Here is a 55,734-nt window from a genome sequence, read left to right as displayed (position 1 = left end):
GCCGACGCGGTAGCGCGGCCGCATCCGGGGCCTCGCGGCGCGGCCGCGCCGTGCCCCGGCCCGACGGGCCGGGGGCGGTCGCCCCCGCCTCGTGCGCGGCGCTCACCGCTCGCGCTCGGTCAACGCCTCCCGGTCCAGGCCCAGTTCCCGGGCCAGGGCTTCGTCCACCCAGTCCTGGGCCCGGGCCCTCGGCACCGCCCCCGGGTACGACGTCAGCTGTACGGCCAGTCCGTCCAGCAGCGCGGTCAGCCGCAGCGCGGAACCCGCCGGGTCGGCGCACCCGAACTCGCCCGCCGCCACGCCCTCGGCGATGAGCTCGGTGAGCGCCGCCTTCCACTGCCTGTCCAGGTTCCGGGTGACCTCCCGCAGGGCGGGCTCGCGCAGGGACACGGCCCAGCCCTCGATCCACAGCCGCCAGCCCTTGGCCTGACCCGTGGGGGCGTACCAGCGCACCGCCGCCCGCAGCCGGCGCAGCGCGGACGTGCGGCGCCCCAGCAGCTTGCGCAGATGCGCGAGATCGTCCTGCGCCGCGTACGTGAACGCGGCGGCGACCAGCTTCTCCTTGGTCGAGAAGTGGTAGAGCACCAGCGCGTTGCTCACGCCGAGCACCGCGGCCACGTCGGCGATCCTGACCGCCGCCACGCCCCGCGCCTCGATCTGCTCGATGGCGGCCCGCAGCAACTCCTCCCGCCGCTCGGCCACGCTCAACCGCACTCTCGCCACGCGATCACCCTAGTCCGTGGCCAACGGCGGCGCCGCATCAGACGGTTCGCCGGGCGGAGCGGGCGGAGTGGGCGGAGCGAGCGGACACCTCACCGGTACCACCCGAAGCGTTCCGTGATCACCGGCAGCCGGTCGGCCACCAGGGCGTGCGCGGCCGCGCGCGGCGTCGTGCCGTCGGTTTCCGCGCGGTCGAGCATCAGGTCGATCAGGGCGCGCATGGAACGCCGGATGTGCGCGAACGCCTCGTCGGCGTCGGCCCCGATGTCGCCGAACAGGGTCCACCACCACCAGGCGTTCGTGGCGGAGTTGACCACCACGTCAGGCAGCACCGTCACACCGCGCGCGGCCAGCAGCGCCTCCGCCTCGGGCAGCACGGGCATGTTGGCGGCCTCCACGATCCAGCGGGCGCCGATCCGGCCCTGCGCGGCCGCGTCGATCGCGTACGACACGGCCGCCGGCACCAGCACCTCCGCCTCGGTGGACAGCCAGGCGTCGCCCGGCAGTTCGCGGTCCCCGGCGCGCAGCGCCCGCCGGTCGACGGTGCCGTAGGAGTCCCGTGCCGCCAGCAGCGCCTCGACGTCGAGGCCCGCCGGATTGGCGATCGTGCCCTTGACGTCGGCGACGGCCACCACGGTCAGCCCCGCGCGCGCCAGGAAGCGTGCGGTGGCCCCGCCCATCGTGCCCAGGCCCTGCACCACCACCCGGGTGCCCGGGTACGGCACCGACGCCCGGTCCAGGGCCGCGAGCACCGCCTCGGCGACTCCGCAGCCACCGGCCAGCTCGTCCAGGCCGATGCCGTCCACCTCGACGGCGAAGGCGTCCGCGAGCCGCGCGCGGGCCGCCGACTCGTCGTCCAGCAGCGGATACACCGCCTGGATGGAGGAGACCAGACCCGCCTCGGCCGCGGCGCGCTCCACCAGGTCCTGGCTCAGCCCCAGATCCTCGCCGGTGGTCCAGCAGCTCTCGACGTAGGGCCGCATGGCACGCAGATAGCGCACCAGCAGCCCGTACGCCTCCGGGGCCTGCGGGTCGCAGTCGATGCCGCCCTTGGCGCCGCCCAGCGGGATGTAGCGCCCCCCGGCGTCGTAGTGCAGGGCTTCCTTCATGGTCATGCCCCGGGCCAGCCCCGCGACCTCCTCCAGCGTGCAGCCGGGGCGCATCCGCAGCCCGCCGCTGGCCACGCCCCGCACGAGCCGGTCCACGACCAGGAAACCCCGGTGGCCGGTGACGTGGTCGGTCCAGACGAGCGACATCAGGGGGGCGGGGGCGGTCATGGGGCCTCCTCGGGGACGGTGATCAGGGTAGGGCCGGTCCGGGGGAGCCGGTCGGCTCGCGCGCGGGCCGAGTGGCCGCGCCCGGTGTCCGCCGGCCCGCCGTCGCGGGGAGGCCACGGTGCGCATCGCCGCGTCACCGCATCGCCGCATTACTGAACAGCGAGTCAGTATGGGGAGCCGGTCCCCGCCTGTCAACGTGCTGGGTGGCCCTTCGGCGGCGGGCGCGGAAGCCGAGGTGGACCCGGTGGTCCCGTGGGTGTCGGAGGCGCCGCCCATAATGGGGTACCTCAGCCACTCCATCTGGAGGTACCGTGACCGGTCCGCGTCCCACGAGCTCCGGCCTCCGCGCGCTGCGGCCCGCGGCCTTCGGCGCGGACCCGGGCGGTGAGCGCATGGCGCGCATCCGCCGCTCCCCGCACTTCGAGGACGGTGTCTTCCAGAACCCCGGCGGAACCGCGCGCACCCGGCCCTCCGGTTCCACGCTGGACCTGGCGAAGATGTTCCTCGACAAGGAGACCAGGCCCCTGCGCGCCCCGAAGGGCACCGTCCCGGTGCATCCCACGACCTTCGCCGACCTGGCCGAGCCGCCCGCCACGGGACTGCGGCTGACCTGGATGGGGCACTCCAGCGTGCTCGCGGAGATCGACGGTCACCGGGTCCTGTTCGACCCCGTGTGGGGCGAGCGCTGCTCCCCGTTCCCCTTCGCCGGGCCCAAGCGGCTGCACCCGGTGCCGCTGCCGCTCGCCGCGCTCGGCGACGTCGACGTGGTCGTGATCTCGCACGACCACTACGACCACCTGGATCTGCCCAGCATCAAGGCGCTGGCCGGCACCGACACCGTGTTCGCCGTGCCGCTCGGTGTGGGTGCCCACCTCGAGCACTGGGGCGTGTCCCCGGACCGGCTGCGCGAGCTGGACTGGCACGAGACCGCCAAGGTCGGCGGACTCACCCTCACGGCGACTCCCGCCCGCCACTTCTGCGGCCGCGGACTGCGCAACACGCAGCACACCCTCTGGGCGTCCTGGGCCGTCGCCGGCGACGAGCACCGGATCTACCACAGCGGCGACACCGGCTACTTCGAGGGCTTCAAGGACATCGGAGCCGCGCACGGCCCGTTCGACGCCACGATGATCCAGATCGGGGCGTACAGCGAGTTCTGGCCCAAGAACCACACGGATCATAGACCGTTGCCTGGTGCGTGGCCGGACATTCACATGTCGCCGGCGCAGGGGGTCCAGGCGCACCTCGACCTGCAAGGGGGCGGGCCGCACGGTGTGTTGCTGCCGATCCACTGGGGGACGTTCAACCTGGCCTTCCATGCGTGGGCGGAGCCGGGGGAGTGGACCAGGGACGCGGCTGAGGAGGTCGGGCAGGCTGTTGCTTCTCCCCGGCCTGGGGAGCCTTTCGAGCCGGCCGGGCATGTTCCCACGGACCCGTGGTGGCGGTCCGTGTCCGGCCCGATCGCTCACCCGTGGCGCCGGCCGCGGCCGGTGGTGTCGGCCGCCGCTGAGGAGCGGAGCGAGGATCTCGACTTCGCCGGTGACGTGTGACACCGGGCGCGCATGAGATCGGCCCGCTCATAGGGCGTTGAGCCGGTGTTCCGATCCTGAGCACGGTCGCGTGATCCGTGCGTTGGACGGGAGGCCTCGCAAGGAACCGTCTGTGCGTTGGACGGGCCGCCTCGCAAGAAACCGTCCGTGCGTTGGACGGGGGGCCTCGCAAGGAACCGTCCGTGCGTTGGACGGGGGGCCTCGCAAGGAACCGTCCGTGCGTTGGACGCGGGGCCGCCTCGCAAGGAACCCTCGGATGCCCCTCGACAGATCAGGACCCTGCCGACGTTGGATGGCGCGGTGCGGTTTTCGGTCCGAACGCACGTCGTGAGCCGTGGGGACGACGATCAGTGGCCGGCCGACCGGTGACCTGACCGCAGCCCGTACCGAGGGAAACGGGCCTCCTCCCGAAGAAGGCGCCGCCCCGCCCCGTTTACGCCGTATCGGCCGGCCCCCCTTTTCTGATGGCAGTCGGTCAGTGCCACGGTGTGCAGTACCAATCCCCGTCCGTCACTCCCTTGATGCAGGCCCGATAGGGCTTGTTCGTCGGGACCATCGGGGTGTAGGTAGGGCGGCTGAGGTCGGCCCACGTCGAGTAGGTCTTCATTGTTGTGCCCCTGCCACCCTGAATCCGGTAATCCCAGGACGAGTTGGCTTTCCCCATGTATGCCCATGCGGCCCCGCATCGAGCGGAGACGCGCAGGAGGACGTCAGGGCCTCCTCCTCCGGGCTCCTTCCGGTCGATTGTGCGGCCGTCGTTGCATCCTTGCTGTGCGGGGTACTTGCCGGTACAGGAAGTGGTCTTGCAGGCAGACGGCTTGACCGTTGCAGGAGAAACCCCCGCGGTCAGCAGCATGGTTGCCGCGAAAGCGGCAGTGCCGGCCAGGATCACCCTGAATCGCCTTGATTTCTTGGAGGCCAACGGACCGCTCCTGTCAGTAGTGCACCTGTGACTCCGATTCATGATCACGTGAAGTTCGGGCACGTCGCAATCGCCCTGAGAGGTGAATCCTCGGAGAGGCGCGGAAACGCTACTCGTTGCTCTTCCGGGGGCCTCAACACCCACGGCCAGAAGCATGCAATCACGATCACGAACCGTGACGCCTACGTCAAAGCCAACCCAGAACAAGAAGCTGCCCTCGAACCGAATACCACCCACGTCGTGGTCGACGGAAGCAGCCGGCTCGCCGCAGCCCGCGAAGCCGGACTCACCACCATCAAGGTCATGGTCGGCGACGACCAGGGAGCCACCTCCGAGGAACTCCTCGAGTCCGCCCTCGTCGCCGACATCCACCGGCAAGACCTCAACGAGATGGATGAAGCCCGCGCCCTGCAAGACACGGTAGCCGCCCGCCTGATGGTGCGTGTGTGCCGCAGGCCATGGGGGGATGGCTCCGACAAAAGCGCCCTGCCGACCGTGCGGCCGGCAGGGCAGGCATGTAGGTTCCGATTTGACGTGCCGTCTGACGTGTTGCCGACCAGCGGCCTTGGGTATCTGTCCGGACGGTTTGTCGGCGGATTGGTCCCAGGTGATCTGTCGGAGTCTTCGGACGGACCCGCGCCGGAAGACCGAGACCGAAGATCACCGGGGCCGCTGATATCGAGCGCTTTCTCAGGTAGCGGGAAAGACAACAGGCATGTGAGGCAAGTACGTTCGGGACGGGCACTGGCCGTTGACGAGCACGGCCGGCACCCTTCAGGGCGCCCCTGCTGGTGTTAGTCCGGCGGCGGACGACCCTCGTCACGGCCGTTGCCCGAACCGGAACCGGTCGACAGTACGTCCTTGTCCGTGCCTGCTCGACACACACCGGTGGAGCCGCTGCACCATGAGCACACCCTCACCGCCCACATGGCCCCACTGTGGGCAGGGAGCGGACCCGGCCACCGACCCGGTCGGCTGCCGCGGCATTCGCGTGCCCAGCCACACCGCGTGCCTGGCCCACCTCACCGACACCGGCCGCACCGCCTACCTGGCCGGCCTGGCCCCCGGCGCCGCCATCGACCACCGCGCCACCACCTTCAGCCAAACCCTGCTGGAAAGCCTCCTCAACGCCCTCACCGACCCCACCACCAGCAAACCTCACCTCGGCGCCGCCCAATTCGACGAGGCACAGTTCTCCGGTGACGCCTCGTTCGGCGGAGCGCAGTTCTCCGACACCGCCTGGTTCCGCGGGGCGCAGTTCTCCGGTGACGTCTGGTTCGGCGAGGCGCAGTTCTCCGGCGCCGCCCGGTTCGGCGGGGCGCAGTTCTCCGGTGACGCCCGGTTCAGCAGGGCGCAGTTCTCCAGCGCCGCCCGGTTCCGCGGGGCGCGGTTCTCCGGCGCCGCCCGGTTCCGCGGGGCGCAGTTCTCCAGCGCCGCCTGGTTCCGCGAGGCGCAGTTCTCCGACACCGCCTCGTTCGGCGGTGCGCAGTTCTCCAGCGCCGCCTGGTTCGGCGGGGCGGAGTTCTCCGGCGCCGCCTGGTTCGGCGGGGCGCAGTTCTCCGGTGACGCCCGGTTCGGCGGGGCGCGGTTCTCCGGTGACGCCCGGTTCAACGGGGCGCGGTTCTCCGGCGACGTCCGGTTCAGCAAGGCGCGGTTCTCCGGCGCCGCCTGGTTCCGCGGGGCGCAGTTCTCCGGTGACGCCTGGTTCGGCGAGGCGGATTTCTCCGGCACCGCCTCGTTCGGCGGGGCGCAGTTCTCCGGGGCCGCCGAGTTCGGCGGGGTGCAGTTCTCCGGGGCCGCCGAGTTCGGCGGGGTGCAGTTCTCTGGCGCCGCCCGGTTCAGCAGGGCGCAGTTCTCCGGCGCCGCCGAGTTCGGCGGGGCGCAGTTCTCCGGCGCCGCCGAGTTCGGCGGGGCGCGGTTCGAGGGCGTGTCGGTGTTGGGGCCGTTGGTGTGCGCGGAGTGGGTGGCGTTGTCCGGGGCGGTGTTTGCGCTGCCGGTGACGCTGGAGATAGCCGCGCGGGGGGTGGTGTGTGAGCGGACGCGGTGGGAATCGACGGCGATCCTGAGCGTGCGGTACGCGGCCGTGGACCTCAGTGATGCGGTCCTGACCGCCCCCGTCGCGGTCCACACCCGCCCCACCCCTTTTGTCCACAACGGCACGGCCGTGAGTGAGGACCTTCTGGCCAACCCAGGCCTGCAATCGAGCGTATCGGAGCGCGTGCGGGTTGAGTCGGTGCGGGGCGTGGATGCCGCGCACCTGGTGCTGACCGATACCGACCTGACCGACTGCCTGTTCTTCGGGGCCTTCCACCTCGACCAGATCAGCCTGGAGGGCCGCACCACCTTCGCCGACGCCCCCACCGGCTGGCACCGCCGCGGCATGCTGCCCGTCCACTTCACCAGTCGGCGTGTCCTCGCTGAGGAACACCACTGGCGCGCCCATACCGCCGGCTCCAGGCCCCCTGCGTGGCGTCCTGGACCGCATCACCCTGACCCTGCCCGCACCCCCGACCCGGAAGACGTCGCCGCCCTCTACCGGCAGCTGCGCAAAGCGTTTGAGGACGGCAAGAACGAACCCGGCGCAGCCGACTTCTACTACGGCGAATGCGAGATGCGCCGCCACGACACCACCGGCACCAGGAAAGGCGAGCGGCGCCTGCTGTGGGGGTACTGGCTGCTGTCTGGCTACGGTCTGCACGCCGCCCGCGCCTTCAGCTGGCTCCTTGCCGCCATGAGCGTGACCGTGCTGCTCCTTGTGGGCGTCGGCCTGCCCACGCACGACCCCGACCCTGCCACCACCGGAACCCTGAACGGCAGCAAGATCAGCCTCAACACCAGCACCCCCGACCCGGCTCTGCGCGGCGGATGGCCGCAGCGAATGACCTGGGTGCGCGCGGAGAAGGCCACCCGCGTCGCCGTCAACTCGGTCGTCTTCCGCTCCAGCGGCCAGAACCTCACCATCGCCGGCACCTACATCGAGATGGCCTCCCGTCTTCTCGAACCAACCCTCCTCGCCCTCGGCGCCCTCGCTATCCGCGGACGCATCAAACGCTGACCGTGGCTCCGGCGGCGCAGATACGGCCTGAGGGGCATCCCCAGCCAATCGAGAGTGCCGGAGACGGTTCGGCCGAACCGTCTCCCACTACGTGCCTTACTTGCCTGCACCACTGACCATGCCCCTGAGCTGTACAAAGTCCCTTCCCCTCCTGGACAGTCGTCGCGGCTGCTCCGGGTCAGGCAAGGCGCGACCGCGGAAGGCGACTGATGGCGACGAAGGAAGCGGGGACGAGTAGGCCCGCGGCGACTGCTCAGCCCCGGGTGGCGCGAAGCCCCCCGTCGCCCTGCAGAGACGGGGGGCTTCGCACTACCGGCGACTTGGCCGGGCGATGGATTCGGACGCAGCGGAGCACGATGAAGGCGGCGGTGGCCGCGACCATCTCCTGGACGCCGGGTGTCGTGTGGAGGACGTACCAGGTGACGCCGGCGAGGATGGTGTCGGCCGGGTTGGGGCGTCTCCAGGCGATGGAGATGAGTCGTCAGTTCTGTGTCTCCATGGGATTGTCCTTTGCTTGTCGGGATGATGAGTCATGAGGACGCCTGGGGATCGCCCCGGCACGGGCGGTTCCCTTACTCATCTCACCACCGCCACCGACAGCACCCGGTCCCGTCGGGGCACGAGTCCTGAGGTTTCCACGTCGATCAGCGCCCAGTCGTAGGCGTAGTCACTTGCGGTGGCTGTATCCAAGCCGGCAGAGACGAGACTCATCGCGTGGGTTGCCCGATCAACTCGATGACGTACGTGGCGTGGTGTGCCCTGCCGCAGCCCGACTGACGGTCAGGGACAGGTCTCCTCGAACTTGACCGCCTTGAGAGTGACCGGCTGCCCGTTGAGCGAAGTGCCCGCGGCCGGCTCCTGCGCGCACACCTTCCAGTTCGATTCGACCAGTACCCAGCGGTCGTCCGGCAGGGCGTCTTCCACCGTGAGGGAGACACCGGAGTCCAGGGCGGAACGCGCGGCCTTGACCGAATCGCCGGCGAAGTTCGGCATCTTGCCGTCTTCAGCGGTCGGCGGCTTCTCGTCCTTCGCCGGGCAGTGCTCCCCGAGCTTCACCGCTCCGAAGTCGAGGTCGGTGTCGGTCGGCTTGAAGGCGCCGGCCTCCACGTTCTGACTGCACACCTTCCAGTTCCGGTCGAACACCTGCATACGTTCCCGGCCCAGTGCGTCGTGGGAAGTGAGCCCGCGGAAACCGGCCTCCTGCGCTTTGTCCTGGGCTGACTGCAGGCCCATGCCGACGAAGTCGGGGACGGTCGCCTTCTTGGGCGCGTCGGCGGTCGGCTTGTCGTCGCCGGCCGTCTTGGCGGCCTCGCTTTGTGAGGTGTCGGCAGCGGCGGTCTTTGTCACAGTGACGGTGGGCTGCGGCTCGCCCTTGCTGCTGACGCTCGTTGTGTCCTTTTCGGTGTTGCCGGCGGACCCGACGCCGGCCCCGACGAAGAAGATGAGAAGCGCGGCCGGAATCGCGATGCGCTTCCGCGCCCACTTCGGCTTGCCGCCGGGCTGCACCGGCGGCCCGGGCGGGGGCCCGCCGAACTGAGGCTGGGCAGGCGGTGGCTGGTTGTACGACATGCGTCCCCCATGAATCTGTTGGTGCCAGGTGACCGTAAGGGGTGTGAAGTGCCGACGGGGTGGCTCCGGGAGCCGAGTGACGGAATCGTGATGAAAAGGTGAACATTCAACCGTCCTCCCGTAACGACGGCCATGCCGTTCCCGGAGACCGTCGCGGCATCGACTCGGTCGGCTGCCGCTTTGCCGGCGTGCCCTTGTGCCTTGCTTTGTGCCGCTGCCGACGCGGGTCCGCGTCTTCCTACGAGGGGCGGGCGGCCGGCGAAACGTTCGTACGGCGAGGGCGCGGGCGAGTGCCGAAACGTTCGTTCCGTGAGGGCGCGGGTGGCCGGCGAGGCGTTCGTTTCGCGGGGACGTCCCTCGGGCCAAGGCTGACACTCTGCGTGACATTGCTGCGGTCGGTGCCGGGGTCCGGCAGGGGCGTGCGCAGCGCGGTGTGCGGAGACCACCGTCGGAGAACGGTCCGACGGTGGAGGGCCGCGGATCGGGGATCGCCGTATGCCGCACCAAGGCGGTGACCGTTTTTGACCAGGTCTTATCGATCGCTTTCGGGATGGCCGGGAAACCTCAACCCGGTTATCGGTCTGTCGTACGAGGCGTCATACCAGAGCGGGACGCTCCTCGTAGGAGTTTGGCAACTGCCCACCGCACATGATGTGCGGGCAACTACTGTGAGTGTCCGTCGGACGTCGCAAGGCCGGGCATCCCGGTCCCGTCGACCGACATCGCGAGGGCGCGTGCCCGCATCGGCGCATGCCCGCTCCGCGCGAGAAACAGGCCCGACGGACCAGTACGAGGACGCAGATGTCTCATCTCCGAGCACCGGCCACCCGCGCCGACCGTCGCGAGGGCGGCCGGCACGGGCGACCGGTCGCCCGACCCGCTCCCGCACTGCCCGAAACACACATACGGCCTCAGCTCATGCGGCTCGCGGTGCTGCCTCCTGTCGCGGTCGCGCTCAGCGCCACCGCCGCCGTGCTCTTCAGCGTCCGCTCCGTGGGCGCGCACACCGGCCCCACCCTGTGGGCCGTCCTCGCCGGAGCGGTCACCGTGGCGGTCGCGGGCATCCTGATCGCCGCCGTGGCCGCCGACCGTGCGGCCCGCTCGGTCACCGACCGGGTCGCGGCGCTGCGCCGCACGGCCGCGCGCGGGGAAGCCGACCTGCACACGCTGGTCGACGCGTTGCGCCAGGGCGAACCCCCGCCCCCGCGCACCACGCGCCGTCGGCCCCCCGAGGAGGCCGACGACTTCGAACTGCTCGCCGCCGACCTGGCCCGCGCGCACGACGGCGCCGTCACCGCCGTCGTGCGGGCGGCCCAGCTGTCCAGCCAGACGAGCAGCGAGCAGAAGCTGGAGGTCTTCGTCAACCTCGCGCGCCGGCTCCAGTCCCTCGTCCACCGGGAGATCTCGATCCTCGACGACCTGGAGAACGAGATCGAGGACCCGGACCTGCTCAAGGGCCTGTTCCACGTGGACCACCTGGCCACCCGGATCCGGCGGCACGCCGAGAACCTGGCCGTGCTCGGCGGCGCCGTCTCCCGCCGCCAGTGGAGCAACCCGGTGCACATGACCGAGGTGCTGCGCTCCGCCATCGCCGAGGTCGAGCAGTACTCCCGGGTCAAACTGGTGCCGCCGATCGACGGCGAACTGCGCGGGCACGCCGTGGCCGACGTCATCCACCTCCTCGCCGAACTCGTCGAGAACGCCACGGTGTTCTCGGCGCCGCAGACCCAGGTGCTGCTCCGCGCCAACCTCGTCACCTCCGGCCTCGCCGTGGAGGTCGAGGACCGCGGACTCGGCATGCCCGTCGGCGAACAGCACCGGATGAACGCGCTGCTCGCCGATCCCGACCAGGTCAACGTCGCCAGCCTGCTGGAGGACGGCCGTATCGGTCTCTACGTCGTCTCCCAGCTCGCCCGCCGCCACGGCATCACCGTGGGCCTGCAGACCAACATCTACGGCGGTGTGCAGGCCGTACTCGTCGTGCCCGAGGCGCTCCTGGGAACGGCCGTCCCCCAGGCACTGCCGGGAACGGCGACCGGAATGTCCGGGGCCCCGGCGTACGCCGCACAGCGGGGGAATGCGGCGGACGCCGGTGCGATGCAGCGGTTGCGGCGGGTCCCGGCACCCGTGTCGCCGGGCGGGCGGAGTCCGCAGGAGCAGCGGCCGGCCGGAGTGCCCGCCCAGGCCGGCCCCGGCACCGGATTCCCGGCCGGTACGGCGACCGCGCCCCCACCGGCGGTCGCACCCGGGGCCGAGTCAGCGGCCGTCGCCGGAATGGGCGTCGGAATCGGCATCGGGGCCGGGCCGGGTGCCGTGGTCGCGCAAGCTGACGGACTGGGTGCCGCAGCCGGATCCGAGCCGGGAGCCGGACCCCGGGCCACATCCGGATCCGAGCAGGGACCCGACTCCCAGGTGGCGACCGGGGCCGGCACCGGGCCGGGTGCCGGTACCGCCCCGGGCACCGGGCGGCGACGGCATGCCCAGCGCGGGTCCGGGCGGCGGAACAGCGAGACCGGCGACGGCACGCGGAACGGAGCTCTCGCTCCGCTCCCGGTGCGGGGTGCCCAGGGCGCGCGGCCGACCCCGGCCGAGGCCGTGCCCGGCATCAGCGCCGAGGACCGGCCGGTGGTGGAGGCGCACGCGGGCATCCTGCCCGGACCACGTGTCGGCAGCGTGCGCGGCACCATGGACAAGCCCCAACTGCCGCGCCGCCGCGCCCAGGAGCACATCGTGCCCCAGTTGCGCGGTGGTCCCGCCCCCCGCCAGGACAGCGACACCGTCGCGGGCCACGATCCGGGTCTGGTGGCCGCCTTCCAGCGCGGCATCGGGCTCGCCGAGGCCCAGCAGCACCTGGAGTCGGCAGGTGCGGAGTCGCTGGGCGGTGCGGCACCGGGCAGGGAGCCGGCGTACGAGGAACAGGCCTACGGAGAGCGGGCGTACGGGGAACCGGCGTACTCGGAACCGGCCTTCGGGAAGGCCGCCTTCGGAGAGCCGGCCTTCGGAGAGACGGCCTTCGGAGAGACGGCCGGCGGGGAGCCGACGGGCACGCAGGCGGCGTACGGGCAAGCGGCATACCAAGAGGCGCAGCACACGGGGCCCGTCCACACGGACGCTGTCCACATGGGCTCCGCCCACATCCGTACGGACGCCGCCCACACGGGGTCCGTCCACACGGGGTCCGCCCACGCCGAGGCAGCCCACATGGGCCCTGCACACATGGGCTTCGCCGACCCCGATCCCGAGGCCGTCCACACGGACTCCCCCCACACCGACGCCGTCCACACGCGCTCCGCCCACACGGACTCCGCACACATGGCCTCGAATCACATGGCCTCAGCCCCCATACCCCAGGCGCGCGACCACGCGCCCGTGTCCGACGGCACTCGTGGCGATGGCCTGAGCGACGGGAACGCCCCGGCCGGCTGACCGCACCCGCCCGCACGGGACCCCGCCCCCCGTATGCCCCCCCATTCAGCGCCCCCCAGATTTTCGTACCCCAAGGAGTCGATCCACCATGGCGAGCGATGCGCCGACCGCCCCCCACGCATCCGACCTCGACTGGCTGCTGAGCGGCCTCGTGCAGCGCGTACCGCACACCAGCAGCGCGGTGCTCCTGTCCTCCGACGGACTGGTGAAGTCCGTGCACGGTCTGGACCCCGACAGCGCCGACCACATGGCGGCCCTGGCCTCCGGCCTGTACTCGCTCGGCCGCAGCGCGGGCGTCCGGTTCGGCGACGGCGGAGAGGTCCGCCAGGTCGTCGTCGAACTGGACTCCACTCTGCTGTTCGTCACCACGGCCGGCTCCGGCACCTGCCTGGCGGTGCTGGCCGGCCGCGAGGCGGACGCCGCCGTCCTCGGCTACGAGATGGCGATGCTGGTCAAGAGCGTCCGGCCCTACCTGATGACCGCCCCACGGCAGCATGCCGTCGACTCCACCGCGACGAGGCATTGAGGGTGGCCGCAGCCGGCGACGGGCCCTGGCTGGACGACGCGGCCGGACGGCTGGTGCGCCCGTTCACGGTCAGCAACGGCCGGACCCAACCGAGCATCGCCCTCGACCTGATGTCGCAGGTGCGGGCCACCGGGGTGACCCCGCTCGGCTACCTCGGACCCGAGCACGCGCAGGCACTCGACCTGTGCCGCCTGCCCGTCTCGGTCGCCGAGGTCGCCGCTCAGCTGAAACTGCCCGCAGTGGTCACCAAGGTGCTGCTCTCGGACTTGGTCGACTGCGACGCGCTGACCACCAAGCCGCCCGCGTTCCACCACACACCCACTGACCGGTCTCTGCTGGAGGCAGTGCTCGATGGACTACGACGACAGCTCTGACCCGTTCCCCACCGCCCTCAAGATCCTGGTGGCGGGCGGGTTCGGAGTCGGCAAGACGACCTTCGTGGGGGCGGTCAGCGAGATCGCGCCGCTCAGCACGGAGGAGCTGCTCACCACGGTCAGCGTCGCCACGGACAACCTCGACGGCATCGAGAACAAGATGGAGACCACGGTCGCCATGGACTTCGGCCGGATCACCCTCGATCCGGAGCACGTGCTGTACCTGTTCGGCACCCCGGGGCAGGAGCGGTTCTGGTTCATGTGGGACGAGCTGTCCGCGGGCGCGCTCGGCGCGGTGATCCTCGCCGACACCCGCCGGCTGCAGGACTGCTTCGCCGCCGTCGACTTCTTCGAGGAACGCGGACTCGCCTTCATCATCGCCGTCAACGAGTTCGACGGCTCCTACCGCTACGACCCCGAGGAGGTGCGGTCCGCCATCGACCTCGACCCGCAGATCCCGATCGTCCCCTGCGACGCCCGCATCTCCAGCTCCGGTGTCCAGACCCTGCTCACCCTCGTCCGCCACCTCCTCGCCCACACCCCGGAGCCCGCGCCCAGCCGTGGCGCCCACATGTGACTCCGCCCTACCGCTCACGGAGCCCCTATATGAGGTACGCCCACTGCGACGGAGCCCGGCCATGAGCTACGAGCCGCCCCGACCGGTCCGGGGTCTGCTGCTCACCCCCGAGGACAAAGAGGCTCCCGCCCGGGTCCACCGGCTGCGCCGACTCGGCCTGGCGGACCGGCCCGATCCCGCGCTCGACGCCTTCGCCGAGCATCTGGCCCAGCTCACCGGCGCGCCGTACGCCATGGTCAACTTCATCGGCGAGGACCGGCAGTTCTTCGCGGGACTGCGCGCCCCGGCCGTCGCGCCGGTCGTCCGGGAGGACGGCAGCAGAGCCGAACTCGGCCGGGTCCTGCCGCGCGACCACGGGTTCTGTCCCCATGTGGTGGTCCGCCGCAAGGCGCTGGTGCTGGAGGACGTCCGCGACTACCCGCGCTTCGCCGGCAACCCCGTCGTCGACGAGTACGCCATCCGGTCCTACCTCGGTGCCCCGCTCATCGACAGTTCCGGCATGGCGCTCGGCACCGTGTGCGCCGCCGACACAGCGCCCCGTGTCTGGGGCCGGGCGGGCCTGGAGACCATCAAGGCACTCGCCGCCGACCTCGTCGTACGCCTGGAACGCAGTGCGGAGGACGGCCTTCCCCTCTGAATCGAAGGACATCCCTCCGGCCGAAAGGCCACTCCTCCGGCACGACGGGCATCGTCCGGACGGGTGGGACGGGACGGGGCATGAAGGAAAGCTGAGGCGCCGGTTAAGAAAAGCTCGATGGACCACGGGCCGCGCATACGGCAGATTGCAGGGTGATTCCACCCCTCTGACCTGGTGCGGGCCGCTTCGGCATGCCCGCGGGCCGGGACCTCACCCACAGGAGCCGTACCGTTGAAGGCGCTGGTCAAGGAGAAGGCGGAGCCCGGGCTCTGGCTGACGGACGTCCCGGAGCCCGCGATCGGTCCCGGTGACGTACTCATCAAGGTCATGCGAACCGGTATCTGCGGCACCGACCTGCACATCCGGGCCTGGGACGGCTGGGCGCAGCAGGCGATCGGCACGCCGCTCGTGATCGGGCACGAGTTCGTCGGGCAGGTCGTCGAGGTCGGACGCGACGTGGCCGACATCCGCATCGGCGACCGGGTCAGCGGCGAGGGCCACCTGGTGTGCGGCAAGTGCCGCAACTGCCTGGCCGGCCGCCGCCACCTGTGCCGGGCCACCGTCGGCCTCGGCGTCGGCCGCGACGGAGCCTTCGCCGAGTACGTGGCGCTGCCCGCGTCCAACGTGTGGGTGCACCGCGTCCCCGTCGACCTCGACATCGCCGCGATCTTCGACCCGTTCGGCAACGCCGTGCACACCGCGCTGTCGTTCCCGCTCGTCGGCGAGGACGTCCTGATCACCGGCGCCGGACCGATCGGCCTGATGGCCGCCGCGGTGGCCCGGCACGCGGGCGCCCGCAACGTCGTCATCACCGACATCAGCGAGGAGCGCCTGGAACTGGCCCGCAAGATAGGAGCGAGCCTCGCCCTGAACGTCGCCGAGTCCACCATCGCCGACGGGCAGCGGGAGCTGGGGCTGCGCGAGGGCTTCGACATCGGCCTGGAGATGTCCGGCCGCCCCGAGGCCATGCGGGACATGATCGCGAACATGACGCACGGCGGCCGCATCGCGATGCTCGGCCTGCCGGCGCAGGAGTTCCCGGTCGACTGGGCCCGGATCGTCACCTCGATGATCACCGTCAAGGGCATCTACGGCCGGGAGATGTTCGAGACCTGGTACGCGATGTCGGTGCTGCTGGAGGGCGGCCTGGACCTCGCCCCGGTGATCACCGGCCGGTACGGCTACCGCGACTTCGAGGCGGCCTTCGCCGACGCGGCGAGCGGCAAGGGCGGCAAGGTCATCCTGGACTGGACCGCCTAGCTCGCGCGACGCGCAACCCCCTCACCCCGTCAGAACCTTCAGGAGCCCCCATGTTCGAAACCGTCCGCGACGACCTGCGCGCCACCCTGGACGAGATCCGCGCAGCCGGCCTGCACAAGCCCGAGCGGGTCATCGGCAGCCCGCAGTCCGCGACCGTGAACGTCACCGCGGGCGGCCGCCCCGGCGAGGTTCTCAACTTCTGCGCCAACAACTACCTCGGCCTGGCCGACCACCCCGAGGTGGTCGCCGCCGCGCACGAGGCCCTGGACCGCTGGGGCTACGGCATGGCCTCCGTCCGCTTCATCTGCGGCACCCAGGAGGTGCACAAGGAGCTGGAGGCGCGGCTGTCCGCCTTCCTCGGCCAGGAGGACACGATCCTCTACTCCTCCTGCTTCGACGCCAACGGCGGTGTCTTCGAGACCCTCCTCGGCGAGGAGGACGCGGTGATCTCCGACGCCCTCAACCACGCCTCCATCATCGACGGCATCCGCCTGTGCAAGGCCCGCCGCTTCCGCTACGCCAACCGTGACCTCGAGGACCTGGAGGCCAGGCTCAAGGAGGCGACCGAGGGCGGCGCGCGGCGCAAGCTGATCGTCACCGACGGCGTCTTCTCCATGGACGGCTACGTGGCCCCGCTCGACGAGATCTGCGACCTCGCCGACCGCTACGACGCCATGGTCATGGTCGACGACTCGCACGCCGTCGGCTTCGTGGGCCCCGGCGGCCGCGGCACCCCCGAGCTGCACGGCGTCATGGACCGCGTCGACATCATCACCGGCACCCTCGGCAAGGCCCTCGGCGGCGCCTCCGGCGGCTACGTCGCCGCCCGCGCCGAGATCGTCGCCCTGCTGCGCCAGCGCTCCCGCCCGTACCTGTTCTCCAACACGCTCGCCCCGGTGATCGCCGCGGCCTCCCTGAAGGTTCTGGACCTGCTGGAGTCCGCGGACGACCTGCGGGTGAGGCTCACCGAGAACACCGCGCTGTTCCGCCGCCGGATGACCGAGGAGGGCTTCGACGTCCTGCCCGGCGACCACGCCATCGCGCCCGTGATGATCGGCGACGCGGCGCAGGCGGCCCGGATGGCCGAACTGCTGCTGGAGCGCGGGGTCTACGTGATCGGCTTCTCCTACCCGGTCGTCCCGCAGGGGCAGGCCCGCATCCGCGTCCAGCTGTCCGCCGCGCACTCCACGGACGACGTGAACCGCGCGGTCGACGCGTTCGTCGCGGCCCGTACCGAGCTGGCGGCCTGACCGGGGCGGACACCCTGGGATAATCGGGGGCATGATCGAGGCACGGCGGCTCCACATCCTCCGTGCGGTGGCCGACCACCGCACGGTCACCGCGGCGGCCGCCGCGCTCTATCTGACCCCCTCGGCCGTCTCCCAGCAGCTGACGGCCCTGGAGCAGGAGACCGGCCACCGCCTGGTCGAGCGCGGCGCCAAGGGCGTACGGCTCACCCCGGCCGGCGAGATCCTGCTCAGCCACACCAACGCGGTCCTCGCCCAGCTGGAGCGGGCCGAGGCCGAGCTGGCCGCCTACGGCTCGGGCGAGGCGGGCACGGTCACCGTGGCCGCCTTCGCGACCGGCATCGCCCAGGTCGTCGCCCCGGCCGTGGCCCGCCTCGCGGTCCGGGCGCCCGGCATACGCATCCGCGTCCAGGACGCCGAGGGCGACGCGAGCCTGCCGATGGTCCTGGTCCGGCAGGTCGACGTGGCGGTCGCCGTCGAGTACCGGGGCGCCCCGTCCGCGGACGACCCCCGGCTCACCCACGTGCCGCTGTACGCCGAACCCTTCGACGCCGTCGTGCCGCTCGGGCACCGCCTCGCGGACGCCGCGGAGGTGCCCCTCGCCGAACTGGCCAAGGACTCGTGGATCGGCCCGTACCCGGGCAACCCCTGCCACGACGTGGTGGTCCTGGCCTGCGAGAGTGCCGGCTTCGAGCCGCGCATGGAACACTCCTCGGACGACTTCCGGGCCGTCGTCGCGCTCGCCGCGGCCGACGCGGGCGTGGCACTCGTGCCGCGTTCCGCCCTGCGCGGCATGGATCTCGCCGGTGTGGTCGTGCGCCCGGTCGACGGCGTGGCCCCGACCCGCCGGGTGTTCGCCGCCGTACGCCGGGGAGCCGAGGCGCACCCGCTGATCCTGCCGGTGCTCGAGGCACTGGGCGAGGCGGCACAGGCCTGAGTCCGCGTGCCCCGGCGCTCCCGCCGGCGGCCGGCGACCTGCGGCGAACCGCGTCCGATCGTCCGGCACTTCGGGCGGTCTGCCGCCCGGCCGGGGTGGCTGTCGGTGGCAGGAGCTACGGTGCGTGGCATGCCGGATGCCGAAGACGTACGCCGTATCGCTCTGTCCCTGCCGGAGACCACGGAGAAGGTCGCCTGGAGCATGCCCACGTTCCGGGTGGCCGGGAAGATGTTCGCGACCCTGCCCGAGCAGGAGACCTCGATCGCCGTGCGCTGCCCCAAGGAGGAGCGCGACGAACTGGTGCTGGCCGAGCCCGGCAAGTTCTGGATCGCCGGTCACGAGGCCCAGTTCGCCTGGGTCAGGGCGCGACTCGCCGCGCTGGAGGACGCGGCCGAGCTGCGGGACATCCTCACCGACTCCTGGCGCCAGGCGGCCCCGCCCCGACTGCTCGACGCGCACCCCGAGTTGGGGATGCCGCCCGCGGACTGAAAATGCCGCGTGGACGCGGTCCGGGCGTGGCATGATCCCGCGGCGGAAGCGGTGCGGGGACGCCGCCGGCACGGGGAGGGGAGTACCCGGAGATGAGCGGAACGGACGCACGCCGCGACGTCGCCGCACGGGGCACACGCGGAGCCGAGGCGGCCGTCCCGGCCGTCTGGTCGCGGGACTTCGCGCTGTTCTTCGTGGCCCGGGCCGTCGCCCGGCTCGGCGACACCATGCTGCCCGTGGCCCTCGCCGCCGGCCTGCTGGAGCACGGGTACGGCGCGGGCGCGGTCGGCCTCGCCATGGCCTCGACGGCCGCCGCGTTCGCCGGACTCGTCGTCTTCGGCGGGGTCATCGCGGACCGGTTCAGCACCCGCAGGCTGATGATCGGCGCCGACCTCGTCCGGCTCGGCACCCAGTCCCTCGCCGCGGGCCTCTTCTTCACCGGGCACGTGGTGCTGTGGCAGTTGTGCGCGATCGGCGTCGCCAACGGCGTGGCGGGCGCCGTCTTCCAGCCGGGCGTCGCCAGTACGGTGCCCCGTCTGGCCACCGACATCCAGGGCGCGAACGGCGCGATCCGCATCGCCGAGTCCGCCGCCCAGCTCGCCGGCCCCGCTGTCGCCGGTGTCCTGGTCGGCCTCGCCTCGCCCGGCGGCGTGTTCGCCGGGCACGCCGCCACCTACGCGATCAGCGCCCTGTGCCTGCTGCTGCTCCGGCTGCCTCCCCTGCCGGCGGGTGCCCTCGCCGCCACCGGCCGGGGCATGCGCGCCTTCCGCGGCGACCTCGTCCAGGGCTGGCGCGAGTTCCGTTCGCGCACCTGGCTGTGGGGCGTGATCGCCGTGTGGTGCCTGTACATGGTCGCCGTATGGGGGCCGACCGTGCCGCTGGTGGCCACCGAGATCGTCCGGCATCACGGAGCGGGCGCCTACGGCCTGGTCAACTCGGCCCTCGGCGCGGGCACCGTCGTCGGCGGCCTGCTCGCCCTCCGGCTGCGCCCGCGCCGCATGCTCCGGGCGGGCGCGCTCTCCCTGTTCGCCTTCTTCGGCTTCCCGGCGGCCGTCGGCGCGGGCCTCGGCGTGCCGGCCATGGCGGCGGGAGCGGCCGTGGCCGGTGCCGGGCTGTCGTTCTGGGGCGTGATGTGGGCGACCAGCGTGCAGACCCAGGTCCCGGCCGACGTCCTCAACCGCATCCACGCCTACGACGTCGCGGGCTCCCTCGCGATGATGCCGGTGGGCCAGGCCCTCGCGGGCCCGGCGGCCGGCGTACTGGGCGCCGGCCACGTCCTGCTGGTGTCCGCCGCGACGAGTCTGGCGGTGGCCGCGGCCCTGCTCGCGGTGCCGGCGGTACGCGGCCTGGTCCGGGCCGACGCGAGTGCCCCCGCCGTACGGGCGCCCTAGGTCCGGTCTGACAATTCGCGTCGCGTCGCCCGAAGGGCGGCCGCGCGGCAGACGCGCATTGTCAGACAGGACCTGGCCCCGGCTCACACCGCCGTCGTCACCCGGCGCCCCGCGCCCACGAAACGGCCGATCCGCTCGCGCAGGCCCTGCGCGTCCAGCCCGTGCGCGGCCACGTGCTCCTCGACGGTCCCGTACCGGCGCAGCTCGCGGCGGCCGACGCCGAGGCCCAGCACCCGGTGCGGGACGTCCGCCAGTGCCTCGCTCACCGCGCGCGTCGACGTCCCCGCGAGGTACGGCTCGACCAGGACGACGTCGGTGCCGGTCGCCTGCGTCGCCCGGCGCAGCCCCGCCGCGTCGAAGGGCCGTACGGTCGTCGCGTACAGGACGGTCACGTCCATCCCCTCCGTGGCCGCGAGGACGGCGTCGAGCATCGGACCGACCGCGAGGACCACGCCCGAGCGACCCTCGCGGACCGTCACCAAGTGTTCGCCGTCGGTCGCCCGGCCCCGCCGGTTGGACAGCACGGACAGGCGCACGTACACCTTGTCGTCACCGGCGGCGACCGCGTGGCGCAGCAGTGTCTCGGCCTCGTCGGGATGCCCGGGGACGTGCACGGTCCAGCCGTCCAGGGTGTCGAGGAGGGCCACGTCGCCCGGGGACATGTGGGTGTAGCCGCCGGCCGGCCAGTCGAAGGAGGCGGCCGCGCTCACCAGCACCGCCCCGGCGTCCTGGTGCCCCAGGTCCAGCTTGACCTGCTCGAACGGCCGTTCCACGAGGAAACTGGCGAAGGTGTGCACCACCGGCCGCAGCCCGGTGAGCGCCAGCCCCGCCGCGGCCCCGACCAGGAGCTGCTCGCGGATGCCGACGTTGATCACCCGCTCGGGGTGGCGGCGCATGGCTTCCCGGAATCCGTCCAGGCCGATCTCGGCGAGGACGACCGCGACCCGCGGATCCTCGTCCAGCAGCCGGGAGACGACGGGGGCCAGACGGTCACGCATGGTGTCCATGAAGGGGTGCCCTTTCCGGAGAGCGGGGGAGGATCAGAGGTTCTTCGGCTCGACGCGGGCCACGACCACGTGCGGCCGTCCCGGGTGCGAGGCCGTGAAGGCGGCGTACAGGGCCTCGTGGTCGCGCCCGTCGACGGTCACCGCGGACCAGCCGGCGGCCTCGAACCGGGCGGCGATCCCACCGGGCAGCGCGTGGGTCGCGGAGGAGTTGTCGACCACCACGGTGTGCAGCCGGTCCAGTCCCGCGGGTCCGGCGAAGGCGATCGCCTCGTGATTGCTGCCCTCGTCCAGTTCGGCGTCCCCGATCAGCACCCAGACCGCCGGATCGTGCAGGCCCTGTGCCCGCAGTCCCAGCGCGGTGCCGACGGCGATCGGCAGCCCGTGCCCGAGCGAGCCGCTGGCGATCTCCGCGCCCGGTACCAGTACGCGGTCCGGATGATGCCCGAGCGGGGAGTCGTACGAGCCGAACCCGGGCAGCCAGGCGACGGGCACGAAGCCCTTCGCGGCGAGCACGGCGTAGTACGCCATGGGCCCGTGCCCCTTGCTCAGCAGGAACCGGTCCCGGCCCGGATCGCCCGGCAGCCCGGGATCGACCCGGAGCACCCGGTCGTAGAGCACCCACAGCACGTCCAGCGTGGAGGTGGCCGCGGGGCCGTGTTTCTCGTCGCCGGTCATCAGGCCCATCAGTGCCGAAAGGTCGTCGTAGCGGTATGCGCGGCGTTCGTCCGCTGTGGTCGTCATGCGGTCGATCGTGCAACCTCGACCAAGGTTGAGGTCAACCTCGGAAGAAGGGCGCGATCACCGATCCGAGTGCGGTATGGTTTCCCTGCGCGTTTCGACCGGGGAAATCCCAGGTCAAACGGCACCGGGACGTGGCGCAGCTTGGTAGCGCACTTGACTGGGGGTCAAGGGGTCGCAGGTTCAAATCCTGTCGTCCCGACTTTACGAAGTCGCAGGTCAGGGGCCGCTTCAGAGGATATCTGAAGCGGCCCCTTGATCATTCTTGGGGACCGCCTGGGGACCAGTGATAGTGAAGGGGCTGTGGCGCACCTTGACCCGATCAAGGTGCGCTGCGTGGAGGCTTCGAGCGGGGAGGGCGACGCCGGCGCGTAGTTCGCGCAGGTCCGGGACGGGATGTGGTGGTAGAGGGTTGCCGGGGTCGGGCAGGAGGTCGCGGGCGGCGCGGATCGGCACCGCCGTGATCGAGGACGCCTACGGGCGTGCCAGCCCGTGACGGTCGGCCCAGTCGTTGATCGCCGAGGCCAGCTCCTCGGGGCGGTCCTCCGGGGAGTGGTGGCCGGCCAGGCCGTGGCGGGAGACCTCCAGGCACGCGATGTTCTCCTCGCACCAGGCCACGGTCCCCTGGTCGGTCATCGAGCCCGGTCCCGGCTCGAACGCGGCGAGCAGTTTGGGGACTTCGGGGCTGGCGGCCAGCCAGGCGTCGTACCGCTCGATGCGGGCCACGACGTCGGCGGGCTCGGCGTCCAGCGGCATCATGCGCGTCCACGCCAGTACCGGGCGGCGGCTGTGCGGGGTCGGGAAGGGGCGGCGGTAGACCTCCAGGTCGGCAGGGTCGAGCGGGGTGGCGAGTGTGTCCGGGAGCCCCTCGATGAACAGCGACTTCTCCAGGATCATCTCCTCGCCTACCCCGGGGGTGCGTAGGAGAGCGAACAACTTCCGCCCGGCTTCCGGGAATTCGTCGCCGGTCAGCGGCTTGATGATGGTCTCCGTGAAGGCGAGGCCGCGGACGGTGCCCGGGAGGCGGGCGGCGCGGTCGAAAGCGAGCGCGCCGCCCCAGTCATGGCCGACGAGGACGGCGTCGGTAAGGCCGAGGGCGTCGAACCACGCGTCGAGGTAGCGGGCGTGGTCTTCGAAGGAGTAGGCGAGGTCGGGCTTGCCGGAGTCACCCATGCCGATGAGGTCGGGGGCCAGAAGGCGGCGGCCGGGCGCGGCCACCCCAGGCAGGACGTTCCGCCACAGGTGGGAGGAGGTGGGGTTGCCGTGAAGGAAGACGAAGGGCAGCCCGTCGGGGTCGCCGGACTCGCGGTAGTAGAGGGTGGAATCGAGGACGGGGAGGGTGGGCATGGCGGTGTCACTCCGCTTTCGATACCGGGGATTCAGAGGTTGAGGTTCAGGACGCGGTCGACGGCGATCTCGACGACGACCAGGTCCAGCGGGGTGGGCGGGTCCGCGCGGTAGCGGACGGTGTAGCGGCGGACCGCCTCGGCCAGGGGAGCGGGGGCATGGGTGACGGCGGCCCGGCCTTCGAGTGTGATCCAGCGGCAGCCGTCCGCCTGACAGAGCGCTACACGGGCCGCCGGCCCGGCCGCCTTCACGTTCCGGGCCTTGCGGGCCCCCGCCCGGGTGGTCACCCGGGCCAGCCCGGCGGCCGCGTCGAAGGTGAAGCGGACGGGGGTGACGTGCGGAGTGCCGTCGGGACGGAAGGTGGTGAGGGTGGCCGTGTGCGGGAGAGTGAGGAACGCTCGTGCGACGGACGAAAGTTGGAAGGTGGGGCGGCTCACTTCTTCTTCACGCCCTCGTTCCAGATCAGCTTGGCGATGTTCGGCTTCACGGCCGTGGTGATGACGCCCATGGCCGTGCGGACGTACCGCCGCTCCGTCATTTCGCGCAGCATGCTCGCGGCGAGGTCGGCACGGGCGGTGAAGACGCCGTCGGCGCTGGTCTCGGCAGTGTGGTAGTCCGTGACGACGGGGTGCTCGAACAGGCCCGAAGGCCGGACGATGGTCCAGTCGAGGCCCGTCTGACGGATCACGGCCTCCATACGGCGCATGTCCTCGTGGAGGGTACGGCCGAGACGTCGGTTCACCAGCGGGTCGAGCACATGGTTGAAGAAATACGCGCCGGTAGGGCGCCAGTTCGGGTCGGCGATGCTGGAGCTGACGGCGAGCAGCCGCTTGATGCCGTGGCGAACCATGGCCCCGGTGATGACGGTGGCGCTCGCGGAGTACGTGGTGATGGTCCCCTTGCTGAAGCGCGCGCCCAGGGCGGAGAGGACGGCGTCCGTGCCGTCGATCGCGGCGTCGGCAGCCGCCGGGTCGGTGGCGTCGGCGACGGCCACGGCAAGGCCGGGCCGCGCGGACAGGGAGCCGGGTCTGCGGGTCACGGCGACGACCTCGTGGCCGGCGGCCAGGGCCTGTTCGACGAGGCGGCGGCCGGTCGGTCCGGTGGCGCCGAAGACTGCGATACGCACGGTGTCGGGTCATCCCTTCGTGTGGCAGCAGGAACGCCCTTGACTGTGCTGCTCACCCAACGCAGGCTCAATGCTGATGAATAACGCCGTCCCTGCCCCCGCCCGCACCCGAGGCCGCCCCCGCGGCAACCCGCCGACCCGTGAGTCGATCGTCTCGGCGGCCCGTTCGCTGTTCCTTGAGCACGGCTACCGGAGCACCACCCTGCGCGCGGTGGCGGGGGCCGTCGGAGTCGACCCGGCGCTGATCGCGTACCACTTCGGCTCGAAAAAGGGCCTGTTCGCGGACGTGATGCAGTTCCAGTGCGCCAACGCGCTGGCGAGGGACGAGGTCCTCGGCGGTGACCCGGCCACCCTCCCCGACCGCCTGATCGACGCGGTGACCGACCTGTGGGAGGACGCCGACTTCCGGCAGCTCACCATCCAGGGCGACGAAGCCGCCGAGGTGATCCGCGAATACCTGGAACGCGAGCTGCTGGCCCGGCTTGTTGAATTTCTCGGCGGCCGGGACGCGACCGCTCGTGCCACGGCCGTGGTGACGATCCTCGGCGGCCTCATCTACACCCGCTACCTCAACCCCCTCCCCACCCCCGCCGCCCTCACCCCGTCCGAGATCCGTCACAGCCTGACCCCGGCGCTGCGCGCGGTACTGGCCCCGAGGCTACGGGCCGCGGCGCCCGCCACTGCCGGCCGTCGGGGCTCGCCGACCTCGGGCGGAGGCGCCGTCCGCCGGGGCGGCTTCACAGGCCGTAACAGCTATGTCACCGCCGAGAAGCAACAGGCCGACGAGGAAGCAGGGGCAGAGAACCACTGAGCCAGGCTCTGGTTACCGCCCTCGTCCACGGCCTCGATGCTCTCCTCGCTCTCGGCCGAGGCCCGGACCGCATCCCGGCCTGAGGAGCGTGCGACGCATCCGGTGACCTGGCTGTGCACGCCGGAGAACCTTGCTCGGTTCGCCGCCTTCACACGCGAGGCCGATGTCCGCCGCCGGGCCATTCGCGAACAGCAGCCGGAGCAGCCCACCGACGCTCCCGTCCTCCTCCTCGGCCGGCAGCGGCCGGCCCGCCGGCACCCGGCCGGAGCGGGCCCGGGCCGCCGGCGGTCTCAGAAGGTGACGCCCACGTGCGCGAGGGCCTGCTTCAGCAGGGCTCCGTGCCCGCCGGGCATCTCGCTCTGCACGGCGAGCGAGGCGGCGTCCTGCGGGCTGAACCAGACCAGGTCCAGCGCGTCCTGCCGGGGGCGGCAGTCGCCGGTGACCGGCACGACGTAGGCCAGGGAGACGGCGTGCTGGCGGGGATCGTGGTACGGCGTGATGCCCGCGGTGGGGAAGTACTCGGCGACCGTGAAGGGCTGCAGGGAGGCGGGGACGTGGGGCAGGGCCACCGGGCCGAGGTCCTTCTCCAGGTGCCGCAGCAGCGCGTCACGGACCCGCTCGTGGTGCAGGACGCGGCCGGAGACCAGGGTCCGGCTGACCGTGCCGTCGGGGCCGATGCGCAACAGCAGCCCGATGCTGGTGACTTCGCCGCTGTCGTCGACGCGCACGGGCACGGCCTCGACGTACAGGATCGGCATCCGGGCCCTGGCCATCTCCAGCTCGTCCGTGGTCAGCCAGCCGGGCGTGGTCTCGGTCATGTCAGACATTGCTTGATCATACTTTCCGGGTCGGGCGCCCGCTGGATGCGCGGGCCGGTTCGGACAGGGGCGGTCCATACAGTCGGCGGGCGTTGTCGCGGCCCGTCCACGTGGCGATCCGTAAAGCGTCGGGCAGGCTCAACTCGTCGGCGTCCACCCGGGCCTGGAGCAGATCGGCGAGCCCCTGCCGGAAGGACAGCGCGCCCAGGTGGTGGAACTCGGCCACACCGTAGGCGTCGGAGCTGTACAGCAGTTTGCGGAACGGCGTGATCTCCAGCGCCTCCTCCAGTACCGCCCGGCAGCGGGCCGGCCCGGTGTAGTGCAGGGCCAGACCGACGTCCAGGTACACCTGCCGGAACACCGTGGCCAGGTAGGCGGCCTGGCGGTGGTAGGGCCAGCAGTGCAGCAGCAGGACCGGGATCGTGCCGGACGTCAGGTGCAGCCAGTCGGTGAGCAGGGCCGGGTCCGCGCGGTGCAGCCGTAGGTCGGCGTCGCCGAAGCCGGTGTGCAGCTGGAGCGGCAGACCCAGGTCGACGGCGGTCCACAGCACGTGCCGTACCAGCACCGGGTCCGCGAGCCGGCCGCCGTGTGCGAGCCAGCGGGCGGCGGCCGCGGTCACCTCGGCGTCCATGGGGCGCGCCGGATCCAGGGCGAAGCCGGTGCGGTAGGCGGCCACCGACTTCACCGCCACCACGTCCGGCCGGCGTACGGCCTCCTGCGCGGCCCCACGGAAGGCGTCCGCGTACGCGTCCGCCTCGACCCCCCGGGCGGCCACCGCCTCGGCGAGCTGCTCCAGCCGTACCACCTCGTAGGCGGCGGCCCCGGCCGCGCGGGCCAGCTCGGCGGGGCCGGTCACCGGGTGCGGGGCGTAGCCGGTGTCCACGCAGAACGCCTCCGCCCCGGACGCCGTCAGGAAGCGGCGGTTGACCTCCTGCCAGCCGAGTGCCGTACGGCGAGCCAGGTAGTCGTCCGGCGGCGCGTGCCGGGGGAGGTCCAGCAGGGGTGCGCAGTGGCGGCGCACGGCCACGCCGACGGGGCTGTCGAACGGCGACACGCCGGGCCACGCCTCGCCCTCGGTGATGAGGGACTCGAACGAGCCGGGAGCGAGGTCGGCCGTCACGGCGCCGTGGCAGTGGTGGTCCACCAGCGGCAGCGCGTCGAGCGCCTCGTGGACCGGTCCCGATGCGGTGGCCATCGCTCAGTACTTCCAGCGGTAGGCCGCCGCCACCCGGTCGTCGTCGAGACCGGCCACCGCCGCCGCCTCGCCGAGGCGTACGGCGATCACGGCGTCCGCGAGGACCGGGCCGAGCGCGTCGCGCAGCACCCGGTCCGTGCGGAACTCCGCCACGGCCTGCGGCAACGACTCCGGCAGCCGCCGCACGCCGAGGGCCGCCGCCTCGTCCATGCCGTAGCGTGCGGGATCGCCGGTGATCTCCTCCGGGAGGGAGCGGGCCGCGGCCAGGCCGTCGAGACCCGCGGCGATCACGCAGCCGAGGGCCAGATAGGGGTTGGCGGCCAGGTCGACCGGTTTGACCTCCAGGTTCGCCTCCTGCTCCCGGCGGCCCGCTGTGCCCGTGACCACACGAAGCGCCGCCTCGCGTGTCTCACGGCCCCATGCGGTGAACACCCCGGCCCACCGGGAGGGCCTGAGCCTGAGGTAGCTGGCCGGGCTGGGGGCGGTGACCGCCGTCAGCGCCGGGAGGTGGGCGAGCACCCCGGCCGCGAACGACTCGGCCTCGCTCGTCATGCCGTACCGCGACGCGCCGCCCGCGTGCAGGTTCCGCCCGTCGCGCCAGCAGGACAGGTGCAGGTGGCCGCCGTTGCCGACGCCCTCGGCGGAGACCACGGGCGCGAACGACACCCTCAGGCCGTGCCGCTGCGCCACCGCCCGGACGGTCTGGCGCACCAGCACGCTGCGGTCGGCCGCCGCCACCGGGTCCAGTGCACCCACCGACACCTCGAACTGCCCCTCCGCGTACTCGGGATGCAGCTGGTCGACGTCCACGCCCTGAGCGGCGAACGCGGCCAGCAGGTCGGCGGTGTAGTCGCTCAGCTCGACCTGCCGGATCGCCCCGTACGCCGGACCGGAGACCGCCGGCAGGAACTCCCCGGCGGGCGCCGAGCCCAGCCCGACCGCCCACTCGATCTCCAGGGCCGCCTTGAAGGTCAGCCCGTGCCGCTCGGCGGCGCCGGTGACGATCCGGCGCAGGAACGTCCGGGAGCAGCCGGGGTGCCGGTCGCCCTCCTGGGTGATCCGGTCCACCGGCGCCCACGCCCAGCCGGGCTGCCCGGCCAGCGGCACCAGCTGATCGAGGTCCGGGTAGAGCCTGAGGTCGCCGTCCGGGGAGCCGAGGACGTCGGTGGTGACGATGGAGTCGTCGGCCAGGAAGGTGTCGAACACCGGGGACATGCCGACCCCCCACGCCACGGCGGTCTCCAGGCGTGCGGTCGGGATCGTCTTCACCCGGCCGACGCCCGCGGTGTCGACGTAACCGAGCACGATGCCGCGTACGTCCTTCGCGCTCAGCTCGGCGGTGAGCGCGGCGGCCCGGCGCACGTCGCCGGGCCGCCCGCCCGGCACGGGGTCGGTCGAAGTCGTCAAAGGTCCTCCTCGGCGGCTCGGCGGGTCAGCGTTTCACGGCCACCGCGCCGTACTGCGGCACCGCGGCGGCGGTGGCCGACTCCGGGCGCCACTGCGAGCACGGCACCAGACCGGGCTCCAGCGGGTCGAGGCCGTCGAGGAACCCGGCGATCTCCTCCCGGGAGCGGGCGGTGATCGGCGGGGTCGCGTTGGCGTTCCAGAACTCCATCGCGGCGATGTTGCCCTCGCCGCCCACATCGGCGTCGTAGGTCGGGTGGGTGAGCACCAGGTGGCTGCCGGAGGGGACCGCCGCCATCAGCCGCCGCACGACGTCCCGGGCCTCGCCGGTGTCCGGCACGAAGTTCAGGATGCCCAGCAGCAGCACCGCGACCGGCCGGCCGAGGTCCAGGGCCTCGCCGGCCCGCTGCACGATGAGGTCGGGGTCGCGCACGTCGGCGTCGATGTAGTCCGTGACGCCCTCGGGGGAGCCGGTGAGCAGCGAGCGGGCGTGCACGAGGACGATCGGGTCGTTGTCCACGTACACGATCCGCGACTCGGGGGCGATCCGCTGCGCGATCTCGTGGGTGTTCTGCGCCGTCGGCAGGCCGGTGCCGACGTCCAGGAACTGCCTGATCCCGCGCTCGCGGGCCAGGAAGGCGACCGCCCGGGCCAGGAACTCGCGGTCCGCCCGGGCCACCGCCCGGATCACCGGGAACATCCCCGCGACGTGCTCGCCGACCCGCTGGTCGACCTCGTAGTGGTCCTTGCCGCCGATCCAGTAGTTCCACACCCGTGCGTTGTGTGCCACGGAGGTGTTGAGCTTCGCCGGTCCGGCCGTCTCAGGCTGCCCTTCGGTCACGTCGCCGTCCTTCTCACGTGCGGTGTTCCGCCGTCATTGTGCCGCCCGCCGATCGCGCTGTCCGGGAAACGTGCACCGTGGGCGGTTCGGGGTGCCTTCGGGACGTTCCGGCCCATGAGGAACACTGGACGCCGACCCCACCGCGACCGGAAGCAGGACATGCACGCCACGCCCCCTCCCACGGACATCCCCGGAGTGCCCGCCGGCCCCGCCGACATCCGCCTCGTCGTCACCGACATGGACGGCACCCTGCTCGACGACGCCAAGCGCATTCCCGACGGGCTCTGGCCGATGCTCGCCGAGCTGCGCCGGCGCGGGGTGCTGTTCAGCCCGGCGAGCGGCCGCCAGTACGCGACGCTGGCCCGGCAGTTCGCGGACGTCGCCGAGGGCATGGTGTTCATCGCGGAGAACGGCACGTACGTGGTGCGCGACGGGGTGGAGCTGAGCGCCGACCCGCTGGAGGGAGCCGTCGCGGCCCGGATCGTGCGGACGGTACGGCGGCTGGTCGCGGACGGGGTGGACGCCGGTGCCGTCGTGTGCGGCAAGCGGGCGGCGTACGTCGAGCGCACCGACGAGCCGTTCCTGGCCGAGGTGCGCAAGTACTACGTCGAGCACCGGATCGTGCCGGACGTCACCGCCGTCGAGGACGAGGTGATCAAGGTCGCGCTCTTCGACTTCGGATCAGCCGAGCACTCCGTCGCCCCGGCGCTCGCGGAGTTCGCCGGCACCCACCAGGTCGTCGTCTCCGGCGAGCACTGGGTCGACGTCATGAACCGCACCGCGAACAAGGGCACCGCGCTGCGCGGTCTGCAGCGCGCGCTCGGCATCACGCCCGCGCAGACGATGGTCTTCGGCGACTACCTGAACGACCTGGAGATGCTCGACGCCGCCGAGTGGTCCTTCGCGATGGCGGGCGCCCACCCCGAGGTCGTCCGCCGGGCCCGGCACATGGCCCCGTCCAACAACGACGCCGGGGTGCTGCGGACCATCGCCCACGTGCTCGGCCTGTAAGGCGGGTGGCCCGCCCGGGGGTGGCCCGCCCGGGGGTGGCCCGCCCGGGGGTGGCCCGCCCGGGGGTGGCCGGCCGGCCGGTGGCCGGCCCGCGTGGGTCCGGGCCGGCCGAGGGGCGTGGTCGAGCAGGGCGAGGAGGGAGAGGGCCACCGGGCGGTCGAGGTCCGGGACGCCCGCGGCGCGATCCGGGATGGTGCGCGGATCGCGGGCGTCGGCCCGCACGTACTGCGTCACGCCCGCCGCAGAGCCGCGCGGCGGCGCGGCTACGGCTTGAGCGGGTCGTGGCCGAGGGTCATCAGCCGGTGCCGGCGGCGGGTGTCCTCCGGCGTGGCCTCGGGCTCCGGCTCGTTCTCCAGGTCCGCGAGGGCGTCGACGGTGTCGACGACCCGGTACATCACCCGGATGTCGGCGTCCGTGAGGTCCGTACGGCGCTTCTGGAGGATCGCGAGGACATGCCGGCCGGTCGGCGTGCCGGCTTCTTCGGGCAGCGGCTCCGCCTCGTCGTCGGCGTCCCGCACCCGGAGCCAGGCCGCCAGTTCGGCGGAGGTCATGTTCACCACGCGGTGGAAGTCCTCCCACAGCGTGTCGAGTTCGAGGGCGTCGGCCATGGAGTGCCCCTTCCGTACGGGGTGGATGTGCTAACCGGCGGCGTTCTCGCGCGGTTGGTTCTCGGCCTCGAACATCCAGCGCTGCTTCTCCAGGTCGGCCGTGATGGAGATGAACAGGTCCTGGGTGACCGGGTCCGCCTTCTCCGTCGCCTCGATCCGCTCGCGCAGCCGGCCGACGGCCGTCTCCAGCGCCGACACCATCAGCTCCACCACCTCCGTGTCGCGCAGCCAGCCGTCCTTGGTACCGGGCAGGGCGAAGGCGGCGGCGATGGTCTCCGGGCGTCCGTCGGGCGGCACGCCGAGCGCGGCGGCGCGTTCGGCGACCGTGTCGGAGTGGGTGCGCGCCGTGTCGACCACCTCGTCCAGCTGGAGGTGGATCGACCGGAAGCGCGGGCCCACGATGTTCCAGTGCGCCTGCTTCCCGACCAGTGACAGTCCGAGCAGATCGATCAGGGTGTCCTGCAGGGCGGTCCCGGTGACACCGAGCGCCTCCGCGGGCAGCGTGCTCTTGATCACGGACATGGTGGGGATGTCCCCTTTCCTGGATTCGTCGGTATCCGTGGTTGCGTCCGTGAGGGCGGGTGCCCCGCGGCCGGAGCGGCCAAACAGGCCTGCTCAGCGGGGCAGTGACGCGTCCAGGAAGCGGATCACCTCGGCGTGGACCCGATCCCGGTCCGTCTCGTGGAACACCTCGTGCCGGGCTCCCGCGAAGATCCGCTCGGTCAGCCGGCCCCCGCCGAGGCGCTCCACCCCGACCCGGCTGCCGGCCGGCGGCACCAGCCGGTCGTCGTCCCCGTGCAGCCACAGCACCGGCAGCCGGCCCACGTCACCGCCCCGGTCGACGGCCTCCAGGGTCCGTACGAACGCCTGGAGCGTCGGCCGCTTCATCGGCCCGTGCCAGACCAGCGGGTCGGCGGCGTAGGCGGCGCCCACCGCCGGGTCCCGGGAGAGCGCGGACGGGCTGATCGGGGTGTCCGGGATCTCGTCCAGTGCCAGCAGCCGGCGCGGCAGCTCCCAGGCGCCGATCACCGGCCCGGAAAGGACCAGCGCGCTCAGCTCCGCGCCGTACCGCTGGGCGTAGCGGGCCGCGATCAGGCCCCCCATGGAGTGGCCGACGAGCACGAGCGGCAGGCCGGGGTGCGCGGCCCGGGCCAGGTCCGCCGCCGTGTGCACATCGGTGACCACGTCCTCGAAGTCCTCGATCAGCACCCGCTCCCCGGCCGACCTCCCGTGCCCCATGTGGTCGGGTGCGTAGACCGCCGCCCCGTGCCCGGTGAGCACACCGGCGAGCTCCTCGTACCGGTCCGCGTGCTCGCCGTAGCCGTGCACGAGGAGAGCCAGGTGGCGGGGGGACGGGTGCGGCCATTCGCGGACGGCGATCGCGCCGCGGGTGCCCTCGACGACGTGCTCGCGGACGTGGTGCATGTCTCCTCCGGCTGCCTCGGTGAAGGTGGGTGAGGATCTTCCCAGTGAGCCGGGCGGAGGTCTATAGTCCAAAACTAGCAGTGCTAATTAACGGGGGGTCGCGACGGACCGCGGCCCCGGCTGATCACAGCCGGAGGGTCACGGCCCGGACCGCGGCCCCGGCTGATCCACAGCGTCGTAGGTCAGGAGTCCCAGTCGTGCGTCCCGTCCACTTCGCGGCCGCCCGCCGCACCCCCATCGGCAAGCTGCGCGGAGCCCTGTCCGCGATCCGGCCCGACGATCTGGCGGCGACCGTGATCCGCCGGCTGGTGGCCGGCGTGCCCGCGCTCGACCCCGCCCGCATCGACGACGTCTACTGGGGCGCGGCCAACCAGGCGGGCGAGGACAACCGCAATGTCGCCCGGATGGCCGCCCTGCTCGCGGGGCTCCCCGAGACCGTGCCCGGCGCCACCGTCAACCGGCTGTGCGCCTCCGGTCTGGAAGCGGTGACAACCGCCGCCCGGACGATCGCCGCGGGCGAGGCCGACGTGGTCATCGCGGGCGGCTCGGAGTCGATGAGCCGCGCGCCCTTCGTGCTGCCCCGCCCCGACGAGGCCCTGCCGCACCGGATCGAGACCCACGACACCCGGCTCGGCTGGCGCCTGGTCAACCCGGCCATGAAGGACCTGCACGGCCTGCTGGCCATGGGCGAGACCGCCGAGGAGGTCGCCGAACGGTACGGCATCTCCCGCGAGCGCCAGGACGAGTTCGCGCTGCGCAGCCACCGGCTGGCCGCGGCCGCCCGCAAGGACGGCCACTTCGACGACGAGCTGCTGCCCGTCGAGCGCCCGGACGGCATCGTGGTCGACCGGGACGAGTGCGTCCGCGAGGACACCTCGCCGGAGAAGCTGTCCCGGCTGAAGCCGGTCTTCCGCGCGGGCGGCACGGTCACGGCGGGCAACGCCTCGCCGATGAACGACGGGGCGGCCGGCCTGCTGCTGGTCAGCGAGGAGGCCCTGGAGGAGCTGGGACTCCAGTCCCTCGGCCGCTACGTCGCCGGCGCCTCCGCCGGGGTCCACCCCGACGTGATGGGCATCGGCCCCGTCCCCGCCACCCGCAAGGCCCTCACCCGGGCCGGCTGGCGGATCGAGGACCTGCAGGAGGCCGAGTTCAACGAGGCGTTCGCCGCACAGGCACTCGCGTGCGTCGACCAGTTGGGCATCGACCCCGACCTGGTGAACCCCAGCGGAGGCGCCATCGCCCTCGGTCACCCGCTCGGCTGCTCCGGCGCCCGCATCCTGACCACGCTGCTGCACCGGATGCGGCGCACGGGCGCGGCACGCGGGCTGGCGACGATGTGCGTGGGTGTCGGCCAGGGCAGCGCGGTGCTGGTCGAAAGGGACTAGCGATCCGCCGACGGGGCCTCCCGTCAGGGGGATAGGGGCCTGGCGATCGCTCAACGGGGCTTCCCGCCTGGGGGTGGGGAGCAGCGATCGCCCGGCAGGCCCGCCGGGGGGTGCGGAGCAGCGGTCCCCTGGCAGGCCCCCAGGGGGTGGAGACCAGCGATCCGCCGGCAGGCCCCCCGGGAGGGGGACCAGCGATCCGCCAACGGGGTTTCCCCGCCCCGGAGGCAGGGGCAGCGAGCCGCCAACGGGGTTTCCCCGCCCCGGAGGCAGGGGCAGCGAGCCGCCAACGGGGTTTCCCGTCAAGGGCGTAGGGGCCGGTGATCTGCCCACAAGGGCTCCCCGCAAGGGGATTCGGTACACGAGCCGCAGCAAGGAAACGGAGCACCACTCCATGGCAACCCTGTCCGTCGCCGCCATCCTCGCCGAGAACGCCCGGCGCCGTCCCGAGAAGACGGCTCTCGTGGAAGGCTGTCTGCGCCTCAGTTTCGCGGAGGTGTGGCGCAAGGCGCTGGAACAGGCGGGCGCGCTCGCCGGCCTCGGCGTGGGACCGGGGGACCGGGTGGCGCTGATGGCCCCCAACACCGCCGAGTTCCCGGTCGCCTATTACGCGATCGCCGCGGCCGGCGCCGTCGTGGTCCCCGTGCACCTGCTGCTGTCGGCCGGGGAGGTCGAGCACGTCCTGCGCGACAGCGGCGCCACGCTGCTGCTCGTCCACCCGGCCCAGGCGGAGACCGGACGCACCGCGGCCGCCGCCACCGGGGTGCGCGCGGTCACCCTCGGCGAGGAGTTCGAGAAGCTCGCCGCCGGCACCGAGCCGCTCCCGTCCTACCGCACCCGGACCGCCGACGACCCCGCGGTGATCTTCTACACCAGCGGTACCACCGGTGTCCCCAAGGGCGCCGTGCTCAGCCACTTCAACCTGGTGATGAACGCGACCGTCAACGCCTTCGACGCCAACGACATCCGCGCCGACGACATCGCCCTCGGCGCGCTGCCCCTCTTCCACGCCTTCGGCCAGACCGTCTCCCTCAACTCCACCTGGCGGGCCGGTGCCACGCTCGTCCTGCTGCCCCGCTTCGACGCCGCCCGCGCCATCGAGCTGATGGTCGAGGAGGGCGTGAACACCTTCCACGGCGTGCCGACCATGTTCGTCGCCCTCGCCGCGGCGGCCGGGGACGCCACCGCGCTGCCGGAGCTGCGGGTGTGCGTCTCGGGCGGGGCCTCGCTCCCGGTCGCCGTACTGGAGCGCTTCGAGGCCGCGTTCGGGGCGAGGATCTACGAGGGGTACGGGCTGTCGGAGACCTCGCCGACGGCCACCGTCAACCAGCCGGTCTTCGGCACCAGGCCCGGCACCATCGGCCACCCGCTGTGGGGCGTCGACGTGGAGATCGCCCGCGCCGAGGCCGAGGGCCGCATCGAACTCCTGCCGGCCGGCGAACTGGGCGAGGTCGTCATCCGCGGCCACAACGTCTTCTCCGGCTACCTCGGCCGCCCCGAGGCCACCGCCGAGGCCCTGGTCGACGGCTGGTTCCGCACCGGGGACCTCGGCACCAAGGACGAGGACGGTTTCCTGCGGATCGTCGACCGGAAGAAGGACGTCATCATCCGCGGCGGCTACAACGTGTACCCGAGGGAGGTCGAGGAGGTGCTGGTGCGCCATCCCGGCGTCGCCCAGGCCGCCGTCATCGGCCTGCCCGACGAACTGCACGGCGAGGAGGTGTGCGCCGTCGTCGTACCGGCGCCGGGCACCGTGCCCGACGCCACCGCCCTCATCGAGTGGTCCAAGCAGCACCTGGGCAGGCACAAGTACCCCAGGCGCGTGGAGTTCACGGAGGCACTGCCGCTGGGACCGAGCATGAAAGTGCTCAAGCGGGAACTGCGGGCCCGGTACAGCGGTCCGTCGGGCGGAGCGTGAAGGTGTCATGAGGGTGTTCGGGCGCGCACCGCGGGCCCGGTACGCCGGCCGGTGGGGGCCGACCGGCGAGGCGGTCCTTACGCGGGCCGGGTACGTGCGCCTGGCGTCGGTTCCCGCATGTCCTGCCAGCCGATGTTCGCGGGGTGCGCTTTCACGCGTGTGCCACGGCCCCGGCAACCGGTCCGGAGCCGAGAAGGCCGGCACACCGGATATCGCCTCCGTGTTCAGTGCCGACGCGGCCGTGGTTCGTCCTACGGCGCAGTCCTGCCGACGGCAGGACTGCGCCGGGGACGGTGTCTACGGGCTGCCGAAGTACCGCTAGATGATGGGGAGTTCGCCGCCGTCGACTGCCAGGCTCACTCCGGTGACCCACTGGGCCCGGTCTGACACGAGGAAGGCGACGGCCTCCGCGATGTCGCGCGGGTCTCCGGGGCGTCCCAGCGGGACTCCCGCTGTGATGTCGGCGAGCGGGACACCCATCGCGTCGGCGAAGTTCTGGCGGATCGCGTCGGCGCCCGGGGTGAGCACGTTGCCGGGCATGATCGTGGCGACGCGGATTCCGGCCGGCGCGAGCTCGGCGGCCAGGGCCTTGCCGTAGTTGTTGAGCGCGGCCTTGGCGGCACCGTAGTGGGCCAGCGGCGGCATGGGCGTGACGGCCGCTCCAGAGGAGATGTTCACGATCGCGCTGCCCGCTCCGGCCTCGCGCAGCGCCGGCAGCAGCTCGTTGTTGACCCTCACGGCGGACAGGTAGTTGAGGTTGAGTGCGTCGATCCACTCTTCGTCGGGGATGGACGCGATGCCCCCGAGGTGCGCGCCCGCTGCGGCGGCGTTGTTGACCACGATGTCGACGCCGCCGAGTTCGTCGAGTGCGGCCGAAGTGAAGGCCCGCACACCCGCGAGCGTGCTGATGTCGCCCTGGATGAAGGTGGCGGCCTTCGGCGTCTCGTCGGTGGCGTTGCGGGCCGTGGTGACGACGGTCGCGCCGCCGTCGAGCAGCCGCTGCACGACGGCCGCGCCGATCCCGCGGGAACCTCCCGTCACGACTGCGCGCTTGCCGGCGAACTCGATGGGGTCGGGTGAAGTAGTAGTTCTGAACATGTGGTCCACAATAACGAGTTCTGGACCGAACGTCCAGAAGTTTTGGACCGGCAGTTCGGAACGGCGTAGGATTGCCACATGGCGCGACCCCGGAAGTTCAACGAGCAGGACGTCATGGCTGCTGTGCGCTTGAAGTTCAACGAAACCGGCTACCACGGCACCTCGGTCGACGACCTCTCCCGCGCGACAGGGCTCAGCAAGGGAAGTCTCTACGGCGCGTTCGGTGACAAAGAGGCACTTTTCCGGCGAGTGTTCGAGGAATACTGCGCGAGGTCGGACGAGGGCGCTGCCGCACGGCTCGAAGGTCCCGAAGACCAGGCCCTCGACCGCCTCCGCGGCTGGCTCCGAGCGTCGGAGAGCTACCAGGGCCGGCGTGGCTGCCTGCTCGCCAAGACCACGGCCGAACTGTCGTGGGAGAACGACGCCATCGCGGCCAGGTCGCTCGCGGCGTACGAAACACTGCTCGACAGCTGCCGCCAACTCATCGAGCAGGCACAGCGCGCCGGACACGTGGATCCCTCCGCCGACGCCGAGGTGCTGGGCGGGCTGATCCTCGCCACACACCGAGGGCTCGAGGCGCTCGCCAAAGCAGGGGTCGACACCAAGACGCGAAACCGGATCGCCGACGCCGCGATCGACAACATCGCACTGCCGGTTTCCGGCTAGACCGCGCAGACGCGAGCTCCTGCCCGCGGCGAAAACGGACCCTGCGCCGAGAGACCGCGCCGGCGGCAGTGTTCGCTGTCGGCACGGTGTGTCGGGACCGTGCGCGAGTGCATCGAAGAGCGCATGGACGACTCGCCTCACTGGACCGCCTGCCTGCCAACGGTGCAAGTCAGTCGATGCTCGGGCAGGCGCGCTGATCGGAAAGTGGGCCGTGAACAGGATCGATCAGCGGCTCTTCGAACGACTGGTGATCGCGGCGACGATCGTGGGCGGCGTGCAGTCGCCGACCCGCCAGCCGCGTTCCCGGTCGCACAGGGAGCGGGGCCGGGGCCCCGGTCGTCAGCTCGGGGCGAAGCCGAGGCGCTCCAGCACGCCGGCCACGTCGGGCACCACGGTCAGACCGGCCGGAGGTTCGGGCCGGCGTACGACGACCACGGGCAGCCCCAGTTCCCGCGCGGCCGTGAGTTTCGCGGCCGTCGCCTCGCCTCCGCTGTCCTTCGTGACCAGGACGTCGATCCGGTGGTCGCGCAGCAGGCTGGTCTCGTCGGCCGTGGTGAACGGGCCGCGCGCCAGGACCACCCGGGTGTGCGGGGGCAGCGGCGGTTCGGGCGGGTCCACGGACCGGACGACGAAGTGCAGGTCCGCCGCCCCCGCGAAGGCCGCCAGACCCAGGCGTCCGGTGCTCAGGAACACCCGGCGGCCCAGCCGGGGCAGGATCTCTGCGGCCCCCGTCAGGGAGGGGACGGCGTGCCAGTCGTCGCCGGGACCGGGCCGCCAGCCGGGGCGGCGCAGGACGACCGCCGGCACACCGGTGGCCGCCGCCGCGCGGGCGGCGTTGGCCGTGATCGCCTCCGCGAAGGGGTGGGTGGCGTCCACCAGGGCGTCCACCCGGTGGGCGCGCAGCCAGTCGGCGAGGCCGTCCGGTCCGCCGAAGCCGCCGATGCGGAGTTCGCCCGCCACCGCTGCCGGCCGGGCCACCCGGCCGGCCAGGGAGGTGGTGACCCGGACCCCGGGGCGGGCGGCGAGGTCGGCGGCGAGGCGGCGGGCCTCGGTGGTGCCGCCGAGGATCAGGACGTGCGGGGGCATGGGATGAGCGTATCGGGGGCGGAACACGGCGAATCCCGTGCTCGGCCGCGCGCGTGCGGCGGGCCGGCCGCGGCGCCCGCCCGCATGCCGGACCCGGTGGCAACGCGCGTCCGCGCGGCGGGTGTCAGTCCTCGCCCGGGTTCCTGCGCAGCAGGTACGTGTCCATGATCCAGCCCTTGCGCTCGCGTGCCTCGGCGCGCAGCCGCTCGATGCGCGGTCCGGCCTCGGCGATCGGACCGGAGGCCAGGATCTCGTCCGGGGTGCCCAGGTAGGCCCCCCAGTAGATGTCCATGTCCTGGTCGCTGTACCGCCGGAAGGCCTGCTGCGCGTCCAGCATCACGACCACGTCGTCCACGCCGTCGGGGAAGCCCTCGGCCAGCCGCCGCCCGGTGGTGATCTGCACCGGACGCGCCACCCGGTTCAGGCCCGTGCGGTGCCGGGCGACCAGCGCGGAGACGCTGCTGACGCCGGGCACGACGTCGTACTCGAACGCCACCGCGCCGCGCCGGAGCACCTCCTGGAGAATCCCCAGCGTGCTGTCGTACAGCGCCGGGTCCCCCCACACCAGGAACGCCCCGGTGCCGTCCTCGGCCAGCTCCTCGACGATCAGCCGCTCGTAGATCCCGGCACGCGCGCTGCGCCAGTCACCGACGGCCGGCGAGTACGCCGTCCCGCCCGCCTTCCGGTCCCGCTCCGGGTCCCGGGCCGCCACCACCCGATAGGACCCCGCCGGCAGATGTGCGTCCAGCATGTCCCGGCGGAGCTGGGTCAGATCGCTCTTCACCTCGCCCTTGTCGAGCAGGAAGAACACGTCCGTGCTCCGCAGCGCCTTGACCGCCTGCAGGGTCAGCTGGTCGGGGTCGCCCGCGCCGATACCGATGACATGAATCTTTCGCACGCGCCGAGTCTGCCGCATACCGCCACCGGCGCGTCCACCGCCTCCGCCCCCGGCCGGCACGACGCCCGGCCCGGCGGAGACCGTCATCCGCCGTGGCGGGGACCGTCATCCGCCGTGGCGGGGACCGTCATCCGCCGTGGCGGGGACCGTCGTCCGGCGTGGCGGGGACCGTCGTCCGGCGTAGCGGGGACCGTCGTCCGACGGGCTGGGGGGATCGTCGCCTCGGCCCGGTGGCGGCCGTCGTCCTGCGGGCCGCGGAACCGTCGTCCCGGCTCGCCCCGGCTCGCCCCGGCTCACCCCGGCTCGCCCAGGCCGAGTCGGGGCGCCTCGGTGCGCGCGTCCACCGGGCCCGGTCCGTGGTCCACGCGTGCTGCCAGCTCCCGGGCCCACCGGGCCAGGCCGGGCAGATCCATCCCGTACGGCCGGTCCTCGCCCCGCTGTGCCGCCCACTCCTCGACCGCGCCACCGCCCCGCCGCAGCAGGCGCGCCCCGCCGACCGCGTTCCCGCGGGCCGCGTGCGTGAGCCCCACCGCCAGCTGGGCCAGCCCCCGCCACAGCGCGCGCTCCTCCTGCGGGCCCGACTTCCAGGCGTCCTCGAACACCTCGTGCGCGTGGAACGGCCTGCCCGAGTCCAGCAGCGACTGCGCCTCCAGGACCGTCTCCCGCGGCTCCCGTACGACACCCTCGGGCTGCCGTGGGACGCCCTGCGCGCCGTAGGGCAGCGGCCGGCCCAGCCCGTCCCGCGGCCGCGCGCTACGTGCCCTGCCGTCCGTGTCCCGGTCCCTGCCCTCCGTGTCCCGGTCCCCGCCGTCCGTGACACCGTCCCGGCCCTGCCCGTCCCGGTCCCACCCGTCAGCGTCCCGGCCTTGGCCGGCCGCGTCACCGTCCCGGCCGTCGAATGCGCCTGCCTTCGTCATACGGCCGATTGTCTCCCGCCGTCTCCCGTCCGGCCCGGCCCGGCCCTGCCGCGGCCCCGCCCCTGCCCCAGCCCAGCCGTGCCCCATCCCGTCCCCACCCGGCCCTTTTCGGCGCACCGGCGGACGTGGGGTAAAGTTCTGTCCGCGCGATCACACGGGTCACCGTGAGTGAGTGCATCGGGACGTGGCGCAGCTTGGTAGCGCACTTGACTGGGGGTCAAGGGGTCGCAGGTTCAAATCCTGTCGTCCCGACTCGATGGAGTCGCAGGTCAGGGGCGGTTTCGGAGGAATCCGAAACCGCCCCTCGATCATTTTCGGCCGTGTGGGGACCGGTGCTCCCTGACCCGTGTCGGCGGCCGAGGACAGTCGGGCCGGCCGGCATACGCGGGGCGCTCGGCACGGCGAGGTGTGCGGAGGGCGCCGCGTCGGCGGCCGTCATCTCACGCCCGGTGGGCGGAGCGCGTGACGGCGCGGGTGCTCGCAGCCGAGCCGGGTGACACCTCGTCCCCGTGGTCGCGGCGCGCAGGACCGCAGTGCGGATGCGTCCCCCGCGTGGCACGGACGCGCGCCGGGGACGGGGCCGGCGGAGACGGTGCGCTGTGCCACGGGCGGACGGTCTCCTCGACGACGGGAACCTTCCGGGCGCGCTGCTCCTTACGGCTCGGTCCGCGATTGAAGGTGGGTGCAGCTCCGTCTCTGGGGGAGCTGATCTGGGGTGTTGCGACGACCGTTGACCAGCCCGGGGTGTTGTGATGGGCGGTGCTCGGTCGGGATATTCGCTGGTCGCCGCTTGTTGATGGTGGTCATACTCTCGCGATGGATCCAGTGACTCTCGAGACCGACCGTCTGCTGCTGCGGGCCTTCACACCTGCCGACGTGGATGCGGTGTACGAAGCCTGCCAGGACGAAGACATCCAGTTCTACACCCCGGTGCCGGTGCCGTACCGGCGTGCCGACGCGGAGAAGCTCGTCGGCGAGAAGCTGCCCGCCCACTGGGCGGAGGACAAGGACTACACCCTCGGCGCGTTCCGCAAGGACACCGGCGCCCTGGTCGGCTCGTACTGCCTGACCCTCATCAGCCGCGGCGTCTGGGAGCTCGGTTACTGGGCGGTCAAGGAGCAGCGCGGACGCGGGTACTCGGTTGAGGCCGCTCGTGCCCTGTGCGACTGGGGCTGGGCCACCCTCGACGTCCACCGCATCGAGTGGTGGGCCATGGCCGGGAACACCGGCTCGCGTGCCGTCGCCGAGAAACTCGGCTTCACCGTCGAAGGGACACTGCGCAATCGCAGCATCGCCAACGACGGCAAGCCGCACGACTGGTGGGTGGGCGGACTGCTGAGGCCCTGATGCTCGGACCGATGCTTCGCCGGCTGCGTTTGCTCTTCTGGGAAGTTCCCAGCTCGGACAGTTCCCGCAGAAGAGCCACACCCATTGATCATCGGCGGGCAGCCGTGACGTGGCCGTGGCCGCACGGGTTCTTCGAGTGTGACCAAGAAGTGGGCCCGTGCGGCCTTGACCCATCCTGCCTTCTGCGGCGTCTCGCGTGCACATCTCGGTGATTTGATCGCAAAGTTGGCCGATCTGTGGCTCGCCCGGCGCGAGTCGGAGCTTCGTGACGGCGCGGTGCCGAGCGGCAGCGGGAGGCCGGTGCCGGCCCGAAGCACGACCTGCTCTTCACCGACCGCCTGCTCGTCACCCTGGTCCACCTACGCACCGGGCTCCCGCACGCCGCGCTCGCCGAGCTGTACGGCATCGCCCGCTCCACGATCTCCCGCGCCATCGGGGAGATCCGCCCGTTGCCGGCCATGCGTGGCTTCGCAATCCCCGACCACTCCGGCGCGCGACTTCGGACCCTGGCGGACGTGTTCGCCTACGCCGAGGCCGCGGGGATCCGGTTGCGGATCGAACGTCGGTGCGTCCTCCGGTGTTCCGGCGGGCGGTCCGGGCCCGGTGGTCAGGTCGTCCAGATGGTCTGGCCGTTGGCGACGACGGCGACCTTGGCGTCCGTGCGCAGGACCAGTTGGGCGCCGTCGTGGCCGTTCGTCTGGGAGGCCCAGATCGGGTGGTTGTCGGCGTTGTAGACGACCAGGTTGCCGTCGGTCTGGAAGACCGCCCGGTGGTTCTGGCCGAAGGTCATGGTGGCCCAGAGGGCGTGGCCGTTCTCGTTGTAGACCACGAGGTTGCCGTCCGTCTGCATGACCATGCGGATGCGGTTGGTGGTCCAGGCCTGGTTGACCTCCAGGACGCTGGTCGCCTGGACGGTCTCCGTGCTCCACTGCGGCTTCGGGGGCGCCTTGGGCTTCGGTTTCGGCTTCGGCCCGGGCTTCTTCTTCTCGGCGGTGGGGCTCGGTGACGGCTTCGGCGCGGGCGCGACGGGAGGCGCGACGGCCGGCTTCGGGGCCGCGGCCTTCTTCGGCGTCTCCTTGGCCGGCGACGGGCTCGGCTTCTCCGTCACGTAGTCGTCCAGGGCGGCGGGCCCGGACTGCGGGTTCAGGACGGTGTCCGAGTCGTCCGCGGCCAGACCGACGGGCCGCCGGGGGCCGTCGTCGTTCCCGCTGCCGGTCAGCAGCACCGGTATCGCGACCAGGGCGGCGCCCAGCAGGGCCGCGCCGGCCAGCATCGCCTTGTGCGGGCGTGCCCGGTCGACTCCGGTGTCCGCCCTGACCACCGGCGGCGTCAACTCCGCGGCTGCGGCCGCCGCCACCGCGTCCGGGCGCTTCCTGGCGGTCGCGGAGGCGGTGGCGGGCGCGGTCGGGGGCGTCTTGGCGGTCGTGGTGGCGGGAGCGGTGGGGGGCGCCTTGACGGTCGCGGAGGCGGAAGCGGTGGCGGGCGCGGGCGCGCTCGGGGCGGAGGCGTCACCGCCCCCGGCGGGGGGTGTCGCCGGTTCGGCGGTGGCGGTGGCGGTGGGCGAGTCCTTCTCGGCGAGGGTGCCCGAGTTCTGCTCGGCGAGGGTGGCCGCGTTCTTCTCGGCGGGGGTGCCCGCGTCCTTGTCGGTGGGGTCGGTGGGGTCGGTGGCGCTCTCGGCCTCCGGAGCGGTCGCGGCCTTCCCGGCGGGCGTGGCGGCGCTGTTCGCGGCCGGCACGGTGGAGGCGGCCCCGGCCCCGGGCACCGGGGTGTTCTCCTCCGGCGCTGAGGAGGACGGCCGGGGTCGGGTGTTCTCCTCCGGCGTGGAGGAGGACGGCGAGAGCACGGCCTCGCCGGGGCGGGTGGCGGCCGTCTCCGCGTTCGCTCCGGGGGCGGGATGCTGGGGGGACATGCGGTACTCCTCCTCGGTGGCGGAGTTCTCGGTGCTGGGCAGGGGTCCGTGGAACGGCCGGTCCGGGCGAACCGTGCGGCGCCCGCCGGGAATCGGGCGAGTGCCGCGCCGAAGCGAACCGTCCGGACCGGTCCCGTACGGCGCCGGCCCGGACGTCCGGCCGTACGGCGCTGTCCTTCGACGGAGCCGGAGGCACACCCAACTTAGCCCGTCGAAGCAGCCGGGTCCGCTTCCCTCCCATCGGCGCCCCGTCACTTTGTCCCACCGCGCCTCACTGCTCCCGGAAAATTCTCCAACCGGGCACACAACGGTCATGTGTTGACCCCCAACGGGCCTGGTCGGACCCCCCACGCACGGGACGCGTGTGGCATCCTGAGGTCTCAGCGATCTGACCGGCGCCGATGTGCGCGAATGGCGTACGGCGACCAGCAGTTCGTACCGACCCAAGAGTTCAGGTGGAGATGCGGCCCGGAGAAAGCCGGCAGGGCGGCCAGGACGCCCGGTCCGAGGCGGCCCCCTCTGTTCCGGCGACGGCTGCGGCAACCGAAGTCTCCGAGCCCACCGGCACCCCCGGGATACCCGAGGCCGTGCGGGACGCCGCCCGTCACGCGCCGGGGCACTGGATCGGCATCGTCGACCCGGAGTGGACCGGGCAGGGACCTCCGCCCGAGTGGGCCGTGCCGGGGGAGTGGCAGTCCGACGAGAGCGGGGGCGTGGGCGACTACCGCGCCAACCCGGCGTACCGTCCCTCGGCCCGCGTGCTCGGCTGGCCGGAGCCCACCGACCCGGTCGACGCCGCCGCCCAGCGGGCCGCCACCGGCTACGGCTCGGCGGACGCGGCCCTGGCCGCCCTCGCGGAGGCCGAGGTCACGGTGGTGCGGGGACCCGACGGCACACCGCTCACGGCCGCGGGACGGGAAGGGGCGCCGGTGGTGCTGGTGTTCACCGCACCGGCGCACGCCTTCCTGTCCGACGCACTGCACCACGACACCCTCACGGCACGGCAACTGGCGCGCTCGCTGAGCGGTTCGGGCAGCATGCTCATGGTCAACGCCGGTGCCGTGGCCCCGCTGCTCGTCCCGTCGGACGCCCTTCTCGCGGTCCCGGGCACCGCGGACGCCGGCACCGAGGACCACACCGACAGCTCTCCTGAGCCCTGGCCCCACACCACAGGGAGGAACCCGTGACGCGTCCCGCCCAGCGTCCCCCCGCCACTCCGCAGGTGGAGTCCGGCTCCGACGGGGAGGCGGCGGCCACCACCGCCCCCACCACCGTGGCCGCCACCGTCGGCGAGCCGAAGCCGAAGCCCCGGGCGTCGGCCGAGGGGAAGCCCGCAGCCGAGCCCCGGTCCGCCGGTACCGGCGATCCGGGCACCACGCGGAGACCCGAGGCGGCCCCGGCAGCCGAACCGGACGGCAAGCCGCCGGTCACCGCGCAGGGCACACCCGAGACCGGTACCGAGGGCATACCCGGCGCCGGCACCGAGGGCACACCCGACGCCGGTACCGAGGGCATACCTGACGCCGGTACCGAGGGCACACCTGATGCCGCCGGTGAGGCCGCCGCGCCCGCGTCCGCGGCCGTCACCGAGGCCGACCCCGGTGCCGCGGCGATGGCCAAGAGCCGGCTGCCCGCGCTCGTGCGGACCATGACCGCCACCGCGATCGACCGGCCGCAGACGCGGACCGGGCCGGTGGGGCGTCCGGGCAAGGCCGCGCTGGCGGGCGCCGCGCTCGGCGGCGCACTGCTCGTGTCGGTGCCGTTCCTGCTGATCGGCGGGAAGGGCGGCCACGACCGCGCCCTGCCGGCGGCCGCGGAGACCGTGCTCGGCGGAAACGCCGGTGAGGCGCCGGGCGACTACGCCGTGACGCAGCCGGACGCCAGTCCTTCGGGCGAACGCGCCCAGCGGGCCGGGGAGTCGGCCAAGTCCGGCCACGACGACGCCCATGCGCCCGCCCCGGCGCGGCAGTCCGGCCCGGGCGCCCCCGGGAAGCACGCCGACACCAAGGACGCACCGGGGCGCGGCGGCGCCGGGGCCACCGGGAAGTCCTCCGGTACCGCCGAGAAGGCCGGCACCGCCAAGAAGTCCGGGACCGCCGGGAAGCCCGGGACCGCCCAGAAGTCCGGCAGCACCAAGAAGACGTCCGGGAACGCCGGTCCCGGGCTCATCCTCAACTTCCCCGTCTCCCTGCACAGTCACCTCTCGGGCCGCTGCATCGACGTACCGGCCAGCGACTTCGGCGACGGCAGGAAGCTGTGGATGTGGGACTGCAACAACAGCAACGCGCAGAAGTTCCAGTTCGCCTCCGACGGCACCGTCCGCATCCAGGGCAAGTGCCTCGACGTGGCCAACGCGGACTACAACAACGGCACACCCATCCAGATCGCCTGGTGCAACGGCAACGACGCGCAGAAGTTCGCGCTGAACCCGGCCCACGACCTCGTCAACACCGTCGTCGGCAAGTGTGTCGACATCCGGGACAGCAACCCGGGCAACGGGGCCTGGCTGCAACTGTGGGACTGCGCCGGCACCGACAACCAGAAGTGGAGCGTCTGACCGGCGCTCCGGCCGGGACCGCCGACTCCCGGCGCCCGCCCGACCCCCGGGACGAGGCATGATGGCACCCGTCGGTTCACCGACACGCGCCCCCGGCGAAGGGGGCGCCCGCTCAAGACGCCGCCGTAGCGAGGAGGTTGGTGCGTGTCGCGCCAGGTACTGACGGTCGGTCCCGGGGACCGGGACCGTTACCGGACGATCGGTGAGGCACTCGCGGCGGCCCGTACCGGCGCCCTCATCAGCGTCCGGCCCGGGACGTACGCGGAGAAGCTGGTCGTCCACACCAGGGTCACCCTCACCGCCGCCGACGGGCGGGGCACGGTCGAGATCCGGCCGCGCACCGGCAGCGTGCTGTCGCTGCGCGCCGACGCCGTGATGCTCTCCGAACTGACCCTGCGCGGCGGCGATCCCGAGCTGCCCGCCGTCGACGTACGGCGCGGACAGGCCGCCCTCGACGGCTGCGAGATCGTCGGCGCCGCCTGGACGGCGCTGCTCGCCGGCGGCACCGGGTCGCTCGCGCTGCGCGAGTGCCGGGTGAGCAACCCGCAGGGCGCGGGCATCGTGGTCACCTCGACCACGCTCACCACCGTGGAGTCCTGCACCCTGGAACACCTGGGCACCAGCGGCCTGGTCCTCGCCGAGCAGGGCGAGGCCCGGGTGCGCGGGTGCACGATCCGGGATGCCCGGGGCAACGGTCTGCTCGCCAACGGCGAGGCGCGCGGCAGCCTGGAGGACTGCGACATCTCCTCCACCGACAAGCCGTCCCTCGCTCTGGAGCAGAACTGCGCCCTCACCGTGGTCCGCACGGTGGTGCACGACACCAGCACCGGTGTGCACCTGAGCAGCGCCGGCCGGACGACCTTGGAGGACGTCCGCGTCACCGGCGCCTCCGGCAACGGCATCACGCTCGCCCAGGGCACCGACCCGGTGCTGCGCCGCTGCCGGATCTCGCGCACCCGCGGCCACGGCCTGCTCGTCACCGACCGGGCGCGCGGCACCTTCGAGGACTGCTGGGTGGACGGCGCCCAGGGTGCGGCACTGCGCGTCGCCGGGGCCGCGTCCCCGGCCCTGACCGGCCTGACGGTCCGCGACTGCGAGCAGACCGGCCTGCTGCTGGAGGAGGACTCGGCCGCGGAGCTCGACCGCCTGGAGGTCATCGGCTGCGCGCCCGCGGTCGCGGTGCGCGGCGGTGCCAACCCGCTGCTGCGCCGGGCCCGGCTCGTGGAGCCCGCCGGGGACGGCATATCGGCCGCCAAGCACGCCCGTGGCCGCGCCGAGGACTGCGAGATCGTCCGCCCCGGCGGCGCGGGCGTGCACGTCGCCTCGGGCAGCACCCTCTACCTGGCCGGCGGCGGGGTCGCCGGTGCGGGCACCAGCGGCCTGGTCGTGGAGGACGGTGGCAACGTCACCGTCCGGGACTTCCGCGTCGAGACGTCCGGCGAGGACGGCGTCGTGGTCGCCGGGGGCGGTGAACTGACCGCCAACCGCACCACCGTGCACGCGCCCAAGGGGCACGGCTTCCTGCTCCGCGAGGGCGCCCTCGCCTCGCTCAGCGGCTGTGACGTCAGCGGCGGCGCCCAGGACGGCTTCCGGGTGGAGTCCACCGCGCCGGTGTCGCTCGTCAACTGCGTCGCCCGGGAGAACGAGGGCGGCGGCCTGGTGCAGACGGCGCCCGGCGAACGCCTCGCCGTGGAGGGCCTGAGAAGCACCGGCAACGGCAAGCGGGACGCCTGGGGCACGGGCAGCGCCGAGAACACCGACCCGGCCGGCTCCGGTGCCGCGGACGGGCCCGCGCCCGACCGTGCCGACGGCCCGCTGGGCGCCCTCAACGCGCTGATCGGCCTGGAGAACGTCAAGCAGCAGGTCCGTACCCTGGTCAACCTGACCCAGCTCGCCCAGCGCCGCGAGCAACTCGGCATGCCCGCACCGCCGATGAGCCGGCACCTGATCTTCGCCGGGCCGCCCGGCACCGGCAAGACCACCGTGGCCCGTCTCTACGGGGCGATCCTCGCCGAACTCGGCTCGCTGCACAGCGGTCACCTGGTCGAGGTCTCCCGCGCCGACCTGGTCGCGCAGGTCGTCGGCGGCACCGCCATCAAGACCACCGAGACCTTCCGGCGGGCGCTCGGCGGAGTCCTGTTCATCGACGAGGCCTACACGCTCACCGCCGACAGCGGCAGCGGCGGCGCCGACTTCGGGCGCGAGGCGGTGGACACCCTGCTGAAGCTGATGGAGGACCACCGCGACGAGGTCGTGGTCGTCGCCGCCGGGTACTCCCGTGAGATGGAGTCCTTCCTCGGCTCCAACCCGGGCCTCGCCTCCCGCTTCTCGCGGACCGTCGAGTTCGAGAACTACACGGTGCCCGAACTGGTCGCGATCATGGAGAACATGTGCGCCCAGCACCAGTACGAGCTGGCCGAGGGGACCGCGGAGGCGCTGGCCGCGCACTTCGGGGCGATGCCGCGCGACGCCGGGTTCGGCAACGGCCGTGCCGCGCGCGGGGTGTTCGAGGAGATGGTGGACCGGCAGGCGGTCCGGCTCGCGGAGCAGTCACAGGTCAGCGAGCACGACCTGCGGCTGCTGCTCCCCGAGGACGTCTCCGTCGCCGCGGCGGCGCAGTCGGCCCGGAGCGCGGCCCCGGCCGACGACCCGCTGACCCGCCTCGGCGACATGATCGGCCTGGCCGAGGTCAAGCGGGACGTCGCCGACCTGGTCAACCTCATCACCACGGCACGCCACCGGGCCGCCGCCGGACTGCCGGTGCCCAACCTCAGCCACCACCTGGTCTTCACCGGGCCGCCCGGCACCGGCAAGACCACCGTGGCCCGGCTCTACGGCGAGATCCTCACCCAGCTGGGCATCCTGGACCGGGGCCAGCTGGTCGAGGCCGCGCGCGCCGACCTCGTCGGCCGTTACATCGGCCACACCGCCCAGCTCACCCGCGAGGTCTTCGAACGGGCCCGCGGCGGTGTGCTGTTCATCGACGAGGCCTACACCCTCACCCCGCGCGGGCAGGGCGCCGACTTCGGCCAGGAGGCGGTGGACACCCTGCTGAAGCTGATGGAGGACCACCGCGACGAGGTCGTGGTCATCGTCGCCGGGTACACCGACGAGATGGAGCGCTTCCTGGCCTCCAACCCGGGGCTGTCCTCGCGCTTCCCGCGCCGGATCGCCTTCGCCGACTACTCCTCCGAGGAACTCGTCACCATCGTGCGCTCCCAGGCCGCGGCCATGGGGTACGAGTGCGGGCCCGGCACCGGCCCGCTGCTCATGGAGTACTTCGACGCGCTGCCCCGGGACCGGTCCTTCGGCAACGCCCGGCTGGCCCGTCAGGTGGTCGAGTCGATGGTCACCAGGCAGGCCGGGCGGCTCAGTTCGCTGGCCGCGCCCACCCTGGACGACCTGCGCATCCTCCTTCCCGAGGACGTCGCCGCCGCGAAGGCGGCCCCCCGATGAGGCCGCCCGCCCGACTGCTGGCGGGTGCGGGCTGCGCCGCCGTCCTGCTGCTGACCGCCGCCCCGGCCCCGGCCGCCGAGGCCGCCGTACCGGCGCACCCGGGGGCCGTGCCGGCCGCCGACGGGAAGAAGGGCCAGGAGTTGCCGGGCATGCCCTCCGCGCTCGACCCGCGGGACGAGCAGGCGGCCTGCACACCCCCCTCCGGGGCGACCGCGAAGAAGCAGGACTGGTCGCGCCAGCGCCTCGACCTCGACCGGGTGCACGGCCACGGCACCGGCGCGGGCATGACCGTCGCGCTCATCGACACCGGTGTGGCGCCAGGCGCCGCCGGACTCGACGGCCGGGTCACCGCCACCGGGGACGCCGCCCAGGACTGCGTCGGGCACGGCACCTTCCTGGCCGGCCTGATCGCCGGGGACGGCGGGCACAGCCCCCGCATGGCCGGGGTCGCCCCGCGCGCGAAGATCCTCGCCCTGCGCGGCACCGACCGGCGCGGTGCGCCCGACGCGGGCCTGGTCACCGCGGCGGTGCGCGCGGCGACCGACGCGGGCGCCGACGTGATCGCGGTCGGCGTGGCGCTGCCGCGCCGGGACGCCCGGCTGACGGCGGCGGTCGCCGAGGCCCGCCGCGCGGGCGCGGTGGTCGTCGCCGCGGCGACTCCCGACCCGCCCCGGCTCGGCGCCGGCGACGTCCCGACGCGCACCTACTGGCCGGCCGGCGAGCCCGGCGTCCTCTCGGTCGCCGACATGCTCCCCACGGGCGCCCGCCCGGACTCCGGCCTGCCCACCCGGGGCATCGACCTGGCCGCGCCCGGCGCCGGGGTGGTCTCCGGCGGTCCGCGCGGTGACGGCCACTACCTCGGCGGCGGCGCCTCGGTGGCCGCCGCCTACGCCGCCGGTACCGCGGCCGTCGTGCGCGCCGCCCACCCCGACGACACGCCCGACGCCGTCATCCGCCGGCTGACCGCCACCGCCTACCCCGCCGACATCCCCCAGCTGGATCCCTACGCCGCCGTCACCACGGTGCTGCCCGGCCCGGACACCTCCGCCGAACGCGCGGCGGACCCCGTGACCGTTCGCGACACCTCGGCGGCCGACCACGCCACCGGCCGCGCCACCCTGTTCGTCCTCCTCGGGTCCGCCGGCGTCCTGGCCGTCCTGTGGACCGGCTACGCCCTGTCCCGGGCCCGCGGACGCGGCTGGCGCCCGCCGCCGGTACCGGCGGTCCCGGAGGACTGACCGGCACCGGCCGCGTCCGGTTCCGTACGACGAGCGGACGGCGGGCCACCTCCGGGTGGCCCGCCGTCCGCTCGTGGTCCTGTCGCCCCCTCCGGTCAGGAATCCTGCGGCAGCCCCTCCTCCACCAGGGCCGTCTGCATGAGGCGGGCGCGGCGGCGGGCGATGTGCAGGGCTCGGCCGGGCGGGAGGTTGAGGGGCTTGGCGTTGCCGAAGAGGCGGCCTTCCGAGGGCGGGCAGGAGAGCAGCACCGCCGGGTTGTTGGCCTCGTCGAGGCGGCGGATGAGCGCGTCCCCGAGGCCGCGGCCGGCGCCCATGGCGCTGCGCGCGACGACCAGGTGCAGACCCATCTCGAAGCCGAGCGTCAGATGCTCGAACAGCGCCTCGAAGGGGCTCTGGAAGGAGTTCCCGGAGACCATGTCGTAGTCGTCGACCAGGATGAACAGGCGCGGGCCGGTCCACCAGTCGCACCGGCGCATCCGGGCGGGCGCGATGTCCGCGCCGGGGACCCGGGTCTTCATCGCCCGCGCCGCGCCGTCGATCGTGTCCTTGAGGTTGTCCAGCGAGATCACGTGCCCGATGCGGTACTCCTCGGGGACGGCGTCCACCAGGGTGCGGCGGTAGTCCACCACGATGATCTTCGCCTCGTTCGGGGCGTAGCGGTCGGTGATGCCCTTGGTGATCCGGCGCAGCAGGTTCGTCTTGCCGCTCTCGGTGTCACCGACCACGATCAGGTGCGGGGTGCGGCTGAAGTCGTGCCAGACCGGCTCCAGCGCGTCCTGGTCGATGCCGAGCGGCAGCCGCATGCCACCGCCCTCGGTGGACTCGGGCGCCGGGAGTTCGGCCAGCGGCAGACGGTGCGGCAGCATCCGGATCTGCGGGGCGGGCGCGCCCGGCCAGTGCCGGGACACCTCGGAGACCAGGTGGGCGACGCCGTCGCCGAGGTCCTCCAGGGAGCCGCTGCCGTCGAGGCGGGGCAGTGCGGCCAGGAAGTGCATCTTGCTGTCCGCGGTGATGCCCCGGCCGCCGCTGCGCGGCACCGCGCGGGCCTTGCGGGTGTCCACCTCGGAGTCCATCGGGTCGCCCATCCGCAGTTCGAGGCGGGTCGCGGCCTGGTCGCGGACCTGGGCGGACAGCTCCACCCAGCGGGTGGTGGTGATGAGCAGGTGGATGCCGTAGTTCAGGCCCCGCGCCGCGAGTTCGTTGAACTTCGGGATCAGGTCGTCGTAGTCCTGGCGGACCGTGGACCAGCCGTCGACCACCATGAACACGTCGCCGAACCGCTCGTCCGGGAACTCCCCGGCGGCCCGGCGGCGCCGGTAGGACTGCATGGAGTCGAGGGTGTGGTCCACGAAGAACTGCTCCCGGTGGGCGAGCAGCGTCATCACCTCGGCGACGGCCCGGTGCACCCGCTCGGGGTTGAGCCGGGGCGCGACACCGCCGACGTGCGGGAGCGCGGCGAGCTGGGACAGACCGCCGCCGCCGAAGTCCAGGCAGAAGAACTGGACCTCGGCCGGGGTGTGGGTGAGGGCGAGCGCCGCGATCAGGGTGCGGGCGAGGGTGGACTTGCCGCTCTGCGAGCCACCCGCGACGGCGACATGGCCGCCCGCCCCGGAGAGGTCCACGACCAGCGGGTCGCGGCGCTGCTCGAACGGCTTGTCCACCAGCCCCACCGGCACCCGCAGCCGCCCGGTGCCGGACCAGCCGGCGGCGGTGAGACCGCGCTCGGGGTCGGGCGCGATACCGGGCAGCAGGGCGTCGAGCGGCGAGGGCTCGTCCAGCGGCGGCAGCCACACCTCGTGCGCGGCGGGACCGGAGTCGCGCAGCCGGTCGAGGGCCACGTCGAGCAGGGTCTGCTCGTCACCGGTCTCCTCGGCCACCGGCTCCGGCTCCGGCGCCTCCAGCGTGCGCGGCACCACCCAGCCGCTGGTCCACTGCACCACCTGGCTGGCCACCCGCGCCTGCACCACCGCTCCGGTACGGCGCCGGTAGGTGCCGGAGGAGTAGGCGGCGCGGAACCGGGTCAGGGACTCCACCCCGGACTTCAGGTAGCCGCTGCCGGGCTGGGCGGGCAGCTCGTAGGCGTCCGGCACACCGAGCACACCGCGGCTCTCCATCGCGGAGAACGTGCGCAGGCCCACCCGGTACGACAGATGGCTCTCCAACTGGTGCATACGGCCCTCGTCCAGACGCTGCGAGGCGAGCAGCAGATGCACGCCCAGCGAACGGCCGAGGCGGCCGATCATCACGAACAGGTCCATGAACTCGCGGTGCGCGGACAGCAGTTCGCTGAACTCGTCGACCACCACGAACAGGCTGGGCAGCGGGGCGAGGCCGGCCCCCGCGGCACGCGCCCGCTCGTACTCCAGCGCCGACGTGTAGTTGCCGGCCGCGCGCAACAGCTCCTGCCGGCGGATCAGTTCGCCGTGCAGCGCGTCCTGCATGCGCTCCACCAGGGCCACCTCGTCGGCCAGGTTGGTGATGACGGCCGAGGTGTGCGGGAGTTCCTCGAGGCCGAGGAAGGTGGCGCCGCCCTTGAAGTCGACCAGGACGAAGTTCAGCGTCTCCGAGGAGTTGGTCAGGGCCAGACCGAGCACCAGGGTGCGCAGCAGCTCGCTCTTGCCGGATCCGGTGGCACCGATCAGCATGCCGTGCGGGCCCATGCCGCCCTGCGCCGACTCCTTGATGTCCAGCTCCACCGGGCGGCCGTCCACGCCGACCGCGATCGGCACCCGCAGCCGCCCGGCGCCGGTGTGCCGCTCGAACAGGGTCTTGGGGTCGTGCCGGTGCAGGTCGGGGATGCCGAGCAGGGTGGTCAGCTCGACGTCGGCGTCCAGCGGCTGCGCGATGTCGGTGCCCAGGCTCATCCGGCGCGGCGCGAGCAGCCGGGCCAGCGACTCCGCGCCGAGCAGGCCGAGCCGGTCGGGCCGGCCGAGCGGCACGGAACGCTCCTTGCGGCTGCGGTCGGTGCGCACCAGGCTCACCCGGCCGGGCCCCACGGTCAGCCGCAGCGTGTTGCGGCCCGGGCGCCAGCGCAGCGCCCCGGACACGTCCAGCACCAGGGCGTTGCGGTAGCCGTGCCCCTCCCAGCGGTGCCCCTCGGGGACGGTCACCCCGTCCAGGACGACGACCGTGTACGGCTCGTCACGGGCCGGGCGGGCGTCCGGGTCGAAGCCGGGACGCTCGGCGAACTCGGGGCCGAGCAGGTCGTCCAGCTCGGTGAGGTCGGCGGTGATCCGGCGCACCTTGCCCGCGCCGTCCTCCTCGTAGGGGTGCAGCACGTGCGGCAGCCACTTGGCCCACTCCCAGTCGGGCCGCCGCTCGTCACTGACGCACAGCGCGAGCCACAGCTCCTCGGGCGCGTGGAACACCGCGAGCTGACCGAGTACGGCCCGCACCAGGGCCCGTACGGCCGCGTCGCCCTCGGCCGTGCCGGCCGGCACCGTGGCCGCCTCGTCCGGTTCCCCCGGCGAGGGCTCCTCCGGGCGCATCAGGATCCGGGCCGAGGACCGCAGGTACAGGCCGAGCGGCTGGTCCGGGATGGTGGAGTAGGCGCGGACGAAACGGCGCAGGGCGTGCGCGCACAGCGGTTCCAGGTCCTCCACCGGGCGGGTGGAGACCGGGGTCAGGGTGAGGGCGAGCTGCTGCTCGCCGACCGCGATGCGGACCTCGCCGAAGTCCTCGTCGGCCGGGCGGCGTTCCCACAGCCGCGAGGTGCGGGCCAGGGAGCGCAGCGCGGCGGGCTCCGGGTGCCGCCAGGCCAGGGCCCGCTGCTGCTCGGTGATGGTGGTGCGGACCCGCTTGCGGATCTGCGCCAGGTAGCGGAGGTAGTCGCGGCGCTCGCCCTTCAGGCGCTGCTTGCGCTCGCTGGAGCGGCGCATCAGCTGTCCCAGCAGCATCGCAGCGGCGGAGAGCGCCATCACGCCCATCGCCAGGTAGATGAAGATGCCGTTCCCGCCGCCGGTGCGCAGGAACATCAGCATCATCGACACCGACATCAGGGCCATCGGCAGATAGGTCCACACCGCCGAGGTGTCCGGCACCGTCTCGGACAGGACGGGGGGCTCCTGGAGGGTCAGTTGTCCGTCGGGCATCTCCGGGCCGCGCCTGCGCGCCGGCCGGCGAAACAGCACCACACTCAAGGAACGAAACCTCCGGTTTCACTGGCATTCCGGCCCGCGCCGAAAAGCGGCGTACCCGTCGCCGGGAAAGAGCGCGTCACGCCGATTCTCCGGGAACCGTCCGACGCGGTGGACACCGGGTGAACATTTCGAGCGGACCGCTCGGAACGGCCAACTCGCTTGACGGGCAAACTCCGTACCGGCCGACGAAACCGGACCGGAGCACGGCCGACGGACGTAGGCAGTAGTCTGCATTCACGGAACACGACCTGTCCACGCGGGAGGGGCGGCACGGGCGCCCGGACACAATTCCTCCGCCCGGCCCTCTCGTTCCCGGCCGCGCGGGCCTTCCGTATTCTTCGCACGTCCCCTCTCGCGAGGGGAGACCTCCCGCCAACGCCCCCACGGAAGACGAGAGTCCAGCTGATGACCGACAGCGCGGTGGCCGAACTGTGCCGCCTGACCGTACGCGCGCCGAGCGTCTCCGTCGATCTGGCCGTGCCCGCCGACGTGCCCGTCGCCGACCTCCTGCCGACGCTGCTGCGTTACGTCGGCGAGGAGGCCGAGGAGGCCGGACTCGACCACGCCGGCTGGGTGCTCCAGCGCCTCGGTGACGCCCCCCTCGACGAGGAGACCACCCTCGCCCGGGCCGGACTCGCCGACGGCTCCGTGCTCTACCTGCGCCCGCACACCGAGGCCCTGCCCGAGGCTCGCCTCGACGACCTGGTGGACGGCATCGCGGACACCGCGGGCCGGCGGCTGGTTTCTGCGCGCTGATCGAATGCGCGTGGGTGCGGCTCGTCTTGGCTGGTTGCGCTTCGTCAGGTCTCTGTGTGTCGGCCGAATGCGCGTGCGT

Annotated in this window: 43 protein-coding genes, 2 tRNA genes and 5 pseudogenes; 27 read left to right on the top strand and 23 right to left on the bottom strand. The window is 72.9% G+C overall.

Translation table 11 applies throughout. The features are described 5' to 3' along the window. Positions 1-102: 102 nt before the first annotated feature. Entirely contained in the window at positions 103-723 is a 621-nt protein-coding gene (locus ABVB68_RS32460; protein ID WP_353604762.1) for a TetR/AcrR family transcriptional regulator, read from the bottom strand. 89 nt (positions 724-812) lie between these two features. After that, positions 813-1,997 carry a Glu/Leu/Phe/Val dehydrogenase dimerization domain-containing protein gene (locus tag ABVB68_RS32455; protein WP_353604761.1) on the bottom strand — a complete coding sequence of 395 codons (1,185 nt, stop codon included), beginning with the start codon at positions 1,995-1,997 and terminating at the stop codon, positions 813-815. Between the two features lie 311 nt (positions 1,998-2,308). Here ABVB68_RS32455 and ABVB68_RS32450 point away from each other — a divergent pair, with 311 nt between their 5' ends. Continuing rightward, complete coding sequence (locus ABVB68_RS32450) at positions 2,309-3,547, top strand: MBL fold metallo-hydrolase (protein WP_353604760.1); 1,239 nt, start codon at positions 2,309-2,311, stop codon at positions 3,545-3,547. A 475-nt stretch (positions 3,548-4,022) separates the two neighbouring features. Here the strand turns inward: ABVB68_RS32450 and ABVB68_RS37075 are convergent, their stop codons facing one another. Beyond that, positions 4,023-4,841, bottom strand: a complete 819-nt coding sequence (locus tag ABVB68_RS37075) for a DUF2690 domain-containing protein (RefSeq protein ID WP_503006423.1) — start codon at positions 4,839-4,841, stop codon at positions 4,023-4,025. Between the two features lie 532 nt (positions 4,842-5,373). Between ABVB68_RS37075 and ABVB68_RS32435 the strand changes: the two genes are divergently transcribed. Continuing rightward, on the top strand, positions 5,374-7,524 hold the full coding sequence (locus tag ABVB68_RS32435; protein WP_353604759.1) for a pentapeptide repeat-containing protein: 2,151 nt from the start codon (positions 5,374-5,376) through the stop codon (positions 7,522-7,524). A gap of 780 nt (positions 7,525-8,304) precedes the next feature. Here ABVB68_RS32435 and ABVB68_RS32430 read toward each other — a convergent pair. Next, the gene (locus tag ABVB68_RS32430) at positions 8,305-9,093 is read right to left on the bottom strand and encodes a PASTA domain-containing protein (RefSeq protein ID WP_353604758.1); all 789 of its coding nucleotides are present in this window, start codon (positions 9,091-9,093) and stop codon (positions 8,305-8,307) included. An 801-nt stretch (positions 9,094-9,894) separates the two neighbouring features. Between ABVB68_RS32430 and ABVB68_RS32425 the strand changes: the two are divergent. From ABVB68_RS32425 to ABVB68_RS32380, 10 genes and pseudogenes are all read left to right on the top strand, one after another. Then, positions 9,895-11,811, top strand: a pseudogene (locus ABVB68_RS32425) (sensor histidine kinase); the annotation flags it as partial. A 796-nt stretch (positions 11,812-12,607) separates the two neighbouring features. Next, complete coding sequence (locus tag ABVB68_RS32420) at positions 12,608-13,045, top strand: roadblock/LC7 domain-containing protein (RefSeq protein ID WP_353604757.1); 438 nt, start codon at positions 12,608-12,610, stop codon at positions 13,043-13,045. Between the two features lie 2 nt (positions 13,046-13,047). Further along, complete coding sequence (locus tag ABVB68_RS32415; RefSeq protein ID WP_353604756.1) at positions 13,048-13,419, top strand: DUF742 domain-containing protein; 372 nt, start codon at positions 13,048-13,050, stop codon at positions 13,417-13,419. Next, a complete protein-coding gene (locus ABVB68_RS32410) occupies positions 13,397-13,996 on the top strand; it encodes a GTP-binding protein (RefSeq protein ID WP_353604755.1) in 600 nt (199 codons plus the stop codon). Before ABVB68_RS32415 ends, ABVB68_RS32410 begins: the two co-directional genes overlap by 23 nt. A gap of 61 nt (positions 13,997-14,057) precedes the next feature. Next, positions 14,058-14,633: a GAF domain-containing protein gene (locus ABVB68_RS32405; RefSeq protein WP_353604754.1), complete on the top strand. Its 576-nt coding sequence runs from the start codon at positions 14,058-14,060 to the stop codon at positions 14,631-14,633. A 231-nt stretch (positions 14,634-14,864) separates the two neighbouring features. After that, positions 14,865-15,893, top strand: a complete 1,029-nt coding sequence (gene tdh, locus ABVB68_RS32400) for an L-threonine 3-dehydrogenase (RefSeq protein WP_353604753.1) — start codon at positions 14,865-14,867, stop codon at positions 15,891-15,893. A 50-nt stretch (positions 15,894-15,943) separates the two neighbouring features. Continuing rightward, entirely contained in the window at positions 15,944-17,143 is a 1,200-nt protein-coding gene (locus ABVB68_RS32395; protein ID WP_353604752.1) for a glycine C-acetyltransferase, read from the top strand. Positions 17,144-17,174: 31 nt separating this feature from the next. Further along, positions 17,175-18,077 carry a LysR family transcriptional regulator gene (locus ABVB68_RS32390; RefSeq protein ID WP_353604751.1) on the top strand — a complete coding sequence of 301 codons (903 nt, stop codon included), beginning with the start codon at positions 17,175-17,177 and terminating at the stop codon, positions 18,075-18,077. A gap of 129 nt (positions 18,078-18,206) precedes the next feature. Then, positions 18,207-18,566: an MmcQ/YjbR family DNA-binding protein gene (locus tag ABVB68_RS32385; protein ID WP_353604750.1), complete on the top strand. Its 360-nt coding sequence runs from the start codon at positions 18,207-18,209 to the stop codon at positions 18,564-18,566. Between the two features lie 92 nt (positions 18,567-18,658). After that, positions 18,659-19,957 (top strand): MFS transporter, encoded by a 1,299-nt coding sequence (locus tag ABVB68_RS32380; protein WP_353604749.1) that lies wholly within the window; start codon positions 18,659-18,661, stop codon positions 19,955-19,957. 83 nt (positions 19,958-20,040) lie between these two features. Here the strand turns inward: ABVB68_RS32380 and ABVB68_RS32375 are convergent, their stop codons facing one another. After that, entirely contained in the window at positions 20,041-20,964 is a 924-nt protein-coding gene (locus ABVB68_RS32375) for a transketolase family protein (protein WP_353604748.1), read from the bottom strand. A gap of 33 nt (positions 20,965-20,997) precedes the next feature. Continuing rightward, positions 20,998-21,705 carry a thiamine pyrophosphate-binding protein gene (locus ABVB68_RS32370; protein WP_353604747.1) on the bottom strand — a complete coding sequence of 236 codons (708 nt, stop codon included), beginning with the start codon at positions 21,703-21,705 and terminating at the stop codon, positions 20,998-21,000. Positions 21,706-21,830: 125 nt separating this feature from the next. Between ABVB68_RS32370 and ABVB68_RS32365 the strand changes: the two genes are divergently transcribed. Then, positions 21,831-21,904: transfer RNA gene (locus ABVB68_RS32365), tRNA-Pro, on the top strand. 272 nt (positions 21,905-22,176) lie between these two features. Here the strand turns inward: ABVB68_RS32365 and ABVB68_RS32360 are convergent. Genes ABVB68_RS32360 through ABVB68_RS32350 form a run of 3 tightly spaced genes read right to left on the bottom strand, consistent with a single transcriptional unit; the run spans position 22,177 to position 24,175 of the window. Continuing rightward, the gene (locus ABVB68_RS32360) at positions 22,177-23,049 is read right to left on the bottom strand and encodes a haloalkane dehalogenase (protein ID WP_503006421.1); all 873 of its coding nucleotides are present in this window, start codon (positions 23,047-23,049) and stop codon (positions 22,177-22,179) included. Positions 23,050-23,081: 32 nt separating this feature from the next. Continuing rightward, positions 23,082-23,486, bottom strand: a complete 405-nt coding sequence (locus ABVB68_RS32355; protein WP_353604746.1) for a pyridoxamine 5'-phosphate oxidase family protein — start codon at positions 23,484-23,486, stop codon at positions 23,082-23,084. Beyond that, on the bottom strand, positions 23,483-24,175 hold the full coding sequence (locus ABVB68_RS32350; protein ID WP_353604745.1) for an NAD(P)H-binding protein: 693 nt from the start codon (positions 24,173-24,175) through the stop codon (positions 23,483-23,485). The genes ABVB68_RS32355 and ABVB68_RS32350 overlap by 4 nt, the downstream gene beginning before the upstream one ends. Positions 24,176-24,251: 76 nt before the next feature. Between ABVB68_RS32350 and ABVB68_RS32345 the strand changes: the two genes are divergently transcribed. Next, on the top strand, positions 24,252-24,986 hold the full coding sequence (locus ABVB68_RS32345) for a TetR/AcrR family transcriptional regulator (RefSeq protein ID WP_353604744.1): 735 nt from the start codon (positions 24,252-24,254) through the stop codon (positions 24,984-24,986). Between the two features lie 290 nt (positions 24,987-25,276). Here the strand turns inward: ABVB68_RS32345 and ABVB68_RS32340 are convergent, their stop codons facing one another. From ABVB68_RS32340 to ABVB68_RS32325, 4 genes are read right to left on the bottom strand one after another with little or no spacing between them, the layout of a single operon-like run. Next, a complete protein-coding gene (locus ABVB68_RS32340) occupies positions 25,277-25,804 on the bottom strand; it encodes an NUDIX hydrolase family protein (protein WP_353604765.1) in 528 nt (175 codons plus the stop codon). 16 nt (positions 25,805-25,820) lie between these two features. Next, entirely contained in the window at positions 25,821-26,999 is a 1,179-nt protein-coding gene (locus ABVB68_RS32335) for an amidohydrolase family protein (RefSeq protein ID WP_353604743.1), read from the bottom strand. A gap of 3 nt (positions 27,000-27,002) precedes the next feature. Beyond that, entirely contained in the window at positions 27,003-28,406 is a 1,404-nt protein-coding gene (locus tag ABVB68_RS32330; protein WP_353604742.1) for a type I glutamate--ammonia ligase, read from the bottom strand. Between the two features lie 25 nt (positions 28,407-28,431). Continuing rightward, a complete protein-coding gene (locus ABVB68_RS32325; protein WP_353604741.1) occupies positions 28,432-29,244 on the bottom strand; it encodes an SAM-dependent methyltransferase in 813 nt (270 codons plus the stop codon). A gap of 159 nt (positions 29,245-29,403) precedes the next feature. Here ABVB68_RS32325 and ABVB68_RS32320 point away from each other — a divergent pair, with 159 nt between their 5' ends. Continuing rightward, a complete protein-coding gene (locus ABVB68_RS32320; RefSeq protein ID WP_353604764.1) occupies positions 29,404-30,255 on the top strand; it encodes a Cof-type HAD-IIB family hydrolase in 852 nt (283 codons plus the stop codon). Positions 30,256-30,384: 129 nt separating this feature from the next. Here ABVB68_RS32320 and ABVB68_RS32315 read toward each other — a convergent pair. From ABVB68_RS32315 to ABVB68_RS32300, 4 genes and pseudogenes are all read right to left on the bottom strand, one after another. Continuing rightward, positions 30,385-30,489: pseudogene (locus ABVB68_RS32315) on the bottom strand (SAM-dependent methyltransferase); the annotation flags it as partial. A gap of 29 nt (positions 30,490-30,518) precedes the next feature. Next, positions 30,519-30,863: a DUF3140 domain-containing protein gene (locus ABVB68_RS32310; protein ID WP_353604740.1), complete on the bottom strand. Its 345-nt coding sequence runs from the start codon at positions 30,861-30,863 to the stop codon at positions 30,519-30,521. Positions 30,864-30,893: 30 nt separating this feature from the next. Beyond that, positions 30,894-31,385 (bottom strand): Dps family protein, encoded by a 492-nt coding sequence (locus ABVB68_RS32305; protein WP_353604739.1) that lies wholly within the window; start codon positions 31,383-31,385, stop codon positions 30,894-30,896. Between the two features lie 93 nt (positions 31,386-31,478). After that, complete coding sequence (locus ABVB68_RS32300) at positions 31,479-32,288, bottom strand: alpha/beta hydrolase (RefSeq protein ID WP_353604738.1); 810 nt, start codon at positions 32,286-32,288, stop codon at positions 31,479-31,481. A gap of 197 nt (positions 32,289-32,485) precedes the next feature. Between ABVB68_RS32300 and ABVB68_RS32295 the strand changes: the two genes are divergently transcribed. Beyond that, positions 32,486-33,673, top strand: a complete 1,188-nt coding sequence (locus tag ABVB68_RS32295; protein ID WP_353604737.1) for a thiolase family protein — start codon at positions 32,486-32,488, stop codon at positions 33,671-33,673. A gap of 391 nt (positions 33,674-34,064) precedes the next feature. Next, positions 34,065-35,588 (top strand): long-chain-fatty-acid--CoA ligase, encoded by a 1,524-nt coding sequence (locus ABVB68_RS32290; protein WP_353604736.1) that lies wholly within the window; start codon positions 34,065-34,067, stop codon positions 35,586-35,588. Between the two features lie 318 nt (positions 35,589-35,906). On the opposite strand, the gene ABVB68_RS32285 is transcribed toward ABVB68_RS32290, so the two are convergent. Next, on the bottom strand, positions 35,907-36,686 hold the full coding sequence (locus ABVB68_RS32285) for an SDR family oxidoreductase (RefSeq protein WP_353604735.1): 780 nt from the start codon (positions 36,684-36,686) through the stop codon (positions 35,907-35,909). 78 nt (positions 36,687-36,764) lie between these two features. Here ABVB68_RS32285 and ABVB68_RS32280 point away from each other — a divergent pair, with 78 nt between their 5' ends. Then, positions 36,765-37,352, top strand: a complete 588-nt coding sequence (locus ABVB68_RS32280; protein ID WP_353604734.1) for a TetR/AcrR family transcriptional regulator — start codon at positions 36,765-36,767, stop codon at positions 37,350-37,352. Positions 37,353-37,539: 187 nt separating this feature from the next. Beyond that, positions 37,540-37,632: pseudogene (locus ABVB68_RS37070) on the top strand (sulfite exporter TauE/SafE family protein); the annotation flags it as partial. 59 nt (positions 37,633-37,691) lie between these two features. Here the strand turns inward: ABVB68_RS37070 and ABVB68_RS32275 are convergent. The 3 genes from ABVB68_RS32275 to ABVB68_RS32265 all read right to left on the bottom strand — a co-directional run bounded on the left by ABVB68_RS32275 (position 37,692) and on the right by ABVB68_RS32265 (position 40,253). Continuing rightward, positions 37,692-38,438, bottom strand: a complete 747-nt coding sequence (locus ABVB68_RS32275; RefSeq protein WP_353604733.1) for a cobalt-precorrin-6A reductase — start codon at positions 38,436-38,438, stop codon at positions 37,692-37,694. Positions 38,439-38,562: 124 nt separating this feature from the next. Continuing rightward, positions 38,563-39,336 carry a precorrin-6A synthase (deacetylating) gene (cobF, locus tag ABVB68_RS32270; RefSeq protein ID WP_353604732.1) on the bottom strand — a complete coding sequence of 258 codons (774 nt, stop codon included), beginning with the start codon at positions 39,334-39,336 and terminating at the stop codon, positions 38,563-38,565. Positions 39,337-39,629: 293 nt separating this feature from the next. Further along, positions 39,630-40,253, bottom strand: a complete 624-nt coding sequence (locus ABVB68_RS32265; protein ID WP_353604731.1) for a DUF309 domain-containing protein — start codon at positions 40,251-40,253, stop codon at positions 39,630-39,632. Positions 40,254-40,431: 178 nt separating this feature from the next. On the opposite strand from ABVB68_RS32265, the gene ABVB68_RS32260 reads away from it, so the two are divergent. The 3 genes and pseudogenes from ABVB68_RS32260 to ABVB68_RS37065 all read left to right on the top strand — a co-directional run. Continuing rightward, positions 40,432-40,505 (top strand) — tRNA-Pro (locus ABVB68_RS32260). A 564-nt stretch (positions 40,506-41,069) separates the two neighbouring features. After that, the gene (locus tag ABVB68_RS32255) at positions 41,070-41,600 is read left to right on the top strand and encodes a GNAT family N-acetyltransferase (protein ID WP_353604730.1); all 531 of its coding nucleotides are present in this window, start codon (positions 41,070-41,072) and stop codon (positions 41,598-41,600) included. Between the two features lie 320 nt (positions 41,601-41,920). Further along, positions 41,921-42,052, top strand: a pseudogene (locus tag ABVB68_RS37065) (helix-turn-helix domain-containing protein); the annotation flags it as partial. 155 nt (positions 42,053-42,207) lie between these two features. On the opposite strand, the gene ABVB68_RS32245 reads toward ABVB68_RS37065, so the two are convergent. After that, positions 42,208-43,509: a mannose-binding protein gene (locus ABVB68_RS32245; protein WP_353604729.1), complete on the bottom strand. Its 1,302-nt coding sequence runs from the start codon at positions 43,507-43,509 to the stop codon at positions 42,208-42,210. Positions 43,510-43,970: 461 nt separating this feature from the next. On the opposite strand from ABVB68_RS32245, the gene ABVB68_RS32240 reads away from it, so the two are divergent. The 4 genes from ABVB68_RS32240 to ABVB68_RS32225 all read left to right on the top strand — a co-directional run bounded on the left by ABVB68_RS32240 (position 43,971) and on the right by ABVB68_RS32225 (position 50,760). Next, on the top strand, positions 43,971-44,696 hold the full coding sequence (locus ABVB68_RS32240) for a type VII secretion system-associated protein (RefSeq protein WP_353604763.1): 726 nt from the start codon (positions 43,971-43,973) through the stop codon (positions 44,694-44,696). Further along, positions 44,693-46,066: a ricin-type beta-trefoil lectin domain protein gene (locus tag ABVB68_RS32235; protein WP_353604728.1), complete on the top strand. Its 1,374-nt coding sequence runs from the start codon at positions 44,693-44,695 to the stop codon at positions 46,064-46,066. Before ABVB68_RS32240 ends, ABVB68_RS32235 begins: the two co-directional genes overlap by 4 nt. 144 nt (positions 46,067-46,210) lie before the next feature. After that, complete coding sequence (locus tag ABVB68_RS32230) at positions 46,211-49,522, top strand: right-handed parallel beta-helix repeat-containing protein (RefSeq protein WP_353604727.1); 3,312 nt, start codon at positions 46,211-46,213, stop codon at positions 49,520-49,522. Next, on the top strand, positions 49,519-50,760 hold the full coding sequence (locus tag ABVB68_RS32225) for a S8 family serine peptidase (RefSeq protein WP_353604726.1): 1,242 nt from the start codon (positions 49,519-49,521) through the stop codon (positions 50,758-50,760). Before ABVB68_RS32230 ends, ABVB68_RS32225 begins: the two co-directional genes overlap by 4 nt. A 95-nt stretch (positions 50,761-50,855) precedes the next feature. Here the strand turns inward: ABVB68_RS32225 and eccCa are convergent, their stop codons facing one another. Further along, positions 50,856-54,851, bottom strand: coding sequence for a type VII secretion protein EccCa (gene eccCa, locus ABVB68_RS32220; protein WP_353604725.1), 3,996 nt, complete (start codon positions 54,849-54,851; stop codon positions 50,856-50,858). Between the two features lie 453 nt (positions 54,852-55,304). Here eccCa and ABVB68_RS32215 point away from each other — a divergent pair. Beyond that, a pseudogene (locus ABVB68_RS32215) lies at positions 55,305-55,640 on the top strand (EsaB/YukD family protein); the annotation flags it as partial. Between the last annotated feature and the right edge of the window lie 94 nt (positions 55,641-55,734).

Source organism: Streptomyces sp. NPDC096012 (genome assembly GCF_040426375.1).
In the GTDB taxonomy this organism is placed as follows: domain Bacteria; phylum Actinomycetota; class Actinomycetes; order Streptomycetales; family Streptomycetaceae; genus Streptomyces.
Note: the sequence above shows the minus strand (reverse complement) of the source record. Positions and strands in the feature narration are given on the sequence as shown.

Bases quoted from the DNA above. Each gene is read 5' to 3' on its own strand.
- ABVB68_RS32455 (WP_353604761.1), bottom strand. From the start codon at position 1,997: ATGACCGCCCCCGCCCCCCTGATGTCGCTCGTCTGGACCGACCACGTC.
- ABVB68_RS32435 (WP_353604759.1), top strand. From the start codon at position 5,374: ATGAGCACACCCTCACCGCCCACATGGCCCCACTGTGGGCAGGGAGCG.
- ABVB68_RS32430 (WP_353604758.1), bottom strand. From the start codon at position 9,093: ATGTCGTACAACCAGCCACCGCCTGCCCAGCCTCAGTTCGGCGGGCCC.
- ABVB68_RS32420 (WP_353604757.1), top strand. From the start codon at position 12,608: ATGGCGAGCGATGCGCCGACCGCCCCCCACGCATCCGACCTCGACTGG.
- ABVB68_RS32410 (WP_353604755.1), top strand. From the start codon at position 13,397: ATGGACTACGACGACAGCTCTGACCCGTTCCCCACCGCCCTCAAGATC.
- ABVB68_RS32405 (WP_353604754.1), top strand. From the start codon at position 14,058: ATGAGCTACGAGCCGCCCCGACCGGTCCGGGGTCTGCTGCTCACCCCC.
- ABVB68_RS32395 (WP_353604752.1), top strand. From the start codon at position 15,944: ATGTTCGAAACCGTCCGCGACGACCTGCGCGCCACCCTGGACGAGATC.
- ABVB68_RS32390 (WP_353604751.1), top strand. From the start codon at position 17,175: ATGATCGAGGCACGGCGGCTCCACATCCTCCGTGCGGTGGCCGACCAC.
- ABVB68_RS32385 (WP_353604750.1), top strand. From the start codon at position 18,207: ATGCCGGATGCCGAAGACGTACGCCGTATCGCTCTGTCCCTGCCGGAG.
- ABVB68_RS32380 (WP_353604749.1), top strand. From the start codon at position 18,659: ATGAGCGGAACGGACGCACGCCGCGACGTCGCCGCACGGGGCACACGC.
- ABVB68_RS32375 (WP_353604748.1), bottom strand. From the start codon at position 20,964: ATGGACACCATGCGTGACCGTCTGGCCCCCGTCGTCTCCCGGCTGCTG.
- ABVB68_RS32370 (WP_353604747.1), bottom strand. From the start codon at position 21,705: ATGACGACCACAGCGGACGAACGCCGCGCATACCGCTACGACGACCTT.
- ABVB68_RS32360 (WP_503006421.1), bottom strand. From the start codon at position 23,049: ATGCCCACCCTCCCCGTCCTCGATTCCACCCTCTACTACCGCGAGTCC.
- ABVB68_RS32345 (WP_353604744.1), top strand. From the start codon at position 24,252: ATGAATAACGCCGTCCCTGCCCCCGCCCGCACCCGAGGCCGCCCCCGC.
- ABVB68_RS32340 (WP_353604765.1), bottom strand. From the start codon at position 25,804: ATGACCGAGACCACGCCCGGCTGGCTGACCACGGACGAGCTGGAGATG.
- ABVB68_RS32335 (WP_353604743.1), bottom strand. From the start codon at position 26,999: ATGGCCACCGCATCGGGACCGGTCCACGAGGCGCTCGACGCGCTGCCG.
- ABVB68_RS32320 (WP_353604764.1), top strand. From the start codon at position 29,404: ATGCACGCCACGCCCCCTCCCACGGACATCCCCGGAGTGCCCGCCGGC.
- ABVB68_RS32310 (WP_353604740.1), bottom strand. From the start codon at position 30,863: ATGGCCGACGCCCTCGAACTCGACACGCTGTGGGAGGACTTCCACCGC.
- ABVB68_RS32305 (WP_353604739.1), bottom strand. From the start codon at position 31,385: ATGTCCGTGATCAAGAGCACGCTGCCCGCGGAGGCGCTCGGTGTCACC.
- ABVB68_RS32300 (WP_353604738.1), bottom strand. From the start codon at position 32,288: ATGCACCACGTCCGCGAGCACGTCGTCGAGGGCACCCGCGGCGCGATC.
- ABVB68_RS32290 (WP_353604736.1), top strand. From the start codon at position 34,065: ATGGCAACCCTGTCCGTCGCCGCCATCCTCGCCGAGAACGCCCGGCGC.
- ABVB68_RS32285 (WP_353604735.1), bottom strand. From the start codon at position 36,686: ATGTTCAGAACTACTACTTCACCCGACCCCATCGAGTTCGCCGGCAAG.
- ABVB68_RS32280 (WP_353604734.1), top strand. From the start codon at position 36,765: ATGGCGCGACCCCGGAAGTTCAACGAGCAGGACGTCATGGCTGCTGTG.
- ABVB68_RS32275 (WP_353604733.1), bottom strand. From the start codon at position 38,438: ATGCCCCCGCACGTCCTGATCCTCGGCGGCACCACCGAGGCCCGCCGC.
- ABVB68_RS32265 (WP_353604731.1), bottom strand. From the start codon at position 40,253: ATGACGAAGGCAGGCGCATTCGACGGCCGGGACGGTGACGCGGCCGGC.
- ABVB68_RS32255 (WP_353604730.1), top strand. From the start codon at position 41,070: ATGGATCCAGTGACTCTCGAGACCGACCGTCTGCTGCTGCGGGCCTTC.
- ABVB68_RS32245 (WP_353604729.1), bottom strand. From the start codon at position 43,509: ATGTCCCCCCAGCATCCCGCCCCCGGAGCGAACGCGGAGACGGCCGCC.
- ABVB68_RS32240 (WP_353604763.1), top strand. From the start codon at position 43,971: ATGCGGCCCGGAGAAAGCCGGCAGGGCGGCCAGGACGCCCGGTCCGAG.
- ABVB68_RS32225 (WP_353604726.1), top strand. From the start codon at position 49,519: ATGAGGCCGCCCGCCCGACTGCTGGCGGGTGCGGGCTGCGCCGCCGTC.
- eccCa (WP_353604725.1), bottom strand. From the start codon at position 54,851: ATGCCCGACGGACAACTGACCCTCCAGGAGCCCCCCGTCCTGTCCGAG.